Origin of the sequence: Streptomyces sp. NPDC048462 (genome assembly GCF_043200175.1) — a bacterium.
Lineage (GTDB): Bacteria > Actinomycetota > Actinomycetes > Streptomycetales > Streptomycetaceae > Streptomyces.
Map to the genome: position 1 here is coordinate 1 of NZ_JBICXG010000020.1, position 57540 is coordinate 57540.

The following is a 57540-nucleotide window of genomic DNA, read 5'->3' on the forward strand; positions in this document are numbered from 1 at the left end:
AAAACGCTCGGCTGGAAAACCCCAGCCGAGCGCCTGCGTGATCTACTGACGGCCACATAAGCCATCAGGTGTTGCGAGGACCCCAAGAATCCGCCGGAGAGGCGGACCGGGGCAGAGCCGTACACCCGAACGGACTACTCCACGTCCCCACCCGAATCGGTGGAGCTGGAGCCGGTCGAACCGGAATCCGCGGAATCGCCCGAGTCGGCAACGGCCTTCTTACCGCCCGACTTGCCGGTACCGGTCACCGCCGAGGTGGTGTCGTCACCGTCCTCCGTGTCGGAGGGAGCGTCCGTCGGCGTCGATCCGGCACCGTCGGCCTCCAGCAACCGCGCGAGCTGCCGGCCGACGATCCGCTTGAACTTGCGCTGCTGCGGCCTCGTACGGTCCAGGACCGCGACCTCCAGCCGCTCCGCGGGGATCTCCCGCTCACTGCCGTTGGGATCGCGGGACAGCGCCTGCACCGCCAGCTTCAGCGCCTCGGCCAGCGACATGCCGTCGCGGTGCCGCTGATCCAGGAAGGTGCTGATCTGCTCGGCGTTGCCACCGACGGCGACCGAGCCGTGCTCGTCCACGATCGAGCCGTCGTGCGGCAGCCGGTAGATCTGGTCACCGTCCGCCGCGGCGCCCACCTCGGCCACCACCAGCTCCACCTCGTACGGCTTCTCGGCCGCACTGGAGAAAATGGTGCCGAGTGTCTGCGCGTAGACATTCGCCAGTCCACGGGCCGTCACGTCGTCACGGTCATAGGTGTATCCGCGCAGATCGGCATAGCGCACACCGCCGATGCGGAGATTCTCGTACTCGTTGTACTTACCGGCGGCGGCGAAACCGATCCGGTCATAGATCTCGCTGAACTTGTGCAGCGCACGGGACGGGTTCTCACCGACGAACACAATGCCGTCGGTGTACTGCAGCACAACCAGGCTGCGACCACGGGCGATGCCCTTCCGGGCGTATTCCGCCCGGTCGGCCATGGCCTGCTGAGGTGAGACATAGAACGGCGTCGACACCGGCTATCCGTCCCTTTCTGTCAGTGGCAGGAGCATCGGAGAAGCCTCGGAAGGGGCGGTCAGAGCAACTCGGCGCGCGGACCGTCGGGCTCGGCGAGCCGTCGTTCCAGAACCAACCGGGCAATCTCTGCGGATTCCGTCTCGGTGAGCTTCCGGAAACCCTCGTCGGTGATGACGGTGAGGATCGGATAGATACGCCGGGCCACATCGGGCCCGCCGGTCGCCGAGTCGTCGTCCGCCGCGTCGTAAAGGGCCTGCACGACCAGAGTGAGCGTCTGCTCCTGCGTCAGGTCCTCGCGGTAGAGCTTCTTCATGGAGGTGCGGGCGAAGATCGACCCGGAGCCGGTGGACGCGTAGCCCTGCTCCTCGGAACGGCCTCCGGTGACGTCGTACGAGAAGATCCGGCCCCGCTCGCGGTCGACGTCGTAGCCGGCGAAGAGCGGCACCACGGCGAGACCCTGCATGGCCATCGCCAGATTGCTCCGGATCATCGTGGAGAGCCGGTTCGCCTTGCCCTCCAGGGAGAGCTGGGCACCCTCTACCTTCTCGAAGTGCTCCAGCTCCAGCTGGAAGAGCTTGACCATCTCCACGGCCAGACCGGCCGTACCGGCGATGCCCACCGCCGAGTACTCGTCGGCCGGGAACACCTTCTGGATGTCGCGCTGAGCGATCATGCTGCCCATGGTCGCCCGCCGGTCACCGGCCAGCACCACGCCGCCGGGGAACGACGCCGCGACGATCGTCGTCCCGTGCGGGGCCTCGATGGCCCCCTTCATGGGCGGCAGCTGCCGGTTGCCCGGCAGCATCGCGGGCGACTGGTCGGTCAGGAAGTCCATGAAGGAGGACGATCCCGGCGTCAGGAAGGCAGCTGGTAGACGCCCGGTGCTACGAGTGTTGGCTTCCACGCGTTTCCCTCCACATATGCGGCTGCACGCCTTATGGCATCCGGCCGGTCCTTGAGCTGCCCCAGGGCTGCGTTGCAGCTGAAGCACAGTACGCCTCGGACCCTACCCGTCTCGTGGCAGTGATCCACATGCTCTGCCGAAGCCGCCAGACAGATACAACACGTGCCCTGCTGAGCGGCGATCAATGCGTCCAACTCGGCCGGAGCAAGGCCGTACTTGCGCCGGAAGTAACTGATCCGATTCCGCTCCGCCCGGCATACGCGGCAGTAGCTGGACCAGCCGTCCGAGGACGATCTGTTCCGCTCCCACTCGCCATGCGGTTTCACTTCGCCGCACTGCGGACAACGCTTGTGCCCCCTCGGCACAGGCACTCTGACCCGGACGGACTTGCCCTTGGCCTCCTGACGCTGCCGGTAGTACTCGGCAGAGCACGGTCGGCAGTACGCCTGGAGGCCGTCCGGCATGGCCCTGTTGCTCGCGAAGGACTGCCGCGGCAGGCTCTTCCGACAGCGAGAGCAGTTCCTTCCGCCAGGGAATTCGGACATTAAGCCCTATTCCCCACCTTTCTGAACAAATGACCTCACGAAATCCTCGGCATTCTCTTCGAGTACGTCATCGATCTCGTCGAGGACGTCGTCGACGTCGTCGCTCAGCTTCTCCTGTCGCTCCTTGAGGTCCTCGGAGGCCTGCGCGTCCTGCGCCTGCTCCTCGGTCCCCTCGGTGGAGCGCGTCGCCTTCTGCTGTCCGCCGCCGGTGTCCTTGGTCGCCATGTAGCTCACCCCGCTCGGTTCGAAGCACTTGATCAGACCCTACCTACGGGGTCCGACATTGGCCCGGTACTTGTCTCAACGTCCGGAGGTCATCGGAATGATTCCCAGCCGGCGGCCCTTTCAGCCGCCCGTGAGCACCCGGACCAGCTCTTCCGCGGTGCGGCAGCGGTCCAGGAGGTCCTTCACGTGCTCACGGGTGCCCCGGAGCGGCTCCATGGTGGGCACCCGCTGCAAGGAGTCGTGGCCCGGGAGATCGAAGATGACCGAGTCCCAGGAGGCCGCCGCGACGTCGTCCGCGTACTGCTCCAGGCAGCGGCCGCGGAAATACGCCCTGGTGTCCTCCGGCGGCGCCGTACGGGCCTGCTCGACCTCGTTCTCGTCCAGCAGGCGGTTCATCCTGCCCCGGGCCGCCAGACGGTTGTAGAGGCCCTTGTCGGCCCGTACGTCGGCGTACTGGAGGTCCACCAGGTGCAGCCGGGGCGCGTCCCAGTCGAGGTTGTCGCGGCGGCGGTAGCCCTCCATGAGCTCCCGCTTGGCGATCCAGTCCAGCTCGCGGGAGAGGCTCATCGGATCGTTCTCCAGCCGGTTGAGCGTGTCCTCCCAGCGGATCAGGATGTCCTTGGTCTGCTCGTCCGCGTCCGCGCCGTACCGCTCCTCGACGTATTTGCGGCCCAGCTCGAAGTACTCCATCTGGAGCTGTACAGCGGTGAGTGTCCGGCCGCTGCGCAGCGTGACCAGCTGCTGGAGATCCGGGTCGTGGGACACCTGGTGCAGCGTGCGCACCGGCTGGTCGACGGCCAGGTCGACGTTGATGAAGCCGTCCTCGATCATGGAGAGGACCAGTGAGGTGGTGCCCAGCTTGAGATAGGTCGAGATCTCCGAGAGGTTCGCGTCGCCGATGATCACGTGCAGCCGGCGGTATTTCTCGGCGTCCGAATGGGGCTCGTCGCGGGTGTTGATGATCGGCCGCTTGAGTGTGGTCTCCAGGCCGACCTCGACCTCGAAGTAGTCGGCGCGCTGGCTGATCTGGAAGCCGTGCTCTTGGCCGTCCTGGCCGATTCCGACCCGTCCCGCTCCGGTGACGACCTGGCGCGAGACGAAGAACGGCGTCAGGTGGCGCACGATGTCCGAGAACGGGGTCTCCCGCTTCATCAGGTAGTTCTCGTGCGTGCCGTACGAGGCGCCCTTGTTGTCGGTGTTGTTCTTGTAGAGGTGGATCGGCAGGGCGCCGGGCAGCTGGGCCGCTCGTTCGGCGGCCTCGGCCATGATGCGCTCGCCGGCCTTGTCCCAGAGGACCGCGTCCCTGGGGTTGGTGATCTCCGGGGAGCTGTACTCGGGGTGTGCATGGTCGACGTAGAGCCGTGCCCCGTTGGTGAGGATGACATTGGCCAGGCCGATGTCCTCGTCCGTGAGCTGACTGGAGTCGGCGGTCTCGCGGGCGAGGTCGAAGCCTCGCGCGTCTCGCAGCGGGTTCTCCTCCTCGAAGTCCCAGCGGGCGCGACGCGCCCGGTGCATCGCCGCCGCGTAGGCGTTGACGATCTGGGACGAGGTGAGCATGGCATTGGCGTTGGGGTGGCCGGGCACGGAGATCCCGTACTCGGTCTCGATGCCCATTACTCGCCGTACGGTCATGCGGCCCTCCTTGCCCGGCGGCGCTCCCTTCCGGGAGCGGCGCTCAAGTACCGCTGCTTGTCCGGTGCGTGCGCGGTTGTGCCCGTACCCGCACTGCGCGACCGGGCGGTATGCATGAGCCTAGAGCGCCTCTGTGCTGGTGGGGAGATCAATTACGTCATTGCTGCGGTGTCGTCGCAGCTGTCCGGAAAGCAACCGGCTGCGGATGCCCGGCCGGGCATCCGCAGCCGGTCTGCGTTCTACAGGTACTGCCCGGTGTTTGCCACCGTGTCGATGGAGCGCCCGGTGTCCGCGCCCTGCTTTCCGGTGACGAGTGTGCGGATGAAGACGATCCGCTCACCCTTCTTGCCGGAGATCCTGGCCCAGTCGTCCGGGTTGGTGGTGTTCGGCAGGTCCTCGTTCTCCTTGAACTCGTCCACGCATGCCTGGAGGAGGTGGGAGACGCGAAGGCCCTTCTGGCCCTGGTCGAGGAAGGCCTTGATGGCCATCTTCTTGGCCCGGTCGACGATGTTCTGGATCATCGCGCCGGAGTTGAAGTCCTTGAAGTACAGGACTTCCTTGTCGCCGTTGGCGTACGTGACCTCGAGGAAGCGGTTCTCCTCGGACTCGGTGTACATCCGCTCGACGACCGACTGGATCATGGCGTGCGCGGCGGCTTCCCTGGAGCCGGTGTTCTCGGCCAGGTCGTCGGCGTGCAGGGGCAGCGAGGGCGTGAGGTACTTCGCGAAGATGTCCTTCGCGGCCTCCGCGTCCGGACGCTCGATCTTGATCTTCACATCGAGGCGGCCGGGTCGCAGGATCGCGGGGTCGATCATGTCCTCGCGGTTGGAGGCGCCGATCACGATGACGTTCTCCAGGCCCTCGACGCCGTCGATCTCGGCGAGCAGCTGGGGGACGATGGTGTTCTCCACGTCCGAGCTGACGCCGGATCCCCGGGTTCGGAAGAGCGACTCCATCTCGTCGAAGAAGACGATGACGGGGGTGCCCTCACTCGCCTTCTCGCGGGCACGCTGGAAGACCAGGCGGATGTGGCGCTCGGTCTCGCCGACGTACTTGTTGAGGAGTTCGGGGCCCTTGATATTGAGGAAGTAGCTCTTGCCGGTGGGCTGGCCGGTGACCTCGGCGACCTTCTTCGCGAGGGAGTTGGCGACGGCTTTGGCGATGAGTGTCTTGCCGCAGCCGGGCGGGCCGTAGAGCAGGATGCCCTTCGGTGGCCGCAGCTCGTGCTCCCGGAAGAGGTCGGGGTGCAGATAGGGGAGCTCGACCGCGTCGCGGATCAGTTCGATCTGGTCGCCCAGGCCGCCGATCTTGTCGTAGTCGATGTCCGGGACTTCTTCGAGGACGAGCTCTTCGACCTCGCTCTTGGGAACGACTTCGTAGACGTAGCCGGACCTGGGTTCGAGCAGCAGGGCGTCGCCGGGGCGGATGGTGATGTCCAGCAGAGGCTCGGCGAGCCGCACCACCCGTTCCTCGTCGGTGTGCCCGACCACCAGGGCGCGTTCGCCGTCCTCAAGGATCTCCTTGAGGGTGACGATGTCCCCGGCCCGCTCGAATTCCATGGCGTCGACCACGTTGAGCGCTTCGTTGAGCATGACTTCCTGGCCGCGCCGGAGGTCATCGAGCTCAACGCTGGGACTGACGTTCACCCGGAGCTTGCGGCCCCCGGTGAAGATGTCGCAGGTGCCGTCCTCGTTGCCTTGCAGGAACACACCGAAGCCGGCCGGTGGCTGTGCCAGCCGGTCGACCTCTTCCTTGAGGGCCACGATCTGGTCGCGGGCCTCGCGGAGTGTGCTGGCGAGCCGCTCGTTCTGAGCGGACACGCCTGCGAGGTTGGTCTGGAACTCGACGATCCGCTCTTCGAGAATCCTCGTATGACGCGGAGAGTCGGCGAGCTTACGTCGCAGGACGGCGATTTCCTGCTCGAGATAGGCGACCTGGCCTGCTGGGTCATCGGACCCCCGCACGGGCCGGATGCCGCGGTTGATGTCGTCGTCGTGGGCTGCCACGGTCCTCACCTCCTCCAAGGGGAGCTGGACGCTTCCTGACCCTACCTGGGTGGGTGATGATTGAAACCCCTAGATCACAAAGACTGTGGGGTCTGTCCGATCTTCACCCTTGCGCTCCCCCTCGTGTCAGGGGAATACCCACCCTTCAACATCGGAAAGCGGCCGGTTGTATCGTCGAAGTGTTCAACACCCGTCAGGGCTGGCTTTTTTTGGTTCGGATACGCAGGAAACGGCAGGCGAAATGACCGCGCAGCAGGACGCTCCCACCGGTGGCGACACGCAGGACCTGGAGGTCTGGATCGATCAGGACCTCTGCACGGGGGACGGTATCTGTGTGCAGTACGCGCCCGAGGTCTTCGAGCTGGACATCGACGGGCTGGCCTATGTGAAGAGCGACGGCGACGAGCTGCTGCAGGACAAGGGGGCGACCACCCCGGTGCCGTTGCCGCTTCTCCAGGACGTGGTCGATTCGGCCAAGGAGTGCCCCGGCGACTGCATTCATGTACGACGCGTTTCGGACAGCGTCGAGGTCTACGGTCCCGAGGCCGCCTGATCCGCCCGATCAGTCTGGTCCGCCTGGATGATCTGATCCGCAGGGCGGCGGCCGGCGGCTGTGCGGGGTGACGCCGTCAGACGTTGCCGTCGGCGGGGTCGTCGGACAGGCTGTTGCGTACGAAGGCGCCGTTCTGCCACTGCCAGGTGACCTTCTCCTGCTCGTCGGGGCAGCAGGAGGGAATCTTGGGCGAGGAGTAGCCGAGGAGCGTCGCGGAGACGATTCCGTCACTCACGGCGAAGTCTCCGACGCTCATCTTCTGGGCGGGGTCGACCAGGGTCGCGACGATCCTGGGTGCGGCCCCGCCTCCCTGTGTGAGGACGTAGACGCCGCTGGGCGGGGTGCCTGATCCGGCCGCGCAGTGGACCACCGCGACGGTCTCCGGGCGGTCGTCGCCGTCGAGGTCTCCGGGGACCTCCTTGGCGACCGTGGTGCCGACGCCGCCGCATTCCAGGGGGAACACCGCGCGGGCGGGGTCGGGCGGGGCCACGGATGCCGAGCCGTGCTGCACGGCGGTGCGGTGGGGCGTGGTGGAGGCCGAGGCGGTCGTGTCGGGCTGGAGCAGGCCGGCTGCCGCGACCACGGCGGCCATGGCCGCGGCGGTGGCGAGCCAGTGCAGCGTCGTGGTGTCGGTGTGCGCGAGGTCCGGGAGCGCGGAGGTCTGCACGCGGGATGTCTCCTGTGGTTCCTTTGGTGCGGAATGCCTGAGAGGCAGTGCCGTCGGCAGGGTGCCGGCAGCGGGTGGGGAGTGGCCAGCATCGTGCCACACCTCACACATCTGCGGAACGGTGGGGTCCCTGGGGATTGCGTGCTTCCGGTGCACCGTGCCGGTCCCGGTGCAACGAAAAGGCGCCGCCGCCGAGTTCCCGGGTCGGTCCGGGAACTCGGCGGCGGCGCGGGTGCGTTGCCGGGTCAGTCGGTGGCGGTGGCGGTGCCGCTCTGGCTGCCCGGTCCGCTGTAGTCGTCGCCGTAGGCGCCCTTGGAGGGGCGGCGGCGGCGCGGCGGGGCCTGGACGCCGTCGGCCAGCCGGCGGGCGGTGACGAGGAAGCCGGTGTGGCCGATCATCCGGTGGTCCGGGCGGACGGCGAGCCCCTCGACGTGCCAGTTGCGGATCATCGACTCCCAGGGCTGGGGTTCCGCGAAGCAGCCGATCTCGCGGATGGACTCGACCGTCCGGGAGAGCTGGGTGGTGGTGGCGACGTACGCGCAGAGGATGCCGCCCGGGACGAGCGCCTTGGAGACGGCGTCCAGGCACTCCCAGGGCGCGAGCATGTCCAGGACGACGCGGTCCACGTCGGTCTCCGTGAGGTTGTCCTGGAGGTCTCCGACGGTGAGCTGCCAGGCGGGGTGCGGGCTGCCGAAGTAGCGCTCGACGTTCTGCTGGGCGATCTCGGCGAAGTCCTCGCGGCGCTCGTAGGAGTGCAGCATGCCCTGCTCGCCGATGGCGCGGAGCAGGAAGGTGGAGAGCGCGCCGGATCCGACCCCGGCCTCCACGACGCGGGCGCCGGGGAAGATGTCGCCGAAGGCCAGGATCTGCCCCGCGTCCTTGGGGTAGACCACGGCGGCGCCGCGGGGCATGGACAGGACGTAGTCGGGGAGCAGGGGGCGCAGCGCGAGGTAGACGACGTTCCCCGTGGTGCGGACAACACTGCCCTCGGGAGCACCGATCAGCTCGTCGTGCGAGAAAGAACCCTTGTGGGTGTGGAAGTTCTTTCCGGCTTCGAGCGTGAAGGTGTAGTGGCGTCCCTTGGGATCGGTGAGCTGGACCTGGTCCCCGACCTTGAAGGGCCCACGTCGGCGGGCGGCACCGGTCGGTTCAGACATGTGGCCAGCGTACCGGTGTTTCCGTGGGCTCCGACCGCGTGCCCGGGTGCGGGCCGGGGGGTCAGGCGGCGGGGCGGGCCATGGCGGCGACGAAGGCGCGTTCCACGTCGGCCGTGGACAGCACCCCGTAGATCTCGCCGGTGTCCTCGACGACGAGGTACTCGGTGGCGGGGCTGGCCTTGAGCCGGTCCAGGAGGGCTTCGCCGGCGAGTTCGGCGGGGACCTTCATGCCGTCGGTGAGGTCCTGGGCGAGGCCGCTGACGGCGACCCAGGGGCGGCGGTGTTCGGGGACGGCGACGATGGCGGCCTCGCGGACGACTGCCTTGGGTTCGCCGCTTCCGTCGACGACGACGAGGGCGCGGGCTCCGGCCTCGTTGGCGCGCCGCAGTGCTTCGGAGAGCGGGGTGGCGGCTTCGACGGGTACCGCGCGCCTGGTGAGGGCTCGGGCGCGCAGGTCGGGGAGGTGCTCGCGCAGCCGGGCCATGCGCAGGCTGTTGCCGGCTCCGGTCCAGATGATGGCGGCGAGGACCGCGGCGAGCAGGGCGTCGATGACGGTGTCCATGCCGCTGAGGCTGTCGGTGTCGTTGCCGAAGGACCCGGTGCGGGTGAGGAGGGGGAGGCCGATGAGGGTGATGACGGCCAGCGCCCGGCCGACCCAGGCGGCGGCGACGGTGCCGCTCATCGGGCGGCCGGTGATCTTCCAGACGACGGCGCGGAGCATCCGGCCGCCGTCGAGCGGGAGGCCGGGCAGCAGGTTGAAGGCGGCGACGATGAGGTTGGAGATCATGAGTCCGCCGAGCAGCACTCCGGGGACGGTGCCGCGTTCGACGTAGTTCAGCGGGATGTAGAAGACGCCGGCCAGGACGAGGGAGAGCAGCGGTCCCACGAAGGCGAGGACGAATTCGCGGCCGGGGGTCTCGGATTCCTTCTCGATCTCGGAGACGCCGCCGAAGAACTGGAGCTGGATGCGGCGTACCGGCAGTTTGTAGCGCAGTGCGACCACGGTGTGCGCGAGTTCGTGGACGAGCACGGAGGCGTAGAAGGCGATGGCGAAGAAGAGTGCGACGAGGTAGCGCGCCGCGCCGAGGCCGGGCAGGACCCGGTCGAGCTGGCCGCCGAAGACCCAGGTGATCAGCGCGGCGACCAGGAACCAGCTCGGTGCGACGTAGACGGGTACTCCGAAGGGGCGGCCCATGAGGATGCCGCCTCCGGGTTCTTCGCGGCGCGGCGGCTTTTTCTTGCCGGGGCCGGCGGCGGGGTCCGTTCCGCCTGCGCCGGGCTGCGGCCGCCCGCTGTTGCCGCTCTCGTCCACGAGGTCCCTTCGGTCGGTGCCGTCCGGCACGATGATGCAGTGTTCGGGGGTCTGTGGTCGATGGTATGCCGGTTGTTGTCAGTGGCGGGTCGTAGGGTCTTCGTCATGACCTCAGTACCGCGGCCGCCTCAGCCGCCCTCGTCCCTTTCGCCGTCGCGGGCGAGCGACTTCATGCAGTGTCCCCTGCTGTACCGCTTCCGGGTCATCGACAAGCTGCCGCAAAAGCCCAGTGAAGCGGCTACCCGGGGGACGCTCGTCCATGCGGTGCTGGAGCGGCTGTTCGACAATCCGGCGACGGAGCGGACGGCGGGCCGGGCCACGGCGCTGATCCCGGGGCAGTGGGACCGCTTGCTGGAGTCGAAGCCGGAGCTGTCGGACCTGTTCGCGGAGGATCCGCAGGGTGAGCGGCTGTCGCGGTGGCTGTCGGAGGCGGAGCGGCTGGTGGAGCGCTGGTTCTCGCTGGAGGATCCGACGCGGCTGGAGCCGGCCGAGCGGGAGCTGTTCGTCGAGACGGAGCTGGAGTCGGGGCTGCGGCTGCGCGGGGTGATCGACCGGATCGATGTGACGCCGTCGGGCGATGTCCGGATCGTCGACTACAAGACGGGGAAGGCGCCGCGCCCGGAGTACGCGGAGGGGGCGCTGTTCCAGATGAAGTTCTACGCGCTCGTCATCTGGCGGCTGAAGGGTGTGGTGCCGCGCCGTCTCCAGCTGGTCTATCTGGGCAGTGGGGACGTGCTGACGTACGACCCGGTGGTGGCGGATCTGGAGCGGGTGGAGCGCAAGCTGCTGGCTCTCTGGGAGGCGATCTCGCTCGCCACGGAGACCGGTGAGTGGCGGCCCCGGCCGACGAAGCTGTGCGGCTGGTGCGACCATCAGGCGCTCTGTCCGGAGTTCGGCGGCACTCCCCCGGTCTACCCGTTGTCGGTACGCCCGGCGGAGCCCGCGCAGGACGTGCAGGGCAGAATGGACCCGGTCCGTGCTGAGGCCGGCCGGCCTGTGGCCCTTGAAGGACCTTAAGGAGAACCGTGGCAATCCGCGTCCTACTGGTCGATGATCAACCGCTGCTGCGTACCGGCTTCCGGATGATTCTGGAGGCGGAGGGCGATCTCGCGGTGGTGGGTGAGGCCGGTGACGGTCTCCAGGCTCTCGACCAGGTGCGGGCGCTGCAGCCCGATGTGGTGCTGATGGACATCCGGATGCCGCGGATGGACGGTGTGGAGGCGACGCGCCAGATCACCGGCCCCGGCAAGGACGGTCCGGCGAAGGTGCTGGTCCTCACGACGTTCGATCTCGATGAGTACGTGGTGGAGGCGCTGCGTGCCGGTGCCAGTGGTTTCCTGCTGAAGGATGCTCCGGCCAATGAGCTGGTGCAGGCGATCCGGGTGGTCGCGGGTGGCGAGGCGATGCTCGCTCCGAGCATCACGCGGCGGCTGCTGGACAAGTACGCGGATCATCTGCCGTCGGGCGAGGAGGCGGTTCCGGACACGCTCAACACGTTGACGGACCGCGAGGTGGAGGTCCTGAAGCTGGTGGCGCGCGGTCTGTCGAATGCCGAGATCGCCGCGGACCTGTTCGTCAGTGAGACGACGGTCAAGACGCATGTGGGCCATGTGCTGACGAAGCTGGGGCTGCGTGACCGGGTGCAGGCGGCGGTCTACGCCTACGAGAGCGGACTGGTGCGCCCCGGCGCGCAGTGACCCGGACCCGGCGGGGCCGGGACTCGGGGCCCGGAGTGATGGCCGGCGGATGATGGCCGGGGCGCTGTCCGGCGCTCAGTCGGTGCCCAGCTCCCAGAGCTGGAGGTCGGCGGAGGAGTTGACCGCCCACTCCACGCCGGTGAGGCCGTCGCGGGAGGCGACGTACTGCTTGCCCTGCCAGACCGGGAGGACCGGGACGTCCTCGGCGACGATGTCCTGGAGCTGTTTGAAGGTCTTGGCGGCGATGCTGCGGTCGGCCTCGCGGCGGGACTGCGGGATGAGCGTCTTCTGGGCGACGGCCGACCGGTAGGGCGAGTTGAGGAAGTTGTTCTTGTCGAGGAACGGTGCCGTGTAGTTGTCCGGGTCCGGGAAGTCGGGGAACCAGCCCATGCCGTAGGCGGCGTAGTCGCCGCGCAGTTCGGCCGGACGGTACTTCTCCCAGGGGGTTCCTTCGACGGTCACGTCGAACAGGCCCGTGTCGTTGAGCTGCCCCCGCAGTGTCCTGAACTCGGCGGCGGTCGCGTCGCCGTAGTGGTCGGTCGTGTAGTGCAGGGTGAACTTCACCGGGGTGTGGATCCCGGCGTCCTTCAGGATCGCTGCGGCCTTGGCCGTGCTGGGCTCGCCGTACTTGTTGAAGAACGAGTTGGTGTGTCCGGCGATGCTGGACGGGATGAGCGAGTAGAGCGGTTCGGCCGTGGTGCCGTACACCTCGCTGGCGATCTGGCCTCGGTCGATGACCTGGGCCATGGCCTGGCGGACGGCCTTGTTCTTGACGGTGGGGTCGTCGGTGTCGAATCCGAGGTAGCTGATGGCGAGGCCGGGCATCTCGGTCAGCTTGATGCCGTCCTTGGGGTGCTCCAGCATCTTCTGCGACTGCTTCGGTGACATGGTGCGGGTCATCATGTCGATCTTCTTCTCGTCGAGCGCCTTGCCCATGGCGGTGGCGTCGGGGAAGAGATCCAGTTCGACCTTGTCGTTCAACACCTTGAGATCTCCCCGGTAACGGGGATTCTTCGTGAAGACGACTTTCACGACCTGATTGTTCTTCACTTCCGGCTTCATCGTGTACGGACCGGAGCCGTCCACCTGGAATCCGTCGCGCGCCGAGGCCGCCGGGTATTTGGCGGGCTGGACTATTCCGGCGGGCGGGGTGGCGAGCTTGTAGGGGAAGGTCGCATCCGAGGTCCGGAGGTGGAATATGACCTCGCGGTCACCCTTGGTCTCGACGGTGTCGATGTTGTCGAGCAGGGCGACGGGTCCATTGGTGGACTTGATGCGGATGACGCGGTCGATGGAGTACTTGACGTCCTCGGCGGTGACCGCGCTGCCGTCGGCGAATTCGAGGCCGCTGCGCAGCTTGCAGCGGTAGCTCTCGTTGGCCGTGTCGGTGAAGGAGCAGCTCTCGGCGGCCTCGGGCACCGGCTCGCCGCCGCCGCGCGGGATGTGCGTCAGGGTCTGTACGGTCTGCCGCAGGACGTTCCAGACGCCCGCCTCGTAGCCGATGGCCGGGTCGAGTGGTGCGGGGGCGTCCTTCGAGCCGACGAACCGGTCCGTGGTGCCGACAACGATGGCGCCGCCGCCATCGCTCCCACCGTCCGTCGCGCCGCACGCGGCGAGTACGGGCGCGAGCAGGCCGACGACGGCCGGCAGCACCAGTGTCTTGCGGTTCATCTTGGGCGTTCTCCCTCATGCGGTCATGGAGAAAACGACATTAGTAGGCGTCATCGGCAATGCCGGACCGGAGCCGTCCGGTGCGCAATCGAGTGGTGACGGGAATGTGTGGAGCACTGTTTGCCGGCCGCCGGAATGATTCGTACAGGGATTCACGAACCGGGACACTTGGGTACGTCAAACCGGACAGCCGGGCGAAACTCCCGAACACATTGGCGGCCATTCGGGTGACGAAGGTCACTTACTCGAGGACGCGATGAAGACTTCGGAGTATTGACATGCACCCGACTTACTTACACGCGAGTGCGACAGAATACGCACGTCCGACACAGAGAGATTTTCCATTCATTCACAGAAGCACTCTCGGTGTACGGCTCAACGCATTCCCGTGACCAGGCCCCTGAGAAATGCGAGATCGACTTCTTCGAGAGAACTCACGACGACGCGGCCGGGGGCGGGTGCGATCGGTGACACCGACGGCACGGCGACCACCCGGCACCCGGCGGCCTCCGCCGCGGCCACTCCGGTCGCCGTGTCCTCGATGACCGCGCAGAACCGGGGGTCGGCCCCGAAGCCTGCGGCGGCGGCGAGATACGGCTCCGGGTGCGGCTTCGTCCGGGTGACCTCGTCGCCCGCGACGGTCAGCGCGAAGTGATGGTGCCCCACGGAGTCCAGCACCCGGTCGATGATCCGCCGGTGCGAGGCCGAGACCAGGGCGGTGGGGATCCGGTGTCTGCCCAGTTCGGCCAGCAGCCGGGCGGCTCCGGGCATCAGGGGCACCCCGAGACCGATGCGCTTCTCGAAGCGGTCGTTGAGCAGCACGGTCACCTCCGGGAGGGTGATGTCGGCGCCGGTGGCTTCGATCAGGTACCCGGCGCTGCGGGTCATCGGGCCGCCGACGACCACTTCACGCCAGGACTCCTCCAGCGTGTGCCCGAGGTCGGCGAAGACCTCCGTCTCGACGTCCCACCAGAAGCCCTCGGTGTCGACCAGGGTGCCGTCCATGTCGAGGAGCACGGCCTGCAGGGCCGCACCCTCTGCCGTACGGGTCAGGGACGCGGGAATCGTACTGGTCATCCGGCACACCTTTCATGAGGGGCGAGAAGGCCGGCCACCGTTCCCCCGAGGGACGGTGACCGGCCTGCACTGGACCGACCAGTGTACGACTCGTCCGGCTACCACGCGTTGAACAGCGCCTTACCGCGCGTTGAAGTACTTCGCCTCCGGGTGGTGGATGACGATCGCGTCGGTGGACTGCTCCGGGTGGAGCTGGAACTCCTCGGAGAGGTGCACGCCGATCCGCTCGGGCTGGAGCAGGTCGGCGATCTTGGCCCGGTCCTCCAGGTCCGGGCAGGCGCCGTAGCCGAGGGAGAAGCGCGCGCCCCGGTACTTCAGCGCGAACATGTCCTCGACATCGGCCGGGTCCTCGCCCGCGAAGCCGAGCTCCGAGCGGACCCGGGCGTGCCAGTACTCGGCGAGGGCCTCGGCCAGCTGGACGGAGAGGCCGTGCAGCTCCAGGTAGTCGCGGTAGGCGTTGGCCTCGAAGAGCTTGGCGGTCTCGCCGCCGATCCGCGATCCGACGGTGACGACCTGGAGGCCGATCACGTCCGTCTCACCGGACTCCTCCGGGCGGAAGAAGTCGGCGAGGCACAGGCGGCGGCCGCGGCGCTGGCGCGGGAAGGTGAAGCGGGTGCGCTCCGAGCCGTCCTCGTGCAGCAGGATCAGGTCGTCGCCCTTGGAGACGCAGGGGAAGTAGCCGTAGACGACGGCCGCTTCCAGCAGGTTCTCGGTGTGCAGCTTGTCGAGCCAGCCGCGCAGGTGCGGGCGGCCCTCGGTCTCGGCCAGCTCCTCGTAGGTGGGGCCGTCGCCGGCGCGGGCCTGCTTGAGGCCCCACTGGCCCTTGAAGAGGGCGCCCTCGTCGAGCCAGGAGGCGTACTCCTTGAGCTGGATGCCCTTGACGACCCGGGTGCCCCAGAACGGGGGCTCCGGGACGGGGTTGGTGACCGAGACGTCGGAACGCACACCCTCCTCCGGCTCCTCGACCTCCAGCACGGCCGCGTCGCGCTTGGGCACCCGGCGCTGTTTGAGCTCGGGGAGGACGGCACCCGGAACGCCGCGCTTGACCCCGATGAGCGCGTCCATCAAACGCAGGCCCTCGAAGGCGTCCCGGGCGTAGCGGACCTCGCCCTCGTAGATCTCGTGCAGGTCCTGCTCCACGTAGGCACGGGTCAGGGCGGCGCCGCCCAGGATGACCGGGTAGTCGGCGGCCAGCTTGCGCTGGTTGAGCTCCTGGAGGTTCTCCTTCATGATCACGGTGGACTTGACCAGGAGACCGGACATGCCGATGACGTCGGCGCGGTTCTCCTCGGCGGCTTCCAGGATCGCGGAGACGGGCTGCTTGATGCCGATGTTGACGACGTTGTAGCCGTTGTTGGACAGGATGATGTCGACGAGGTTCTTGCCGATGTCGTGGACGTCGCCGCGGACGGTCGCCAGGACGATGGTGCCCTTGCCGTCGGCGTCGGACTTCTCCATGTGCGGTTCCAGATGGGCCACCGCGGTCTTCATGACCTCGGCGGACTGGAGCACGAACGGCAGCTGCATCTGGCCGGAGCCGAAGAGCTCGCCGACGACCTTCATGCCCTCCAGCAGGGTGTCGTTGACGATGTCGAGGGCCGGCCGGGTCTGCAGGGCCTCGTCGAGGTCGGCCTCCAGCCCCTTCTTCTCACCGTCGATGATCCGGCGCTGAAGGCGCTCGTCGAGGGGCAGCGCGAGAAGTTCCTCGGCCTTGCCCTCCTTCATCGACTTCATGTTGACGCCCTCGAACAGCTCCATGAGCCGCTGCAACGGGTCATAGCCCTCGGCGCGGCGGTCGTAGATCAGGTCATGGGCGACCTTGACCTGCTCCTCGTCCAGCCGGGCGATCGGAAGGATCTTCGAGGCGTGCACGATCGCCGAGTCGAGTCCGGCCTTGACGCACTCGTCGAGGAAGACGGAGTTCAGGACCACGCGGGCAGCCGGGTTCAGGCCGAAGGAGATGTTCGAGAGGCCGAGCGTGGTCTGCACGTCGGGGCGGCGCTTCTTCAGCTCGCGGATCGCCTCGATGGTGGCGATGCCGTCCTTGCGGGACTCCTCCTGCCCCGTGCAGATGGTGAAGGTCAGGCAGTCGATGAGGATGTCCGACTCATGGATGCCCCAGTTGCCGGTCAGGTCCTCGATGAGCCGCTCGGCGATGGCGACCTTGTGCTCGACGGTGCGGGCCTGGCCCTCCTCGTCGATGGTCAGCGCGATCAGCGCGGCGCCGTGCTCGGCGGCGAGCCGGGTGACCTGGACGAAGCGCGACTCGGGGCCGTCGCCGTCCTCGTAGTTGACCGAGTTGAGGACCGCGCGCCCGCCGAGCTTCTCCAGACCGGCCCGCAGCACGGGCAGCTCGGTGGAGTCCAGCACGACCGGCAGGGTGGAGGCCGTGGCGAACCGTCCGGCCAGCTCCTTCATGTCCGCGACGCCGTCGCGGCCCACGTAGTCCACACAGAGGTCGAGCATGTGCGCGCCCTCGCGGATCTGGTCACGGGCCATCTCCACGCAGTCGTCCCAGCGCGCCTCCAGCATCGCCTCGCGGAACTTCTTGGAGCCGTTGGCGTTCGTACGCTCACCGATCGCGAGGTACGAGGTGTCCTGGCGGAACGGGACGGTCTGGTAGAGCGAGGCGGCGCCGGGCTCGGGGCGCGGGTGGCGGACGGCTGGGGTCAGCGCACGGGCCCGCTCGACGACCTGGCGCAGATGCTCGGGCGTCGTACCGCAGCAGCCGCCGATCAGGGACAGGCCGTAGTCGCTCACGAAGGCTTCCTGCGCGTCCGCCAGCCCCTCGGGGTCGAGCGGGAAGTGCGCGCCGTCCTTGGTCAGCACGGGCAGGCCCGCGTTCGGCATGCACATCAGCGGTGTACGCGAGTGCTGGGCCAGGTAGCGCAGGTGCTCGCTCATCTCGGCCGGGCCCGTCGAGCAGTTCAGCCCGATCAGGTCGATGCCCAGCGGCTCCAGCGCGGTCAGTGCGGCACCGATCTCGGAGCCGAGCAGCATGACGCCCGTCGTCTCGAAAGCGAGCGAGCAGATCAGCGGCACGTCGATGCCCAGGGCGTCCATGGCCCGGCGCGCGCCGATGAGGCTGGACTTGGTCTGCAGCAGGTCCTGCGTGGTCTCCACGATCAGGGCGTCCGCGCCGCCGGCGAGCAGGCCCTCCGCGTTCCGCTGGTAGCCGTCCCGCAACACGTCGTACGCGATGTGGCCGAGCGAGGGCAGCTTGGTGCCGGGTCCCACGGAGCCGAGGACCCAGCGCTGGCGGCCGTCCTTCGCGGTGAACTCGTCGGCGACCTCGCGGGCGATGCGGGCACCCGACTCGGACAGTTCGACGATCCGGTCGGCGATCTCGTACTCGTTCGCCGCCGAGTGGTTGGCGCCGAAGGTGTTCGTCTCCACACAGTCCACGCCGACCGCGAAGTACTCCTCATGCACGGAGCGCACGATGTCGGGGCGCGTGAGGTTCAGGATCTCGTTGCAGCCCTCGAGGTTCTCGAAGTCCTCGAGCGTGGGGTCCTGGGCCTGCAGCATGGTGCCCATGGCACCGTCGGCGACCACCACTCGGGTGGCCAGCGCCTCACGGAGCGCTGCGGACCGGGTCCTGCTGTCGGCTGAAGGGGTCGGCGACGGGGCCATGGATGTACTCCCTGGGATGCGACGGCTGTCGGCTTTGCGGCTTCGGCGGAAGGCGCACCCCGCCAGCCTAGCCGGGCGACGTCCCGGGCCGTGACTCCGTCCACGAATCGGACTGCATGCTGTTCCGGGGGCTGTCCGGACCGGCGGGGTGCCGCAGACTTCTCCTGCGATCGAGCACGGGTCGGCATCGACCGATAGTGTTCAGCATTGTCGAACCACAGTGGAGGAGTACGGCACGATGGCCAAGAACATCCAGTCGCTGGAGCGGGCGGCCGCGATGCTGCGACTGCTGGCGGGCGGCGAGCGGCGACTGGGGCTCTCCGACATCGCCTCGTCGCTGGGCCTGGCCAAGGGCACCGCCCACGGCATCCTGCGCACGCTCCAGCACGAGGGCTTCGTGGAGCAGGACGCCGCCTCCGGCCGCTACCAGCTCGGCGCCGAGCTGCTGCGCCTGGGCAACAGCTACCTGGACGTCCACGAGCTGCGGGCCCGCGCGCTGGTCTGGACGGACGACCTGGCCAGGTCCAGCGGCGAGAGCGCCCATCTGGGCGTCCTGCACCAGCGGGGCGTCCTGATCGTCCACCACGTGTTCCGGCCCGACGACAGCCGGCAGGTCCTGGAGGTCGGGGCCATGCAGCCGCTGCACTCGACGGCGCTGGGCAAGGTGCTGTCGGCGTACGACCCGGTGGCGCACACGGAGGCCATGGAGGCCGAACGGCAGTCGTTCACGCCCCGCACCGTCACCGATTCGGCGGAGTTCGAGTCGATGCTCGACCTGATCCGCGCGCGCGGCTGGGCGGCCGACATGGAGGAGACGTGGGAGGGCGTCGCCTCGGTGGCCGCACCGATCCACGACCGGCGCCGGATGCCGGTCGGCGCGGTGGCGGTGACCGGTGCGGTGGAGCGGGTCTGCGTGGACGGCGGGCTACGGCCCGATCTGGTCGCGGCGGTGCGGGACTGCGCCCGCGCGGTCTCCCGCGATCTGGGCGCCAGGCGCTTCTGAGCCCCGTACGGAATCATCGGTTACGGGTCCCGCAATCGAGTTGTAGGCCACAGACCCCTTGACGCCTCATTCACCTGAGAGGAACACTGCCGTGCACCGGTCGGCATTGTCGAACACTTAACGGAAACAAGCGTTATGGTGTGACACGTGCCTAGGGCCGGTAACGCCCTTACATGAGGGCGCGGACCACCGGAGGGACCCGGGGTTCGGCTTCCTGGACGAAGGACAAAGGAGTCGCGGGTGTCCAGCTCCGACATCTTCATCGGCGAGACCATCGGTACCGCCATACTCATCCTGCTCGGCGCCGGTGTCTGTGCCGCCGTCACGCTCAAGCACTCGAAGGCACAGAACGCCGGCTGGGTCGCGATCAGCTTCGGCTGGGGCTTCGCGGTCCTGACCGGCGCCTACATCGCGGGCGGCGTGTCCGGCGCACACCTCAACCCCGCCGTCACCATCGGTCTGGCGATCGAGGGCGGAACCAAGTGGAGCGACGTACCGCTCTACCTCGCCTCGCAGCTCCTGGGCGCGATGATCGGCGCGGTGCTGGCCTGGCTGGTCTACTACGGACAGTTCCGGGCGCACCTCACCGATCCGGCGGTCCTCAAGGCCCACACGGGTGACGAGGGCATGGTCGACCCGGCCGCTGCCCCCAAGGCCGGACCGGTGCTCGGCGTCTTCTCGACGGGCCCGGAGATCCGCAACGCCGTGCAGAACGTCGTCACCGAGATCATCGCCACGCTCGTGCTGGTCCTGGCGATCCTCACCCAGGGCCTCAACGACAAGGGCAACGGTCTCGGCGCACTCGGCGCGCTGATCACCGCTCTGGTCGTCGTCGGCATCGGCCTGTCGCTCGGCGGGCCGACGGGCTACGCGATCAACCCGGTCCGCGACCTCGGGCCGCGTATCGTGCACGCGCTGCTTCCGCTGCCGAACAAGGGCGGCTCCGACTGGGGCTACGCCTGGATCCCGGTCGTCGGCCCCCTGATCGGCGGCGCGCTCGCGGGCGGGCTCTACAACCTCGCCTTCGCGTGAGACACCGGAACCAGAGCCGCAACCCCAAGACCTCACAGACCTCCGGGAGCACACCGTGACCGACGCACACACCACCGGCACCCACGGAACCGGGCCGTTCATCGCGGCCATCGACCAGGGCACCACCTCCAGCCGCTGCATCGTCTTCGACAAGGACGGCCGGATCGTCTCCGTCGACCAGAAGGAGCACGAGCAGATCCTGCCGAAGCCGGGCTGGGTCGAGCACGACGCGACCGAGATCTGGGAGAACGTCCAGGAGGTCGTGGCCGGCGCCATCGTCAAGGCGGGGATCACCGCCGCCGACGTGAAGGCCATCGGCATCACCAATCAGCGCGAGACCACGCTGATGTGGGACAAGAACACCGGCGAGCCCGTCCACAACGCCCTCGTCTGGCAGGACACGCGCACCGACGCGCTCTGCCGGGAGCTCGGCCGCAACGTGGGCCAGGACCGCTTCCGCCGCGAGACGGGCCTGCCGCTCGCCTCGTACTTCGCCGGACCCAAGGTCCGCTGGCTGCTCGACAACGTCGAGGGGCTGCGCGAGCGGGCCGAGCGGGGCGACATCCTCTTCGGCACCATGGACTCCTGGGTCATCTGGAACCTGACCGGCGGCACCGAGGGCGGCGTGCACGTCACCGACGTCACCAACGCCTCCCGCACGCTTTTGATGAACCTGCACAAGATGGCGTGGGACGACAAGATCCTCTCCTCCATCGGCATCCCGGCCGCGGTGCTCCCCGAGATCCGGTCCTCGGCCGAGGTCTACGGCCACGCCAAGGGCGGCGTGCTCGACGGCGTGCCGGTCGCCTCGGCGCTCGGTGACCAGCAGGCCGCGCTGTTCGGCCAGACCTGCTACTCCGAGGGCGAGGCGAAGTCCACGTACGGCACCGGCACCTTCATGCTGATGAACACCGGTGAGACGCCCGTCAACTCCTACAACGGCCTGCTGACCACGGTCGGCTACCAGATCGGCGACCAGAAGCCGGTCTACGCCCTGGAGGGGTCGATCGCCGTCACCGGTTCGCTGGTGCAGTGGATGCGCGACCAGATGGGCCTGATCCAGTCCGCGGCCGAGATCGAGACCCTGGCCTCGTCGGTCGAGGACAACGGCGGCGCGTACTTCGTACCCGCCTTCTCCGGCCTGTTCGCCCCGTACTGGCGCCCCGACGCCCGCGGCGTCATCGCCGGTCTCACCCGCTACGTCACCAAGGCGCACATCGCCCGTGCCGTACTGGAGGCCACCGCCTGGCAGACCCGTGAGATCAGCGACGCCATGACCAAGGACTCCGGCGTCGAGCTGACCGCGCTCAAGGTCGACGGCGGCATGACCTCCAACAACCTGCTGATGCAGACCCTCGCCGACTTCCTGGACGCACCCGTGGTGCGGCCCATGGTCGCCGAGACCACCTGCCTCGGCGCCGCCTACGCCGCCGGCCTCGCCGTCGGCTTCTGGCCGGACACCGACGCGCTGCGCGCCAACTGGCGCCGGGCCGCCGAGTGGACCCCCCGCATGGACGCGGAGACCCGCGACCGCGAGTACAAGAGCTGGCTCAAGGCCGTACAGCGGACCATGGACTGGCTCGAGGACGAGGAGTAAGAAACATGACCACCCTGCAGAGCGTCCCCGCCCTCGGGACGCATCCGGCCTCCGGCTCCCTTCCGAGCCGCGCCGAGACCCGGGAGCAGCTTTCCAAGGCGACGTACGACCTCCTGGTGATCGGCGGCGGCATCCTGGGCATCTCCACCGCCTGGCACGCCGCGCAGTCCGGACTGCGGGTGGCCCTGGTGGACGCCGGCGACTTCGCCGGCGCCACCTCCTCCGCCTCCTCCAAGCTGCTCCACGGCGGTCTGCGCTACCTCCAGACCGGCGCGGTGAAGCTGGTGGCGGAGAACCACTTCGAGCGGCGTGCGGTCTCCCGTCAGGTCGCACCGCACCTCGCCAACCCGCTCACCTTCTACCTGCCGGTCTACAAGGGCGGCCCGCACGGCGCGGCCAAGCTCGGCGCGGGCGTGTTCGCGTACTCGGCGCTCTCCGCGTTCGGTGACGGCGTCGGCCACGTGATCAGCCCGGCGAAGGCGCAGCGCGACGTGCCGGAACTGCGGACCGACAACCTGAAGGCCGTCGCGGTCTACGGCGACGACCAGATGAACGACGCGCGGATGGCGCTGATGACGGTCCGCGCGGCCGTCGAGGCGGGCGCCGCCGTGCTGAACCACGCCGCGGTGACCGGGCTCCGCTTCACCAGGGGCCGGGTGACCGGTGCGGATCTGCGGGACGCCGTGGACGGTACGGAGTTCGGGATCAACGCCCGTCTGGTGCTGAACGCCACCGGGCCGTGGGTCGACCACCTGCGCAAGATGGAGAACCCGGACGCGGCGCCTTCCATACGCCTGTCCAAGGGCGCGCACCTGGTCCTGAAGCGCACCCGGCCGTGGAAGGCCGCGCTCGCCACCCCGATCGACAAGTACCGCATCACGTTCGCCCTGCCCTGGGAGGACATGCTGCTGCTCGGTACGACGGACGAGGAGTACGAGGGCGATCCGGCGGATGTCTCGGTCACCGAGAAGGACACCGCGCAGATCCTGGACGAGGCGGCGTTCTCGGTCCGGGACCAGCAGCTGTCGCGTGATCTGATCACGTACTCCTTCGCGGGTCTGCGGGTGCTGCCGGGCGGTCCCGGGGGCACCGCCAAGGCCAAGCGCGAGACCGTCGTGACGGAGGGCCGCGGCGGGATGCTGTCGGTCGCGGGCGGCAAGTGGACGACGTTCCGCCACATCGGCCGGACGGTGATGAACAAGCTGGCCGCGCTCCCCGGGCACCCGCTGGCCGAGGACATGGAGCCGATGGCCCGGCTGCCGAAGAAGCTGCCGCTGCCCGGTATCGCCAACCCGAACGCGGTGGCGCACCGGCTGCTGGTCGACGGCGGCGCGCCGGGGCCGCGGATGTCCGCCGACACGGCACGGCATCTGGCCACGCACTACGGTTCGCTGTCCTTCGACATCGCCCGGCTGGCCAACGAGGACCCGGCGCTCGCCGCGCGCATCCACCCGGACGCGCCGGAGATCTGGGCCCAGGTCGCCTACGCGCGCGACCACGAGTGGGCCGAGACGGCGGACGACGTGCTGCGGCGCCGCACGACGCTGACGATCCGGGGTCTGGCCACGGACGAGATCCGGTCCGGCGTGGAGTCCGTACTCGGCGACCGCAGGAGCTGAGCCGCGTGGAGGGGGCGGTGTCCATCCGTGGACGCCGCCCCCTCCCGTGCGTGCGGGCGGTGAACGCTTTCGGACTCCGCCGCCCAGAACCGTCCGAAACACCCCCGCATCTCGTGAGTGACGCCGTACCGGTTGCCCCGAAGGGCGTATCAGCCGCCTCCGGGGACGCATAATGGGGGCGATACATCGGATGTCTGGAGGTCGCCCATGGCTGTCACTGACGAGGCCATCGAGAAGATCAAGGGAATGATCGTCTCGGGTGCGCTACGGCCCGGCGATCGTCTCCCCAAGGAGAGCGAACTCGCCGCGGAGCTCGGCCTGTCCCGCAACTCGCTGCGGGAGGCGGTGCGCGCCCTGTCGCTGATCCGCATTCTCGACGTGCGGCAGGGCGACGGCACGTATGTCACCAGTCTGGATCCGCAACTGCTGCTGGAGGCACTGAGCTTCGTGGTGGACTTCCACCGCGACGACACGGTGCTGGAGTTCCTGGCGGTCCGCCGGATCCTGGAACCGGCCGCGACCGCGATGGCGGCGAGCCGGATCAGCGAGGAGCAGCTGGATCTGCTGAGCTCCCAGCTGGACGCCCTGGGCAGCCGCCCCTCGGTCGAGGAACTGGTGGCCTGCGATCTGGACTTCCACCGCGGCATCGTGCAGTCGTCCGGCAACTCGGTGCTCTGCTCGCTGCTCGACGGGCTCTCGGGGCCGACGACGCGGGCCCGGGTCTGGCGCGGTCTGACCCAGGAGGACGCGGTGAGCCGCACGCTCCACGAGCACCGGGCGATCGTGTCCGCGCTGCGGGACCGCGACGCGGAGGCAGCTCGGGCGTGGGCGACGGTTCATGTGGCGAGCGTGGAGCAGTGGCTGCGCTCGACTCTGTAGCCAGGGGTGCGGGGTTCCGGGGCTCCGCACCCGGCCCCGCACCTCGAACGCCGGCGGGGCTGAGAAGATCAGCCCCGCCGGCGTTCTGTGTGCGCGTACCCCTCAGTCCTGCTTCTCGCCGCTCGCGAAGCGGGAGATGACCAGCGCGACGATGATGATCGCGCCGTTGAGGAACTGGTTCCAGAGGGCCGGGACGCCGCCGAGGGTCATCACGTTGACCACCAGCTGGAGCGTCAGAACGCCGGTCAGCGCTCCGAACAGGGTGCCTCGGCCGCCCTTGAGGCTGATGCCGCCGATGACCGCCGCGGCGAACACCTGGAAGATCCAGCCGTTGCCCTGCGTCGCGGCGACCGCGCCGTAGTGGCCGGTGTAGAGGATGCCGGCGAAGGCGGCCAGCAGGCCGCCGATGGCGAGCACGATCCAGGTGACCCGGTCGACCCGGATACCGGCGGCGCGCGCCGCTTCCGGGTTGCCGCCGATCGCGTACAGCGAGCGTCCGTGGCGCAGCCAGGCCAGCGCCGCGCCGCCGATCGCGAAGAGCACCAGGCAGATCCAGACCGCGGCAGGTGCGCCGAACCACGAGGTCTTGCCGAGGTAGCGGAAGGACTCCGGGACGTCGGTGATGGACTTGCCCTCGGTGATGCCGATGTGGAGTCCGCGCAGCATGGTCAGCATGCCGAGCGTGGCGATGAAGCCGTTGACCCGCAGCTTCAGCATCAGGAAGCCGTTGATCGCACCGATGACGAGGCCCACCAGCAGGCAGAGCGGTATCGCCATCCAGGTGGGGAGTATTCCCAGGCCGGCGAAGCGGCCGTCGTCGCCGGGCAGCACCAGCCACATGGCGACGACGGGCGCGATGCCGATCGTCGACTCCAGGGACAGGTCCATCCGTCCGCAGATCAGGATCAGGGCCTGGCCCAGGACCAGCAGGCTGAGTTCGGAGGACTGCTGGACGACGCTGATCAGATTGTCCGAGGTGAGGAAGACCGGCGACACGATGAAGCCGATCACCATCAGCACCAGGATCACCGGCACCAGCGAGAAGTCGCTCCACCGGATCAGCTTGAGCCGGCTCAGCGGGCTGTCGTCCCCGGGCCCGCCCTTCGGGACCGTGTTGATGTCGTCGGCCGTGGACGGCCGTAGCGTGCCGGTCATTCCCTTTCCCCCACACCTTCCATGGCGGCGACGAGTTCCCCGTCGGCCCACCCGCTTTCGAACGTGGCGACCACTCGCCCGTGGAACAGGGCGAGTACCCGGTCGCAGACCCGCAGATCGTCCAGCTCGTCGGAGACGACGACCGCGGCGTTGCCCTCGTCGGCCACCCGCCGGACGACTCCGAGGAGCGAGTCCTTGGACTTGACGTCCACGCCCGCGGTGGGCCGGACCGCCACCAGCACGCTGGGCCTGCGGGCCAGCGCGCGGGCGACCACCACCTTCTGCTGGTTGCCGCCGGAGAGCCCGGCGACGGGCTGCTCGGGGCCCTGGGTCTTGATGTCCAGTGACTCGATCATGCCCCGGGCGAACTCCCGCGTACGGGAGGGCAGTACGGTCCCCCACGGTCCGAGCTGGTCGGTGACCGTGAGGGTGGCGTTCTCCGCGACGCTGCGCTGCAGCACGAGGCCCTGGTCGTGCCGGTCCTCGGGGATGTATCCGATCCCGGCGGCCAGCGCGTGCGGCACGCTCCCGGAGCGCACGGTCTCGCCGTGGACCCGGACCGTGCCGCCGCCGGCCTTGCGCATGCCCGCCAGCACCTCGCCCAGCGCGGTGTTGCCGCTGGCCGCGGATCCGGCCAGGCCGAGCACCTCGCCGGGGCGCACCTGGAGGTCCAGCGGTTCGAACCGGTCCTCCAGGGTGAGCCCCTCGGTGCTCAGGACGGGCTCCGCCGAGGCCTCGGGGGGCGCGGTGGCGCCGGCGGCGTGCCAGGCGACCGCGCCGCCGGACTTCTCGCCGGTCATCGCCGACACCAGATCCGTCTTGGCCACGTCCGCCACCGGAGCGGTCAGGACGTGGCGGGCGTCGCGGTAGACGGTGACCGCCGTGCAGAGCTCGTACACCTCCTGGAGGTGGTGGGAGATGAAGAGGAACGCCACTCCCTGGCTCTGCAGCTCCCGGAGCTTGTCGAAGAGCCGCCCGATGCCGCGGGCGTCGAGCTGGGCGGTCGGCTCGTCGAGGATGATCAGCCGCGCGCCGAAGGACAGCGCGCGGGCGATCTCGACGAACTGCCGCTGCTCGACGGCGAGATCGCGTGCCCGGGTGTTCGGGTCGACCTGCACGCCGTAGTCGGCCAAGAGCTGCTCCGCGCGCTTGCGCAGCCGCCCCCAGCTGATCCAGCGGGCGTTGTCGTCGAACCGGTTGAGGAAGAGGTTCTCCGCGACGGTCAGGTCGGGGACGACCATGGACTTCTGGTAAACGCAGGCGACCTTCGACTGCCAGGCCGTGGTGTCCCCGAAGGCGGGCGCGGGCTCCCCGCCGAAGGTGACCGTGCCCGCGTCCGCCTTGTGGAGCCCGGTCAACACGCTGACCAGGGTCGACTTGCCCGCGCCGTTGCGGCCGACGAGCGCGTGCGACTCCCCCGGCCGCACGGTGAGCTTCACCCCGTCGAGCGCGACGGTCGGTCCGAAGCGTTTGACGACGCCTTCCGCCTGTACGGCAGGTGGTGGTGCCTGGTCCATGGCTAGCTCTTCTTCTCCAGCTGGTTGGCCCACAGCTTCGGGTCGTCGACGTTGTCCTTGGTCACCAGGGGTGCGGGAAGCTGGTCCTCGAAGCCGTTCGGGATCTTGATGATGGTGGAGTCGTGGTCGGTCGGGCCCTCCTTGAAGGTCTTCCCGTCCAGCGCCGCCTTGGCGTAGTACAGCGCGTACTTCGCGTAGAGGTCGGCGGGCTGGGAGATCGTCGCGTCGATCTTCCCGGCCTTGATTGCGTCGAACTCCTCCGGGATGCCGTCGTTGGAGATGATGGTGATGTGGCCCGGCGAACCGGCCGGCTTCAGCAGCTTCTTCTGCTCCAGAAGCGCGAGCGTGGGCTGCAGGAAGACCCCGCCGGCCTGCATGTAGATGCCGTTGATGTCGGGGTGCGCGGCCAGCGTCGACTGGAGCTTCGCGGAGGCGACGTCGCCCTTCCAGTCGGTGGCGAGCTCGAACACCTTGATGCCGGGGAAGTCCTTGTCCATGCAGGCCTTGAAAGCCTGGGAGCGGTCGCGGCCGTTGATCGAGGACAGGTCGCCCTGGAACTCGACGACCTTGCCCTTGCCCTTGAGCTGCTCACCGAGGTACTTGCAGGCGTTCGTCCCGTACGCCTTGTTGTCGGCGCGCACCACCATGTAGATGTCGCCCTTGTCGGGGCGGGTGTCGACGCTGATGACCGGGATCTTCTTCTCGTTCAGCGTGTTCAGCGACTCGGCTATCGCACCGGTGTCCTGCGGGGCCATCACCACGGCCTTCGCGCCCTGGTCGGCGAAGGTCTGGACGTTGGCGACCAGCTTGCCGATGTCGTTCTGCGAGTTGGTCAGCGGCAGCGCCTTGACATCGCCGCCCTTGACCCCCTTCTGGATGTAGTTCTGGTAGGAGTTCCAGAAGTCGCTGTCGCTGCGCGGCAGGTCGATGCCGACCTTCCCGCCAGCCGCACCGTCGTCCGATGATTCGCGGTTGCAGCCCGCCAGGGCAGTGACGGCCAGCAGTACGGCGCAGGCTGCCGCACTCGTCGTACGCACTCTCATTGGTGTCCCGTTCCTTTGTGGAGTACCGGCTCGGAGATCTGAAGGTGGTGCGGATGGTAGGAGGAGTGCGGTCCGGGCTGTCCGGGTCCGGACCGCACCCCCGGTCAGCTGTCGGCGGGGCGCAGACGCAGGCCCTGCATGCCGCCGTCGACCGCCAGTGCGGTGCCCGTCACGGAGGCCGCGGCGGGACTGGCGAGGTACACGATGGCGGCGGCCACCTCGTCGGCGGAGACCAGCCGTCCGAGCGGCTGGCGGGCGTTGAGGGCGGCGCGTTCGGCCGCAGGGTCACCGGCCTGGCCCAGGAGCCGGCCGATCCACGGGGTGTCCGCGGTGCCGGGATTCACGCAGTTGACCCGGACGCCCTCGCGCACGTGGTCGGCGGCCATCGCGAGGGTCAGCGAGAGGACGGCGCCCTTGCTCGCGCTGTACAGGGCGCGCTGCGGCAGCCCGGCGGTCGCGGCGATCGAACAGGTCTGGGTGATCGAGACGGCACCGGGCCGCTCGGCGGCGGCGCGCCGCAGGTGCGGCAGGGCGTGCCGGGCGGTGCGGACCATCCCGAGGACGTTGATGTCCAGGACCCGGGTCCACTCGTCGTCGCGGTTGTCCTCGACGGAGCCGATGGACCCGATGCCGGCGTTCGATACGAGGGTGTGCAGGGAGCCCAGTTCGGCCGCCGCGCGGCCGACCGCGTCGCGCACGGCCGCGTCGTCGGTGACGTCCGCCTTGAGCGCGAGGGTGCCCTCGGGGGCGCCCGCGGTCTCCCGGTCCAGGACGGCCACCCTGGCGCCCCGCTCCAGGAGCAGGGTCGCCACGGCGGCCCCGATGCCGGAGGCGCCGCCCGTCACCAGGGCGTTCATCCCCTCGAAGTCGCGTGTGCCGGTCATCGGCCGTCCTCCTCAGTGGTGCGGCGGGCCTGCCATACGGGGCCCTCCGGATAGCGGTGTGCGGCGATCGACTCGGGCAGCATCCGGGCCGAGAAGCCCGGGGAGGCCGGGGCCCGGTAGCGGCCGGATTCGATCACGGTGGGGTCGGCGAAGTGTTCGTGCAGATGGTCGACGTATTCGATCACCCGGTCCTCCCAGGTGCCGGAGACCGCCACGTAGTCGAACATCGAGAGGTGCTGCACCAGCTCGCACAGGCCGACGCCGCCGGCGTGCGGGCAGACCGGCACGCCGTACTTGGCGGCGAGCAGCAGGATCGCCAGGTTCTCGTTGACACCGGCGACGCGTGCGGCGTCGATCTGGACGAAGTCGACCGCGCCGGCCTGGAGCAGCTGCTTGAACACGACCCGGTTGGCGACGTGCTCGCCGGTGGCGACCTTGACCGGCTGGCCGGCGCGCACGGCGGCGTGGCCGAGGATGTCGTCGGGGCTGGTCGGCTCCTCGATCCAGTGCGGGTCGTACGGTGCGAGCGCGGTCATCCACTCCACCGCGTCGGCGACGTCCCAGCGCTGGTTGGCGTCGACCGCGATCCGTACGTCGGGGCCGACGGCCTCACGGGCGAGCCCGAGCCTGCGGACGTCGTCGCCGAGGTCGCCGCCGACCTTCAGCTTGATCTGGGTGAAGCCGTCGGCGACGGCCTGCTTCGCCAGTCCGACCAGTTTGTCGTCGGAGTAACCGAGCCAGCCGGGCGAGGTGGTGTAGGCGGGATATCCCTCGGCGCGCAGCCGCTCGGCCCGCTCGGTCCGGCCCGGTTCGGCGGCGCGCAGGATGGTGAGCGCCTCCTCGGGGGTGAGGGCGTCGCTGAGGTAGCGGAAGTCGACGAGGGATACGAGTTCCTCGGGTGTCATCTCGGCCAGGAACTGCCAGACCGGTCTGCCGGCCCGCTTGGCCGCGAGGTCCCAGGCCGCGTTGACGACCGCGCCGGCCGCCATGTGCATCACGCCCTTCTCGGGCCCCAGCCAGCGCAGTTGGGAATCGTGGGTGAGGTCCCGGTACAGCGCGCCGAGGTCGGCCGCGGTGCGGGGCACGGGACGGCCCACGATGTAGGGCCGCAGCGCCTGGATGGCGGCTGCCATCACCTCGTTGCCGCGCCCGATGGTGAAACAGAAGCCATGTCCCTCGATACCGCCACCGTCGTTGTCCGCGGCGTCGGTACGCAGTACTACATAGGCAGCCGAGTAGTCGGGATCGGGGTTCATGGCGTCCGAGCCGTCCAGTTGTTCCGAGGTCGGAAAACGGATGTCGTGAACCTCGAAGTCCGTGACGGTCTGACTCATGCGCGCCCCCAGGGGAAATAACATCGGACCTCTGCTCTGGTCATCCGATGTATAGCGTCCCGAAGGCCCCAACGTCCAGGGTTGAGCCGAAATTGCCCCTGCACAGCTCGGATGTATGACGGGCCTGATGCCCTGGTTCGGCCGGTGATGCACCTTCGTGGCCCGGGTTCACCCGGCCGTGCGCGGGGGCTGCGGCGGGAGTGGCCGGAAGCCGTAAGGTTGTTCCGTACGCAAGGGAACTTCGGAAGGAGGCCTGGGTGATCGAGCTCGAGGGGGTTCCCGAGCTGATCGACCCGGTCATGGTGGCCGCGTTCGAGGGGTGGAACGACGCAGGTGATGCCGCTTCCACAGCGGTCGCGCACCTGGACCGGGAGTGGAAGGGCGAAGTGTTCGCGGCGCTGGACGCCGAGGACTACTACGACTTCCAGGTCAACCGCCCGACGGTGTTTCTGGACGGCGGGGCGCGCAAGATCACCTGGCCGACGACCCGGCTCTCGGTGGTGCGCATCGGTGGCGACAAGCCACGCGACCTCGTCCTGGTCCGGGGCATCGAGCCGTCGATGCGCTGGCGCTCGTTCTGCAACGAGATCCTGGGCTTCGCCCATGAACTGGGCGTCGAGATGGTGGTGGTGCTCGGTGCGCTGCTCGGCGACACCCCGCACACCCGTCCGGTACCGGTCAGCGGCGTGACGTCCGATCCGGACCTGGCGCGGACCATGGACCTGGAGGAGACCAGGTACGAGGGACCGACCGGCATCGTCGGCATCCTCCAGGAGGCGTGCACCCACGCGGGTGTGCCCGCGGTGAGCCTGTGGGCGGCGGTGCCGCACTACGTGTCGCAGCCGCCCAACCCGAAGGCCACCCTGGCGCTGCTGAACCGCCTGGAGGACCTGATCGGGCTGCGCATCCCGCTGGGCGAACTGGCCGAGGACGCGCGCGCCTGGCAGCTCGGGGTGGACCAACTGGCCGCCGAGGACAGCGAGGTCGCGGAGTACGTGCAGACGCTGGAGGAGGCCCGGGACACCGCGGAGCTTCCCGAGGCGAGCGGGGAGGCCATCGCCCGGGAGTTCGAGCGCTATCTGCGGCGCCGGGACCCGGGTCCGGGTTCCGGGCCGGGCGGGCACGCGACGGAGAGCGGCGACAGCTCGTACCTTCGCGATACGTCGAGCGGCCGGACCAGGCCGCCGAAACCGGCCCGTCCCGACAGCGGTCCGGGTCCGGCGAGCGGGGCCGGCAGCGGTCCCGCACGCGGCACGGGGCCGGGCCCGGCTCCGGACGAGACGCCGAAGGACACCCCGAAGGACGCTCCGGGGGACGACTCGCCGGAGGATTCGTCGGAGGACTGATCCGGACAGCCGGGAGCCGGGCGGGTGGACGACACCCGCCCGGCTCCCCTCTTTCCCCGCGTGCACCGCCGCGGGGCTCAGGCGCAGGTGAAGCGCGCGGCTCCCCAGTCGCCGTGGTCGCCGGTCTTGGACGCGTTGGTGTCCGTGACCTTCAGGCGCACATGGCGCGCCCCGTCCAGGGAGACATCGACCGGCACGGCCGCCGACGCCCCGGTCACCTTCGGCGAGGTCCAGAGCACCTTGCCGTCGGCCTCGACGGAGAACGCCACCTCGCCGTATCCGTCGATCTCGTCGTCGATCCCGGCGTCCGCGGTGAACTTCGAGCACTGTCCGCCGGTGTAGAACTCGATGTCGGAGTCGGCGTGGGTGCCGATCCCCTTCTCGTACGTCTTCCCGGCCAGCGTGAGCGGGCCGCCGTCGGCCGCGCCCGATTCGCCGTTGCTGCGGTCGCGTTCCGCCGGCCCGTAGCCGTTGACCGAGCTCAGCCACTTCAGATCACTTGCCCAGGCCTCACCGGCGGGCGGCGGCGGCATCACCGCGGCGGCGATCCGCTGGACCGCAGTACGGGATTCGCCCGCCGAGCGGTATCGGACATGTGCGGTGAGCCGGGCCTCGCCCAGCGCCGCGTCCTTCGCCGGGGTCACCGACACCTCGACCCGCCGGGTGGTGCCGGCCGGAATCCGGCGCACGGTCCCGGCCGGGACGGCCCGCCAGCCCTCGGGGACGTCCAGGGAGACCGTGGCGTCCGTGACGTCGGCCTTGCCGGCGGTGACGTCGACGGCGACGGTGGCCGGCGCGCCCGCGCCCGCCTCCTGGCCCTGCGGCGCCGAGACGGTGGCCGTGGCGGCCGCGTTCCGTCCGCCGACCGCGCTGGCGTTCTCCAGCCGCACCGAGAACTTCTTGCCCGTGGACAGCGGGGCGGTCTTGATCTTCACCACGCCGCCCCGGTCGTCGCGGTCGTACCACCAGCCCTGCTTCGCCTTCGCGTACGCGGCGGCCGAGCCGAGCCGGGGCAGCTTGCCGGTGAGCTTCACCGCGCTCGGCTCCGAGCCGGTGTGCACACTGAACTCGTACGGGCGGCTGCTCTGCTTCCCGGTGAACCTGCCCTTGCTCTCACCGATGTTCACGGTGATGTCGCCCGAGCCCTTCGCCGGGGCGCGGACCTCGGCGGTCTGCGTCGCGTATGCGCCGTCGCGGTGCTGCCGGGTCACGCCGTCGTCCTCGTACAGGGTGAACGAGGACTTGCCCTGCGGGTAGATGTCCCAGGCGAGCGGGGAGCCCGCGGTGCGGTCCTTGTACGAGCGGATGCCCGGCCACATCGGCACACTGGCGCCGCCCTTGACGAAGAGCGGCAGGGTGTCGAGCGGGGCGCTGTAGTCGTCGAGCGTGACCGGTCCCTGGTAGGTCTGTCCGGACCAGTATTCGGTCCAGGTGCCCTTCGGCAGGTAGATACCGTCCCGCTCGGTGCTGTCCTGGTAGACCGGGGCGACGAGGAAGTCCTCGCCGGACATGAACTCGTACTTCGCCGCGTCCGTCGCGGCCTTCGGGTCGTCCGGGTACTCCAGCACCAGCGGACGCACCATGCCGACGCCGCTCTTCGTCGCCTCGTGCGCGTAGGAGTACTGGTAGGGCAGCAGCGACTCCTTGAGTTTCAGATACTCGCGGTTGATGGAGGTGTACGGCTCGCCGTACCGGTAGGGCTGCTTGTCGCTGGCCGCCCAGCCGTCCATGGTCATCGTGGTGCCCAGGAACATCTTCCACTGGAGGTCACGGGTGTACGTCTTGGCGCTGCCGCCGAAGATGCCGTCGACGTCGCCCGTGGTGTAGGCGAGGCCGGACATCGTGGCGCCCGCGTAGGTCGGGATCTGCCAGCGGATGTAGTCCCAGGTGCCGTACTGGTCACCGGACCACTGGACACCGCAGCGCTGGGCGCCAGACCAGCTCTCCGGGGCGTAGGTGAAGCCCCGGGCGTCGCTGTTGTCCTCGATGCCCTTGTACGCGTCCTTGCAGCCGTCCAGGGCGAACTTGTAGCCGTCCCCGACCCAGGCCACGTCGAGCTTGGCGACGCGCTGGCCGGCCTTGACCTGGTCACCGAGCTTGTCGATGCCGTCCTCGGTCCACAGGCCCATCTCCATGTCCCGGTCCTGGAGGCCCTTGGCGGTCTGTGCGAGGTCCTCGTACCCGCAGCCGTAGCCGTCGTTGACGAGCATCCAGCCGTTGGGCATGTCGTTCTCGACGTAGCCGTCGGCGACCTTCAGCGAGTCCAGGGTGCGGCGCTCGCCCCGGTTGGCGTTGTGCAGGTAGCAGTCGGAGTCGCCGATCTCCATGCCGTACACCGGCGGCAGGAACGGCTTGCCGGTGAGCTTCGTGTACTGGCCTATGACGTCCTTGGGGTCACCCGCGAAGTAGTAGGCGTCGAAGCGCTGTTCCTTCGCGCTGGTGGTCACCGGGTCGGTGAAGGCGTAGGTGTTGGGCGCGAAGGTGTTGCGGAACACGCCGTAGCCGGCCGACGAGAGGTAGAACGGCACCGAGTTGGGGTGGCCGCCGTCGTCCCAGTTGTAGTCGACGCCGACCTCGACCGTCTTGCCCCGGTGCGAGGTGTTGCCCCGGCCGTTCTGCATGCCGGCGCCGTAGAACTGCTCGTCGCCGCCGCGTGCGAGGGTCTGGGTGGTCTTCTCGCCGTCCCAGCTCAGTCCCTTCGCCTCGGACCACACCTGGGTGCCGTCGGCCCGGTACAGGGCGAACCGCAGGGGCGACTTGTAGGCACGCAGCGTGACATCGCCGGTGGACAGGTCGTAGCGGTCGCTCCGCTCCTTCCAGTGGGTGCGCGGCGGTGATCCCTGGGGCAGCACGATGGCGTCGCCGGCCGGGTCGGAGAACGTGCCGTCCGGGGCGAGTTCGATCCGGAAGGTCTCCTCGGAGACGAAGCTGACACGGGCCTCGGCGGTACCCGCGCGCAGGTGGTAGACGGGTCCGTCGGCCGAGAAGCCGGTGAGATCGCCGACCGTCGTCCCGGCCGGGGCGGCCGAATCCGCACGGGCACCACCCGGTCCCGAGACGACGGCGAACAGTCCCAGCAGCGCTGCAACTACTGCCGTTCTGATGCGCGTTGATGATTGCATAGAGCGCTTTTAGCGCAGCACCAAGCATTTGACCATGGACAAAACGGAACCGGCCCCGAACTTCATCAAGAAGTTCGGAGCCGGTGAACGGACGTAATGCGGCGGGTGGTTACAGTGCGACACCGAGCAGCGCGTCGACGGTGCGCGAGACGAGTCCCGGCGCGCCCTCGTCCGGGCCGCCGGCGGCGCTCTGCCGCTCGGCCCAGCGGTCCACGGCGGCCAGGGCCGTCGGGGTGTCCAGATCGTCGGCGAGGGCGCCCCGGACCTCCTCGACCAGGGCGTCGGCGGCGAGGCCGTCGGGCCGCGAGACGGCGGCACGCCAGCGGGCGAGCCGGTCCACCGCGTCGGCGAGCACCTGGTCGGTCCACTCCCAGTCGGAGCGGTAGTGGTGCGAGAGCAGGGCGAGACGGATCGCGGCCGGGTCCACGCCGTCGCGGCGCAGGGCCGAGACGAAGACCAGGTTGCCCTTGGACTTGGACATCTTCTCGCCGTCCAGGCCGACCATGCCGGCGTGCACGTAGGCCTGGGCGAACGGGTGCTCGCCGGTCAGCACCTGGGCGTGCGAGGCGCCCATCTCGTGGTGCGGGAAGGCGAGGTCGGAGCCGCCTCCCTGGACGTCGAAACCCATGCCGAGGTGGTCCAGGGCGATGGCGACGCACTCGATGTGCCAGCCGGGCCGGCCGGCGCCGAGCGAGGCGCCGTCCCAGCTCGGCTCGCCCTCGCGGGCGGCCATCCAGAGCATCGGGTCGAGGGGGTTCTTCTTCCCCGGACGCTCCGGGTCCCCGCCGCGCTCGGCGGAGAGCAGCCGCATCGCCTCGGCGTCCAGGTTGGAGACCTGGCCGAAGTGCGGGTCGGTGTCGACGGAGAAGTACACATCGCCGTCGAGGTCGTAGGCGGCGCCCGCGTCCCGGAGTCGTTCGACGAGCGGCACGATGCCGGGTATCGCCTCGACGGCTCCGATGTAGTGCTGCGGCGGGAGCATGCGCAGGGCAGTCATGTCCTCGCGGAACAGGGCCGTCTCGCTCTCGGCGAGCTCGGTCCAGTCCTTGCCGTCGCGCACGGCCCGCTCCAGCAGCGGATCGTCCACGTCGGTCACGTTCTGGACATAGTGAACCTGCCGCTTGGTGTCGAGCCACACGCGCTGGACGAGGTCGAACGCGTTGTAGGTCGCCGCATGACCCATATGGGTCGCGTCGTACGGCGTGATGCCGCAGACATAGATGCGGGCGACGGGACCGGGGTCAAGGGTGATCCGTCCGCCGGTCGCGGTGTCGTGGATCCGAAGGTCGCGGCCCTTGCCAGGAAGGGCGGGGACCTCAGAAGCGGGCCAGGCATGCATGCGACGAGCGTAACCGGACGCGGCTTCCGGATACGAACCGGAGGGGGGTTCCTGTCCGAAGAGGCACTCTTGCGCCCGGCTCCGAAGAGTGCCTCGATCCCCCGGCCGCCCGCCCCGAACGGGCCCGGGACGGGCCGGTGCCGGGCCCTCGCACCGGGCGCCGCCCGCCGGGCCCCGCCTACACGGGCGGCCACGGAATGGCCGGCCAGCCACCGCTCGGCTCCCGGTGGAGACCGGTGGACCGCAGCCCCGCCACCCGGGCCCGCAGCGCCTCGATCTCGGCCGGGGTGATCAGTTCCCCCAGCCGGGTGACCAGTGCCGCCCCGGGCTCCAGCCCGCCGGCCAGCCGGTCCAGCACCTCCACCGCCTCGGCGGGCAGCGGCTCGCCCGCCCAGCCCCACAGCAGGGTGCGCAGCTTGTCCTCGGCGTTGAAGGTGACGCCGTGGTCGATGCCGTACAGCCGGCCGTCGGGCGCGGGCAGCAGGTGTCCGCCCTTGCGGTCGCCGTTGTTGATCACCGCGTCGAGGACCGCGAGCCGCCGCAGCCGGGGGTCGTCCGCGTGCACCAGCAGGGCGGTCTTCCCCTCCCCCACCTCGGCGAGGGCCACGGCCTTCCAGCCCTCGCCCGGCTCCTCGTCCTCGACGAGCGCGAGCAGCCCCGGATCGTCCTCCTCCTGCGGCGCCGCCTCGATCCACAGCTGGCACATGCCCTGGCCGTACGGACCGTCCCGCAGCACGGTCGGCGGCACCAGGCCCCAGCCGGTGGCCTCGGAGACCTCGTAGGCGGCCACCTCACGCTGGGCGAGGGTGCCGTCGGGGAAGTCCCACAGGGGCTGCTCACCGGCGACGGGCTTGTAGACGCAAGTGGCCTCCTCGCCCTCGTACGCGACCGAGCAGTACAGCACCGCGTTGGAGGCTCCCCCGACCTGTCCGAGGACGGTGAGCTCGCCCTTGCCGAGCAGGGTCAGCCGCCCGGCGTCGGTCAGGCCCCGCGGCGGTATCCGTTCTGGCGCGGGCATACGTGTCCTTCCGGATCGAGCGGGAGGCTGCACAGCGGGCACGGCGGGCGGCCGGCGTTCACGACGTCCAGGGCGCGTTTGGCGAAGGCGCGGGCCTGGGCCCCGCTGAGGCGGACCCGGAGCATCGGCGGGCCGTTCTCCTCGTCCTGGAGCAGCCGCTCCTCGGCCTCGGCGAGATCCTCGACGGATTCCGCGTCCAGCTCGACCAGGGCCTGCGCCTCGACGATCATGCGCTGTTCCTCGCCGTCCCAGGCGAGTGCCATCGTGCCGACCCGGAACTCCTCCTCGACTGGAACGTCGAGCGGGGCGGTGTCGGTGACGTCCATCGGGGCCACCGCGGGTACCGGGGAATTGCCCCCGGTGCGCCGGACCACTTCGTCGAGCAGTTCGTCCACCCGCTCTGCGAGGGCGGCGACTTGGGTCTTCTCCAGGGCCACGCTGGTGACACGTCCGCCTGAGGATGCCTGCAGGAAGAACGTACGACGTCCAGGCAGCCCGACCGTACCGGCCACGAAACGGTCCGGGGGGTCGTAGAGGAACACCTGACGGGACACGTCCTGTCTCCCTTGTGATTTGACGCGGATAGGGGGTCGGCCGGGGCCCGGGAGAGAGTCCTCCCGGAAAGGCGCCTACGGCGCGTCCACCCTACTGCGCGGAGCGATCACGGTGCCCCAGCGCCGCCCCCGACCGCGGCATCGGCCCCGTCGTCGGCAGCCTTCGCCTCGTCGGGGGCGGGTTCGCGCGGTGCCAGGGGGGCGAGGTCGCCGGTGTCGCCCAGCCTCAGCAGGAAGGGCCGCAGCCTGGTGTAACGGATCGCGGTGACCGAGCACGGGTCGGCGTGGACGCGCTGGAAGAGGTCCAGGTGCATGCCGAGCGCGTCGGCCACAAGGGACTTGATGATGTCCCCGTGCGAGCACATCGCGTAGACGGCGTTCTCACCGTGCTCCGCCTCGATCCTCGCGTTCCACTCCCGGACGGCGTCGACGGCGCGTGCCTGCATCGCCCTCATGGACTCGCCGCCGGGGAACGCGGCCGCCGACGGGTGCTGCTGCACGACCGTCATCAGCGGCTCGTCGGAGAGCTCGGCGAGCTTGCGGCCCGCCCAGTCGCCGTAGTCGCACTCGCTGATCCGCTCCTCGGTGTGCAGCGGCAGGTCCGGCCGGGCGTCGAGCAGCGGTTGCAGCGTCTCGCGGCAGCGCTGCAGGGGGCTGCTGACGGCCGCGGCGAGGGGCAGGGCGGCCAGCCGTCCGGGGAGCGCCGCGGCCTGCTCGGCGCCGCGCTCGTCGAGTGCGACGCCGGGGGTCCGGCCCGCGAGCACCCCGGCCGTGTTGGCGGTGGAGCGTCCGTGTCGTACGAGGATCAGGGTGGGCATAGCGGCCAGCGTAGGCCGCCGTCCGGGCAAAGGTGCGCCCGGGACCCGAGCAGGGCAGAATGCGCGCCGTGATTGTGGACTGCGCCATCTACCGGGACGGGCGCCGCACCGACGGCCCCGCCGACTTCTCCGACGCGCTCGACGAGGCGCGGGCCGCCGGCGACGCGTTCTTGTGGATCGGTCTGCACGAGCCGACGGAGAAGGAGTTCGAGCTGGTCAGCAGCGAGTTCGGGCTGCATCCGCTGGCGGTGGAGGACGCGCTGGCCGCGCACCAGCGGCCCAAGCTGGAGGTGTACGACGACTCGCTGTTCGCGGTGATCAAGCCGGTCGTGTACGACCACCAGAGCGACACGGTCAGCGCGGACGAACTGATGGTCTTCATAGGCGACTCGTTCGTCGTGACGGTCCGGCACGGCGAGGGCGCGCCGCTCGCCGCCGTGCGCCGCCGGCTGGAGGCCGAGGCCGATGTGCTCAAGCACGGGCCCACCGCGGTGCTGTACGCGATCAGTGACGCGATCGTGGACCACTACATCGATGTCGCGGGCGAGCTCCAGGTCGACCTGGAGGAGCTGGAGACCGAGGTGTTCGCCCCGGCCGCGACCGGCGACTCCAAGAACACCGCGGCCCGCATCTACACCTTCAAGCGCCAGGTGCTGGAGTTCCGCAGGGCGACCGTGCCGCTGAGCGCCCCGATGGCCCGGCTGGCGAGCGCGGGGGTGCCCTTCGTCCACGAGCAGTCGCAGCCGTTCTTCCGGGACGTCCAGGACCACCTGACGCGCGCCAACGAGCAGGTGGAGGGCCTCGACCGGCTGCTCTCGGACATCCTGTCCGCGCATCTCGCGCAGATGGGCGTGCGGCAGAACGACGACATGCGCAAGATCTCGGCCTGGGCGGCGATGGCGGCGGTCCCGACCATGGTCGCGGGGATCTACGGGATGAACTTCGATCACATGCCGGAGCTGCGCTGGGTCTGGGCCTATCCGGCGGTGATCGTGCTGATGGCGGGCGTGGTCCTCGGCCTGTACCGCCAGTTCAAGCGCCGCGGCTGGCTCTGATCCGGGCCCGCCGGCTCAGCCGTACTCGGGCGCCGGGACGGCCGGGCCGCCCAGCGCGTCGCGCCGCTCGGGCGGCGCGAGGCTGACCATGCGCCGCCAGCCCACCAGGCGCTCGTACGCGTAGACGGCATGGATGCCCGCCGCCAGGGCCGCGGCCTTGGCTCTCGGCCAGCCCAGGATGCGGCCCATGTGGTCCATCACGGCGAGGCTGACGTCGCGGTAGACCCGGATCTCGCCGAGTGCGCACTCGCGCAGGATGCTCTGGATCGTGCGGCCGTGTCCGGACCGGGCGAAGCGCAGCAGCTCCTCGTGGCAGTACGCGAGGTGGTTGTCCTCGTCGTTCGAGATCATCCTGACCGCGCGGCCCAGGTCGGGGTGGTCCGCGAAGTACTTCCGCAGCAGCCGCATCTGCTCGGAGGCGCGCTGTTCGGTCACCCGGCTGTGCGCGAGGTAGGTGATGATGTCGCCCTCGGCGAGCGGTTCCTCACGCCCCAGCTGCTCGTGGGCGAGACCGATGCCGTACTTCTCCAGGAGCATCGTGTAGTCGGTCTCGTGGGGGACCTCGACGGGTGCCAGACCGCGCTTCCTCAGGAGGGCGTCGAAGATCCGGCCGTGCTTGTCCTCGTCGGCGCCGTGCCGGGCGATCTTGGGGGCCAGGGCGCGCTGGCTCGCGGGCACCAGGGCGGCGATGCGGCCGTTCTCCCAGCCGCCCTGGGACTCCCCGCCGGCGGCGATGGAGCAGAACAGCCGGAACGACTCGTCGTCGTCGAGAATCTCCTGGAACAGGTTCTTTGCCGAGAGCATCACTGCCACCTCCGTGCCGGCATCCGCCGAGCGACAGTCAAATGCGCCCGGCCCCGGCGGGCAACAGGAAGGCCACCGCACCAGGGCCTGTCGTCGGACTGCCGTCTGCCGCGCGGCGCCATCCACGCGCTCTCGCCGACCGGCCCCAGACCCCAGTACGGCCAGTACAGGAACCTGAGGCCGGCACGCCGAAAGCACGCACCTGACACCGCGCGGCCGCCCTCCGGGCGACGACGGCAGTCCGACGGCAGGCCATGGGCCGAACGTGGGCCCGGTGGCGGGCCCGTCACCGCTCCGGCGAACCGTTTCCGCACAGGCCCCGTAACCCAACCGTCCCGGCCGCGTTGTTCCGCGTGACGGCCGTGGCGGGGAGCCCCCGAGCCCCCACCACGGCCGTAGTGCCACCCCGGGGCGAGTCCCCGGGGCTAGGCGAGTCCGGAGCGCTCCAGCGCGTCCGTACCGGCGCGCAGGGCGGCGATCCGCTCGTCCAGCGTGAAGCCTGCCGGAGCCAGGGTCAGGGTCGTGACGCCCGCGGCCGCGTAGGCCTGCATCCGGTCGGCGATCCGCTCCACCGGGCCGAGCAGCGTGGTCTGGTCGATCAGCTTGTGGGGTACGGCGGCGGCGGCACCGCTCTTGTCGCCGGACAGGTACTTGTCCTGGATCTCGGCGGCCTCCTTCTCGTATCCCATCCGCTGGGCGAGCTGGTTGTAGAAGTTCTGCTTGGGGCTGCCCATGCCGCCGACGTACAGCGCGGTGTACGGCCGGAACATGTCGGCGAGGCCGTTGACGTCGTCGCCGGTCGCGAGCGGCAGGGTCGGACAGACGTCGAAGCCCTCCATGGTCTTCCCGGCCTTCTCCCGGCCGGCCCGCAGGTGCTTGACCGCGGTGTCCTCCAGGTGGTCCGCGGAGGGGAAGATCAGCAGCGCCCCGTCGGCGATCTCGCCGGTCTGCTCCAGGTTCTTCGGACCGATCGCGGCGATGTACACCGGGATGTGCTCGCGCTCCGGGTGGATGGTCAGCTTGATCGGCTTGCCCGGCCCGTCCGGCAGCGGGAGGGTCCAGTGCTGTCCCTCGTACGACAGCCGCTCGCGGGTCATCGCCTTGCGGACGATCTCGACGTACTCGCGGGTGCGGGCCAGCGGCTTGTCGAACTTGACCCCGTACCAGCCCTCGGAGACCTGCGGCCCCGACACCCCGAGGCCGAGCCGGAACCGGCCGCCGGAGAGCGAGTCGAGGGTGGCGGCCGTCATAGCCGTCATGGCGGGCTGGCGGGCCGGGATCTGCATGATCGCGGAGCCGATGTCGATGGACTCGGTCTGCGCGGCCACCCAGCTCAGCACGGTCGGCGCGTCGGAGCCGTAGGCCTCGGCCGCCCAGCAGACGTCGTAGCCGAGCCGGTCGGCCTCCTGCGCGACGGCGAGGTTGTCCCCGTCCATACCCGCGCCCCAGTAACCGAGATTGATGCCGAGCCGCATAGCCGCTCCCCTTACTGATCAGTAACGTCCCTGTGCTCCGGACTCTAGCGCGCGGGAACACGATCCGGCAGGGGTGACCCGGGGCCCGGTTGTCCACAGCCCTGCGACGAGCGCAGGCCCGGCCAGTAATCTCAGCGCCCATGGAGCAGAGGCATCTGGGCCGCACCGGCCTTCGAGTGTCCCGGATCGGGCTCGGCACCCTCACCTGGGGCCGGGACACCGACGAGCACGACGCTGCCGAGCAGCTGAAGGCCTTCTGGGAGGTGGGCGGCACCCTGGTCGACACGGCGGACGTGTACGGCGGCGGCGAGTCCGAGTACCTGCTGGGGCGCCTCGTCGAGGGACTGGTGCCACGGCGCGACCTGGTCATCGCCACCAAGGCCGGCAGCGTGCCCGATCCGTACCGCAGGTTCGACGGTTCGCGCGGGCATCTGCTGGCCGCCCTCGACGCCTCACTGGCCCGGCTGGGCACGGACTACGTGGACCTGTGGCAGGTGCACGCCTTCGACCCGGTGACCCCGCTGGACGAGACGCTCCAGGCGCTGGACCTGGCGGTGTCCAGCGGGCGCGCCCGCTACGCGGGGGTGTCGAACTTCTGCGGCTGGCAGCTGGCCAAGGCCGCGACCTGGCAGCTGGCCGCACCGGGCGTGCGGACCCGGCTGGCCAGTACGCAGATGGAGTACTCGCTGCTGCAACGCGGCGTGGAGCGCGAGGTGTTGCCGGCGGCGCTCGACCTCGGGGTGGGGCTGCTGCCGTCCTCGCCGCTGGGCCGGGGCGTGCTGACCGCCAAGTACCGAACCGGCACCCCGGTGGACTCGCGCGGCGCCTCGGAGCTGCTGGCCCCGTTCGTCGAGCCGTATCTCGACGACCCCGCGAGCCGCATCGTGGACGCGGTGGCGACCGCCGCCGACGGGCTGGCCACGACGCCGCTCCAGGTGGCGCTCGCCTGGGTGCGGGACCGGCCGGGCGTGGTGGCCCCGATCGTCGGCGCGCGCAACGCGCACCAGCTCGCGGAGGCTTTGTCAGTGGAGACGCTTAGTCTTCCTGACGAGATCTGCCGCGCGCTCGACGATGTGTCGGCGCCCGTGCACCGCTATCCCGACCAGGACTGGAGCACGCTGTGACTGCGCTTCCCCGGGGGGAATCCCCCGGCCCCCCGGAAACCGACGACGACGGCGTCGTCGCGGACGCCCCCGCGTCCGTCCCGGCCGAGCAAGCCGCCGCAGGGACCGACGAAGCGACCGATGAGGCGACTGACGAGGCCGCTGACGAGTCGGCCGGCGACACGACGGGCGACAGCGGCACCGACGCGGAGTCCGACGGGAGCGCCGACGGTGACACCGCCGCCGCCCCGGCCCTCTCCGAGGCCGAGGCCGAGCTGGCCGCCCAGCGCGAGCTGCTGGAGCGGATCGAGAAGCGCAAGGCCGAGAAGGACGGCCCCATCCCCGCCGGTACGAAGCTGAGCGGGCCGGCCGCCGACCTGCTGGCTGCCGTACGCGCCGTGGAGAGCGGCGAGAAGCCCGGAGCCGCGTTCTTCGACTCCCCCGCGCCTGCCGCCCCCCGCCGGACCGTCCCCGCCCCGGCCCGCGAGCGGGCCCCCGAGCCCGTCAGCGCGCCCCAGGGGGCCGCTCCCGAGGCGATCGCGGCCGTGGCCGCCGTGCTGGCCGCCGGCGGCGCCCCCGGGAGCCTGGCCGCCCCGGCGGCCGGCACACTCGGCGCACACGCGGCCGAAGCCCTGCGCGACGATCCCTGGCAGCTGCTCTCCCTCCCCGGCGTCGGGCCCGAGCAGGCCGACGGCTTCGCACGGGCTCTGCTGGGCGCGGAGTGCGGTCCGGACGACGAGCGGCGCACCGCGGCCCTGATCGGCTGGCTGCTGGAGCGCGCGGCGCTGCAGGGCCACACCGCGCTGGACGCGGCGGAGGTACGGGCCGCGCTCACCGCACGGGCGGTGACCGACCCCGTGGCCGCCGTGCTGCACGCCGTCTCCGAGGGCGTCGCCCTCGTCTTCCAGGACGGCCCGGAGGACGAGGAGCCCGAGGAGGCCGCCGATGCGCCCGCCGAGGACGGGGAAGCGGGCCCGGAGGCCGTCGAGGGCCGGCAGGAGCCGGTGCAGGTGTTCCTCGGCCTCGACCGCTACGCCCTGGCCGAGGAGAGCCTCGCGGACGGGCTGGCCCGGCTGGTGAACGCGGTCGAGAAGGACGCCGACTGGTCGTCGGCCGCCTCATCGGCGCCCTCGCCATCGGCCGCCGAGCTGATCCGCGCCGCCGCGGCCCACGGGCTCGTCGCGCACACCGGCGGCGAGGCGGCCAGGGCCGAGCCCGCCGCGCTGATCGCCGCGGCGGCGGGCCTCGGCCTGCGGGCCCTGGGCGCCACCCACAGCGTGGACGGCGGCCGGCGGCTGGCCGAGGCGGTGGGCGACCCGTCGGCGGCCGTCACGCTGGCCGGGCTGCTCGCCGGCACCGAGGGCCCCGGACGGGACGAGGAGGGGGCGCTCGCCGTCGACCTGCTCGTCGTGCTGGACGCCCCGCAGGTCGACGTCGAGACCGGCGCGATGCTGGTGGAGGCCCTCGCGGACGGGACCCGTCTGGTGCTCAGTGGCGATCCGGGGGTGCTGGGGTCGGCGGGCGCGGGCCGGGTGTTCGCCGATGTGCTGGCCGCCCGCGCGTGCCCGCAGATCGTCTCCCGCACGCCGGATCCCGGTCCGATCGGGGAGCTGGTATCCGGCATCGGCATCGGGGAGCTGAACCAGGTGGCGGCGCCGGGCCGCGAAGTGGTGATCGTGCCCGTGCGTGACGCGGGCGAGGCGGTGCACCGCACGGTGCAGCTGGTGGCCGACTCGGTGCCGCGCGCGATCGGCGTGCCGTCGGCCGACACCCAGGTGATCACCGTGGGCCACGGCGGCTCGGCGGGCACCCGGGCGCTGAACGAGGCGCTCAAGCAGCGGCTCAACCCCGGCCCCGGCCGGTTCGGCGGTTTCGACCCCGGTGACCGGGTCGCCCATGTCCCCGCACCGGGCAGGACGGTGCCCGCAGTGGTCGTCTCGGCCGACGCCGAGGGCCTGCACCTGGACTGTGCGGGGACCCCGGTCGTCGTACCGCAGGAGCGGGTGGAGGCGTCCGTACGCCACGCCTGGGCGCTCAGTGCCCACCAGGCCGCCGGGATGCGGTGGCCCGCGGTGGTCGTCGTACTGCCGGGTGACGCGGCGCAGGGGCTCAGCCGCCCCTGGGTCTACACCGCCTTCAGCAGGGGTGAGCGGCACCTGTCGGTGGTGCACGGGGTGGATCAGGCGCTGCCGCACGCGGTCGCCCAATCCCCCGCGCAGGACCGCACCACCCGGCTGCGCACCCTGCTGGAGGCGTCCGACGGGTGAGAGCCGGTGAGGGACCGGGCGGTCGCGTGACGCGCCCGGCCCGGCCCCTCACCACGGGACGGACCGGTCAGGAGCCTTCCCGCGCCAGCCCGCCGAGTTCCCCGCCCAGCTCGCCGTCCAGCTCGTCCTCGTCGAAGACGGCACTGACGTCGAAGCGGCAGACCACCAGCTGCGGGTCCGCGTCCTCGAAGGGCGCGCCCAGCCATTCCCCCGGTTCCGGCAGCTCGTCCGCCGCCGCGACCCAGAGGGTCGAGTCGCCCTCTTCGAGCCCGAATTCCGTGTGCCGGGACGCGATCTCGTCCGCCTCGTACTCCCCGAAGAGCACCCCGAGCGCCGCATGGACGCTGCTGCCGGCGGCTGCCGCGTCCCCGCTGTCACGGGCGTCCGGGTCCAGGTCGGCGAGGCGCTGCGCCTGGGCGAGCAGCCGCTGGGGCTCCACCACCGCGTAGTCGCGGCGGATCAGCACGCTGAGCGCGTTCGGCTCCTCGGGACCGCTGTAGGGCGGCAGGGAGTCCCCGGCTCCCGGAATCTCGAACGGGGTGACCTCGTCGTGGCGGTCGTAGAGGAGTTCGTCATAGACCTCCGCCGCAGCGGCCAGTGCGTTGAACGCGTCGTAGACAGCGGGGTCGTCGTCCCCGGACCGGCGTTCGACCGCGTCGAGGTGACGGTCGAGCGCGACCTTGACCGCATCGGCGGCGGCGCGTACCTCGGCAGCGGATGGCTGCGCAGCATCAGACATAGAGCAGACGCTATCCGTACCGGGGGTCTGCCCGCACAATAGATGCGATGCCGGAATACGAATTTGTCGACGTGTACGTGCCGCGCGGGGTGTCCCGGAAGGAGACGACCCGCCTGCTGACCGACCATGCCGAGTACGGGCACTGGGAGTTGGACCGACTGACGCTGCGCCTGGACGGCAGCCGCCGGGTGCGGCTGCGGCGACGGATCATCCGCCAGCTGCGGGCCACCTGGTGAAACGGAGCGGGCCCCGCTGCCGCGGGGCCCGCTCCCTTCGCCGTGCCTGCCGTCGCTGCTAGGCGGCGGCCCTGCCGCGGCGGTACAGCACCGTGCCGGCGCCTGCCAGCAGCAGACCCGCACCGGCCGGGATCAGCAGGTCGAGCCCGCCCGATCCGGTGTGTGCGAGCTGCGGGGTGCCCGGGGGCATGCTCTGCGGCTCCGGCGCGTTCGGGACGGTGCGGGGGCCGGGCGTCGGCGGTGTCTCGTGGTGGGTGACCGGAGGAGTCACCGGCGGCGTAACCGGAGGGGTGACCTCCGGCGTGCTCTCGTTCTCGCACGAGTTGCCGAAGGTGGGGTTCAGCAGACCGACGATGTCGATGCTGTTCCCGCACGCGTTCACCGGGATGTCGATGGGGGCCTGGACCTGGTTGCCCGACAGCAGACCGGGTGAGCCCTGCGTGTATCCCTGCGCCGTCGCCCCGCCGCCGTTGCCGGTGGGGACGGCGCGGTGCTTGCCGGTGCCCTCCCGCATCCCACGGCCGCTGTCCTGCGCCGCGTGGCCGCCGCTGGTCCGGCTGCCCGACGCGTGGTTGCCCGACGTACCCGCGGACGATCCGGTCCGGCCTGCGGCCGCACCACCAGAACCGTTTTTGCAGCTGTTCCCGAAGGTCGGGTTGATCAGTCCGACCACGCTCACGGAGTTACCGCAAACGTTCACCGGTACCTCGACCGGAATCTGTACCGAATTCCCTGAAAGCACCCCCGGGGAATTCGATGCGCCGCCGGACGCTCCCGCGTCGGCGTGCGCGTAACCGCCACTGAGCGCGAGCACGCCGCCCGCAGCCGCCATGGTGATCAGGCCTTTACGCGTGACCTGTCGCATAGGTTGTTTCCTGCCTTCTACCTTCCGGAATACCCCCGGACTTGAACGTGCGGGGGCAAAGGACCCGACGGCCCCGGAACGCATGGCGCGCGCTCCGAGGCCGACCGGGCTCAAACCCTTGCGGGTTGACGCACAACGTCAGGCGTTGACGCAGGTGTTGCCGAAGGCGGGGTTCAGCAGCCCGATCACCGAGATCGTGTTGCCGCACACGTTCACGGGGATGTGGACGGGAACCTGGACGACGTTGCCCGAGAGCACGCCGGGGCTGCCGATGGCGGCACCCTGGGCGCCCGAGTCGGCGACGGCCATGCCGGCACCCGCGAGCACCAGACCACCGGTGACAGCCGCAGCGGCGACGATCTTCTTGATCATTATTCCTCCTAGTTGGCAAATGCGGTCCCAGCCGCGGACCGCATCACCTGTAACGAGGAGAAAGCAATCGGGCTACGAGCAGGAAGCCCCTTTCACTCGTTCCGGTCGATACGTACACACTGGCGAATTGCTCGGTACCGAGTCAGCTGTTGTCGATGAAACGGTCGAGAACGCGGACGCCGAACTTCAGGCCCTCGACCGGTACCCGCTCGTCCACGCCGTGGAACATGCCCGCGAAGTCCAGCTCCGGCGGAAGCTTCAGCGGGGCGAACCCGAAGCAGCGGATGCCGAGGTCGTCGAAGGACTTCGCGTCCGTACCGCCCGAGAGCATGTACGGGACGGCGCGGGCGATCGGGTCCTCCGCCTTGAGCGCGATCTGCATGGCGTCCACCAGGGAGCCGTCGAAATCGGTTTCGAGGGCCTTGTCGCCGTGCACGTCCTCCCGCTTGACGCGCGGGCCGAGGATCCGGTCGAGGTCGGCCAGGAACTCCTGCTCGTACCCCGGCAGGAAGCGGCCGTCGACATGGGCGGTGGCCTGCCCCGGGATCACGTTCACCTTGTAGCCGGCGCCCAGCATGGTGGGGGCGGCGGAGTTGCGCAGGGTGGCGCCGACCATCTTGGCGATGCCGCCCAGCTTGGCCAGCGTGGCGTCCATGTCCTCCGGGTCCAGCGGGGTGCCGAGCGCGTCGGACAGCTCGTCCAGGAAGGACCGCACGGTCTTGGTCACCCGCACCGGCCACTTGTGCCGCCCGAGCCGGCCGACCGCCTCGCACAGCTCGGTGATCGCGTTGTCGTCGTTGGTCATCGAACCGTGACCGGCCGTGCCGTCCACGGTCAGCCGCATCCAGTGCATGCCCTTCTGCGCGGTCTCCACGAGGTAGAGCCGCAGGTTCTCGTTGACCGTGAAGGAGAAGCCGCCGACCTCGCCGATCGCCTCGGTGACGCCCTCGAACAGGCCGGGGTGCTTGTCGACGAGGAACCGGGCCCCGTAGGTGCCGCCCGCCTCCTCGTCCGCGAGGAAGGCGAGCACGATGTCGCGCGGGGGCTTGCGGCCGCTGCGCATCCGCTCGCGCACGACCGCGAGGGTCATCGCGTCCATGTCCTTCATGTCGACCGCGCCCCGGCCCCACACGCAGCCGTCCGCGATCTCCCCCGAGAAGGGGTGGTGCGTCCAGTCGTGGGCGTTCGCCGGGACGACGTCGGTGTGGCCGTGGATCAGCAGCGCGGGCTTGGAGGAGTCCTCGCCCTCGATCCGCGCCACCGTGGAGGCACGGCCCTTGTGGGACTCGAAGATCTGCGGCTCCAGCCCGACCTCCGCGAGCTTCTCCGCCACGTACTCGGCGGCCGCCCGTTCACCCGGCCCCGAATGGTCCCCGTAGTTGCTGGTGTCGATCCGGATCAGATCACGACAGAGGTCCACGACCTCGTTCTCGGCGCTCTCGCCCGGGCCGGTGCGGGCCGCTCTGGTCTCGCTCACGCTGGTTCCTTCCACTGTCGCTGTGGTGCTCCCCCTCATCCTCCCGCGCCCGGCCCGCGCACCCAAGGCCCCCCACCCCTCGTCATCCGCCCTTCACACAGACCGGGGCGTGATCGAGCACCTCCCAATGTTTGCTATGGTTTTCCACGTCGGAACGGGCCGGGCCCGCGAGACAGACACCTTGTCCGGGTGGCGGAATGGCAGACGCGCTAGCTTGAGGTGCTAGTGCCCTTTATCGGGCGTGGGGGTTCAAGTCCCCCCTCGGACACCAGCAGAAACCCCACTCAGTGTGGGGTTTTTCTGTTTTACGGGCCGCAGCGCCGCAGGCCCTGTGACGGCGGCGCCTCGGCTCCCCCGAAACCTCAGCCGCCGCCCAGGGGGCCGCTCAGGAGGGGCAGCAGGCGGTCCCAGTGGCGCCGGAGCCCGGAAGCGCTGAACGCGTCGGTGTCGGACATGGTGAAGCCGTGGACGGTGCCGGGGTAGATCTCGGAGGTGTGGCCGACGCCCGCGGCGTCCAGGGACAGGTTCAGCTCGCGCAGGCCGTCGGGCGTGATGTCTCCCTCGGCGTGGCCGAGGTGGACCCGCGCGGTGATCCCGGAGAAGAGTCCGGGCCCGTCGGCGCCCACCGGTGCGTGGAACGCGGCGACGGCGGCCACCCGGTCCGGGCGGGCGGCGGCGGTGCGCATCGCCGTGAGGCCGCCGATGCAGTACCCGGTCACCGCGACCGGGCCGTCGCACACCTCGGGGCGGCCGTCGAGGAACTCCAGCAGGGCGTCGGCGTCGCTCCGGACGCGTTCGGCGGTGTGCGCCTGGATCAGGGGCATCACCTGGGCCATCACCCCGGGCCGGGCCTCTGCCCCGATGTACTCGGGAAGCTCGATCACCGGTGCCGGTCCGTGCCGGTAGAAGACGTTGGGGACGAGTACGCAGTAGCCGTGTCCGGCCAGTTCACTCGCCATCTCCCGCAGCACGGGCCGGATTCCGAAGCCGTCGGGGTACATCAGCACCCCCGGGTGCCGTTCGCCCCCGTCGGGGAAGGCGGCGAACGCGTCGGCCCGGCCGTCCGCGGTGGGGATCAGAAGTGTGGTGGTGGGCATGGGTTCTCCTGTCGTGGTCAACGTGTCGGCTCTGATCGGCACGACAGGAGGCGGGGCCCGCGCGGCAGCGCCGGGTCCCCGGTCGGACGGCGGACCGGCGGCGGCCCGTACGGCGCTCAGCGGAGCGCCGGGTAACCGATCCGTGTGTGGCGCGAGGCCGTCCCGGTAGTCATGGCCGCGCAGCATAGCCCACCGCCCAGGGGCACTTCGGCCCGCAGCCGGAGCGGCCCCGGCCGGCGTCTCACCTGTGGGCACCCCTTGTTGAGCCGGTTCACGCCTCGTTAACGTCCATCGTGAGACGGGCGTTGCCGAACGAGGAGACCCATGAGCCGCACAGCCGCCGACCCGACGTCCTGGTACGAGGACATGAGCCCGGGTTCGGGCGGGCTCGCGCCCCGGTCCTGGTACCCGGCGTCCGACGCCCGGCGGGTGTCCCTGAACGGTGAATGGGCCTTCCGGCTCTCGCCGGAGGCGGACACCGAGGACGAGTCGTTCGCGCAGCCGGGGTTCGACGCCTCGGGGTGGCGAACGGTGCGGGTGCCGGGGCACTGGGTGCTGCAGGGGGCCGGTGGCGCTCCCGCTTACACGAACGTGGTCTATCCCTTCCCCGTCGATCCGCCGCGGGTGCCGTCGGAGAATCCGACCGGCGACCATCTGCGGACGTTCACGCTGCCCGCCGGACTGCCGAAGGACGGTGAGCACGTACTCCGTTTCGACGGGGTGGACTCGTGCGCCCGGGTCTGGCTCAACGGGCAGGAGCTGGGCGATTTCAAGGGGTCCAGGCTGGCGCACGAGTTCGCCGTGGGCGGCCTGCTGCGGGCCGGTGAGAACGTGCTGGCCGTACGGGTGCACGCGTGGTCCTCGGGGAGCTATCTGGAGGACCAGGACCAGTGGTGGCTGCCCGGGATCTTCCGTGACGTGACGCTGCTGCACCGGCCGCAGGACGCGCCCCGGGACTTCTTCGTGCACGCCGGGTACGACCACCGCGACGGCTCCGGGACGCTGCGGGTGGAGTGCGAAGGGGCCGAGGGGCGGGTCCTCGTACCCGAACTGGGCATCGACGCCCCGGCGGGCGAACCGGTGACCCTTCCGGTGGAGCCCTGGACGGCCGAGACACCCAGGCTGTACGACGCGGAGCTGGTGACACCGGGCGAACGCATCCCGCTGCGGATCGGCTTCCGTACGGTCGTCGTCGAGGACGGCGTCATCAAGGTCAACGGCCGGCGGCTGCTCTTCCGAGGGGTCAACCGGCACGAGTTCCATCCGGAGACCGGCCGGACCGTGGACGCCGGGACCATGCGGCAGGACCTGGTGCTGATGAAGCGGCACAACATCAACGCCGTACGGACCAGCCACTACCCGCCGCACCCCGCCTTCCTGGACCTGTGCGACGAACTGGGCCTCTGGGTGATCGACGAATGCGATCTGGAGACACATGGCTTTGTCGACCTGGAGTGGCGCGGCAACCCGGTCGACGACGAGCGGTGGACCCCCGCGCTGGTCGACCGGGCGCGAAGGACGGTCGAGCGCGACAAGAACCACCCTTCGGTGATCATCTGGTCGCTGGGCAACGAGTGCGGCACGGGCCGGGGCCTGAGCGCGATGGCCGGGTGGATCCGGGGGCGGGACCCGGAGCGGCTGCTGCACTACGAGGGCGACCTGTCGTGCGCGGACGTCGATCTGTACTCACGGATGTATCCGACGCACGCCGAGGTCGAACTCATCGGCAGGCGGGCCGAGGAGCCGCTGCCCGACGCCGAACTGGACGCCCGGCGGCGCGCGATGCCGTTCATCATGTGCGAGTACGCCCATGCCATGGGAAACGGTCCGGGCGGACTGAGCGAGTACCAGCGGCTCTTCGAGCGGTACGAACGCTGCCAGGGCGGATTCGTCTGGGAGTGGATCGACCACGGCCTCGCGCACCCGGAGCACGGCTTCGCCTACGGCGGGGACTTCGGCGAGGAGCTGCACGACGGCAACTTCGTCTGCGACGGCCTGCTCTTCCCGGACCGCACGCCCTCCCCCGGGCTCGTCGAGTACAAGAAGGTCGTCGAGCCGGTGCGGATCGGCCCGGGTTCCTCGGCGGGCGCCTTCACGGTGACCAACGGGTACGACTTCACCGGGCTCGGGCACCTGGAGTTCGAGTGGTCGCACGAGGTGGCGGGCGCGCTCGTCGCCTCGGGCACGCTGGCGGTGCCGGAGCTGGCGCCGGGGGCCTCGGCCGAGGTGGCGCCGGACGCGGCGGGCGAGGGGCTGTGGACGCTGCGGGCGGTGCTCGCCGAGGACACCGCGTGGGCCGGGCGCGGGCATGTGGTGGCCTGGGGCCAGGCCACGACGGGCGCGCCGGCCACCCCCGCTCCGGCAGCCGGTGCCCGTCCGGTACGGCGCGAGGGCGTGATCGAGCTCGGGCCGGGCGTCTTCGACGCGGCCACCGGGGCGCCGGTGCGGATCGGGGACGTCGCTGTGGAGGCGCTGCGGCTGGACGTGTGGCGGGCGCCCACCGACAACGACAACGGTGCGGCGTGGCAGCCGGACGAGCGGTACGGGCTGCGGTGGCGGGAGCTGGGGCTGCACCGGATGCGGCACCGCGTCGACGCGGTCGAGACCGCGGAGGACGCCCTGACCGTCCGGACCCGAGTGGCTCCGGCCGGCCGGGACCTGGCCCTGCGGACCACGTACCGGTGGACTGCGGCCGGGGACCGGCTCGGCCTCACGGTGTCCGTGGTGCCGGAGGGCGACTGGCGGCTGCCGCTGCCCCGGCTCGGCATCCGGTTCGGGGTGCCCGCCGCGTTCGGCCGGGCACGCTGGTTCGGCGGCGGTCCGGGTGAGGCGTACCCGGACACCCGGGCCGCCGCGATGCTCGGGCTCTGGGAGCGGGACGTGGACGCGCTGCAGACCCCGTACGTCAGGCCGCAGGAGAACGGGGCGCGAGCGGATGTGCGGTGGGCGGAGCTGACGGACGACGGCGGCGCGGGGCTCCGGGCCGAGGGCGGCAGCCCCTTCTGGTTCACCGCTCGGCGCTGGACGAGCGAGCAGCTGGACGCGGCGGAGCATCTGCCGGATCTGGTGGCCGGGGCGCGCGTCTGGGTCGGCCTGGACCACGCGGTGCAGGGCATCGGCTCGCAGTCGTGCGGACCGGGCGTACTGCCGGAGCACCGGCTCCACGCGGCCCCGGCGGAGTTCTCGTTCGTGTTCTCGCCCCTGGGCTGAACCTGGCGCTCCCCGACCCGCCGCCGGCCCGGGTGTGGGGTGTTCGTCGGTGTGAGTGTGTGCTGATGAGCTGGCGGTTGAGCAGGTTGAGGTGAGCGCAGCTACGTGGGCCCGCCCCGCGATCCGTCCCGAGTGGGCGAACGGATTCGGCCACGGGCCCTGGCCCGCCGCAACGTCAACGATGCACGGACTACCCGGCTTTCCGTTTCGCCCGGTCTTGCCTCAGTAGCCTGGGTGCATTGGGTGCCGGTCAGCCGCTGGCGTGGGCGGTGCTGTCGAGCCAGTGCTGGGCGAGGCCGGTGTCACCGTCGATGCTGATGTGGGTGGCTTCCTGGCTGGTGAGGGGGAGTCGCCGGGTCAGGGCCAGCAAGAGCGACTGCGCCGGGCCGGTCACCGTCACATCGGCCTGCCGAGTCGCGTGGTGCCACGTCGCCCCGTCGGGGCGACGTTCGACGAGCCAGGCGCCCGCCTGGTCCGCGGTGTCCGTGGCCAGCCATTGCAGGGTCTGCCCGGTGCCCCGGATGGCGTGGGCGGATTCGGACCGCTGCATCTCCCAGGTGGGGGAAGTGAGCATCGTGAGGTGGTTGCTGATGAGCGCTGCTGCGATATCGGGGCGGATGTCGACCGGCCGGCCGGCCGCGTTGGCTGCGTCGAAGCCGTGGATGACTGCTTCGTTGAGGGCGCTGGACATCCAAAATCGCGTTCCGGACCGCTTGTCCCCTGCGGCGTTGAACACCGGCGCGTCCAACGCGTCGTCGCCGCACGCACTCGAGATCCGCTGCGCGGACTGCGACAGCCACGCCTGCCACTGGCGGGCGTCGTCGGGAAGCACGGCCATCTCCGTCGGCAGCAGCGCCGGATCGGTGATGCGCCGCTCGATGATCTCCGCGACCCAGTGCTGGGACTGACCCAGGTGCCGGACCAGGTCAGTGATGGTCCACCCCGGGGTCGTCGGCACGGCCGCGTCGGGTCCGGCAGCGGCGGCCGATGCCGCCAGCTGCCGGGTGTGTTCGACGATCGCTTGCCGGACGTGTTCCGCATGCAACTCGGTCATGGGGTTTCCCTCTGTAAAGGTTCGTTGTGCTGTGTATGACTCAGCACGCCGGCCAAACTCATCGGTGGTCTGTGGATCGGATCGGCAGCCGAAGTACTGATCCCCCCGCCCGGGTCGCTCGACGAGCTGCCCCCGCGCGCGGCCGCGGGGCACGGGTGACCGGCTGACCGTACGTTGACGACCCGGTGCGGACAGCCAACTCCCCAGGATTTCGCCGGACTGCCTCTCCCAGAGGTCAGCCCACCGTCAGCTCGTCAACACGCGGTCACACCACCGAACACCCACACCCACACCCACGGACAGATGCGTTTGCAGTACCAACCCCCTTGCCCGTCAGGGCCGGTGACGACGTAGCATCGGCGCCCAGCGGTGATGTCCATGGTTCGCAAGGGGGAATCGTCATGGTCGGCGGGGGCAGACGGCGGGCCGCGGTCCTGGGGGGTGTGGTCGCCGGGGCGGTGCTGGCGTCCGGCATCGGCCTCTGGGCGACGGACAGCCGGCCGTTCCGTGATTCCTACTGCTGGGGCGCGTGGGAGCAGGACAGCGGCGCGTCCTTCCTCGGCGAGGAGGCGCTCGGCAGGTCCGGATCGGAGCGCCGGGCGACGGAGTCCGCGCCGCCCTCGGCCGGCCGGCCGCACGGCACCTGCACGCTGGCGGTGACCTCCGAGGTCGAGGACGACGACTCGGACCAGCCGCTCACCTTCAAGGAGCAGATCACCCTGGAGTACGGGCCGGTGCCCGCCGGTGCGAAGGAGCGCCGGGCCTGGATAGCCCAGTACTTCCACGGTTCGGCCTCGCCGCTCCCGGACGGACTCGACGGGCTGGTCGCCACTGACCGGGCCATGCTGGTGCTGCCTGCGGAGTGCGACACGGACGGACGGCCGTCGGCCGTGACGATCCGGAGCGAGAGCTCGGGCGACGGCCATCTCGGCAAGGTGGCCATGCCGTTCGCGATCGGCAACAGCGCCGAGGTCGGACGGATGCTGCTCGATGCCGCCAACGCCACCATGAAGAAGGCGGGTTGCTCCCCGGGCAAGCCGCTGCGCACGACATCGCCGATGGTGACACTGGCCGAGGACGACGAGCGGGCGGAGAATCCGCTGTGCCGGATACCCGGCATGTCCTTCGACTTCGGCGAGGGCTCGCGCTACCAGCAGCAGGTGGGCGCGGTCACCGACCGGCTCCAGACCTGTTCGGTGGTGTGGCAGACACCACGAGAGCCAGACGAGCCGTCGGCCCAGTATGTGATGGCACGCGGGCCGCGCCTGGTCGCGGTGTTCGACGGCCTCCCGGCCGGCGCGGCCCACGGGCTGCTGCGCACCAAGTGCGGGGGAAGCACCACGGTGTTCTACGGAAACGTCGACACCGGTCTGCAGGGCCGGGGCAGGCCGGACGACCGGCGGGTGTTCGACCGCTTCGCGGAGTCCGTCGGACAGCGCATCGGATGCGGGAACGGTGAGGACGCATGAGCGAGGACAAGCCCGTGCCCGTTGAGAACACCGCGAACACCGGCGACGTCGAGAGCGTCGGGAGCACGGAGAACGCCGCCGGCGTCGGGAGCCCGGACAGCAGCGCTGGGGAGGCGGGTGCCGGAGGCGGGCGCGGGCGTCCGTCCTTCGTGCGCCGCCTGCTCAGGAGCCGCACCGCCCGTGCGGTCACCGCCGCCGGTCTGGCCGGTGCGCTGCTCGGCGCCGGTGCGGTCGCCTGGCGCACCGACTCGCTGCCGCTGCTCGGGCCCGCCCCCTGCTGGGACTCCGTCAAGGACTCCAGCGTGTCGGCGCTCTTCGGCGACCGCAGGATCGAGGTCGACGAACAGCCGCTGCGGAACAGCCGGCAGGGTGACGGGCTGTCGTACGGGCAGTGCCGCATCACCAGCTTCAAGGACGACCGGGCGCTGCGTCAGGTGACGGTCAACGTGCACCAGCTGGACGGGCTGCGCGGGACCGACTCGACGCGGTGGCCCCAGGAGTTCCTCGCGGCCGGCATGGTGTCGCTGGGCGAGGGGCTGCCCGGGATGGTGTCCGGTTCGCGCGGCTGGCTGGCCCTGCCGCAGGGCTGCACGGGGCGCGGCGACTTCACCGGGCCCACCGTGGTGGACATCGGCATGGGCCGGGCGGGTCTCGACATCGGTTCGGACCTCGCGGCCGAGGACCGGGGTGCTCTCACCGATGCCCTGGTGGACGCGGCCAACGGGGCCATCCGGTCCTTCGGCTGCACGGGCAGCTACCGGTCGCCCCGGACGCTGCCGTCCATCGACACCCGGCGGGACACCGATGCGGCCGCGCTCTGCGGCACCAAGGGGTTCGTCCTGCCGAAGGCGTACCGCAAGGAGCTGTCCCGCACCCGGATCGGTGCCGGCGACGACGGGCCCGCCCGGATCTGCGAGGTCGGCGGCGACGACCGGGAGCCGGTGGTGCGGATGACGACGGTGGTGGATCCGGCGCTGGCCGAGATCTTCTCCTGGGACTCGCTGCGGTCCGGCGCCTCGGTGAAGGGCACCACCGGCTACGGGAAGACGACGGGGGGCCGGGCGGTGTACCGGGCGCGCTGCCAGACCGGGTCGGTGGTGTTCCTGGTGGAGCAGCTGCGGCAGACGGACAGGGGCCGCTTCACGCTCACCGGTGAGCTGCTGCCCGGCTACGTCGCGGCGGAGGCCGAGCGCATCGGCTGCGGCCCCCAGAAGCTGACGCTCCCGGCCGCCTGAGGGGTGCGCACCGGACGAGCCCCGCCGACGTGCGGGGCCCGTCCGCTGTGGAAGGATTCTCCGCACCATGAGAACCAGCACCCGGGCACCGGGCGGGCCCCGGTGAGGGGGCGCGCAAAGCCTCCTCCGTCGCCGTTGCCGCAGCGTGACGGGATCGATGCGGTGCGGGTGCGGCTCCCGGAGGACCCCGGCGGGCAGTGGCCCACGGTGCGCGATCATCTGCTGGAGCGGTTCGGCGGCGCGATCGGTGCGGACCGGGTCGACGCCATGCTCGCGGCCGGCCGGTTCGTCTCGGCCCGGGGCCCGGTGGCGGGCCGGGAGCCGTACGAGGCGGGCCGGTACCTCTGGTTCCACCGGGACTTCGCGCCGGAGGAGCAGGTGCCGTTCCCGGTCGGGGTCGTGTACCGGGACGAGCACCTGGTCGTCGCGGACAAGCCGCACTTCCTGGCGACGACGCCGCGCGGCCGGCACATCACGCAGACGGCGGTGGCCCGGCTCCGCCGCGAGCTGGGCCTTCCCCTCCTCCAGCCCGCGCACCGGCTGGACCGGCTGACGGCGGGGCTGGTGCTGTTCGTGGTGCGGCCGCAGGAGCGGGGCGCGTACCAGACGCTGTTCCGGGACCGCCTGGTGCGCAAGGAGTACGAGGCGGTGGCGCCGTACGACGCGCGGCTCGGCTTCCCCCGTACCGTGCGCAGCCTGATCGTGAAGGAGCGCGGGGTGATCGCCGCC

General features: G+C 70.4%; 47 protein-coding genes and 1 tRNA gene (1 of these 48 only partly in view). 18 read left to right on the plus strand and 30 right to left on the minus strand.

Annotation, left to right across the window (positions count from 1 at the left end; all coding sequences use genetic code 11):
• Positions 1-134: 134 nt before the first annotated feature.
• The 6 genes from prcA to arc all read right to left on the minus strand — a co-directional run bounded on the left by prcA (position 135) and on the right by arc (position 6326).
• Entirely contained in the window at positions 135-1013 is an 879-nt protein-coding gene (gene prcA / locus ACGFU6_RS27865; RefSeq protein WP_393614791.1) for a proteasome subunit alpha, read from the minus strand.
• Between the two features lie 59 nt (positions 1014-1072).
• Positions 1073-1918 carry a proteasome subunit beta gene (gene prcB, locus ACGFU6_RS27870; RefSeq protein ID WP_393614793.1) on the minus strand — a complete coding sequence of 282 codons (846 nt, stop codon included), beginning with the start codon at positions 1916-1918 and terminating at the stop codon, positions 1073-1075.
• Positions 1870-2463: an endonuclease VII domain-containing protein gene (locus ACGFU6_RS27875; RefSeq protein ID WP_393614795.1), complete on the minus strand. Its 594-nt coding sequence runs from the start codon at positions 2461-2463 to the stop codon at positions 1870-1872. Before ACGFU6_RS27875 ends, prcB begins: the two co-directional genes overlap by 49 nt.
• 6 nt (positions 2464-2469) lie before the next feature.
• On the minus strand, positions 2470-2688 hold the full coding sequence (locus ACGFU6_RS27880; RefSeq protein WP_123529375.1) for a ubiquitin-like protein Pup: 219 nt from the start codon (positions 2686-2688) through the stop codon (positions 2470-2472).
• 120 nt (positions 2689-2808) lie between these two features.
• The gene (gene dop, locus ACGFU6_RS27885; protein WP_393614797.1) at positions 2809-4320 is read right to left on the minus strand and encodes a depupylase/deamidase Dop; all 1512 of its coding nucleotides are present in this window, start codon (positions 4318-4320) and stop codon (positions 2809-2811) included.
• A 239-nt stretch (positions 4321-4559) separates the two neighbouring features.
• On the minus strand, positions 4560-6326 hold the full coding sequence (arc, locus tag ACGFU6_RS27890) for a proteasome ATPase (protein ID WP_123528164.1): 1767 nt from the start codon (positions 6324-6326) through the stop codon (positions 4560-4562).
• 241 nt (positions 6327-6567) lie between these two features.
• On the opposite strand from arc, the gene ACGFU6_RS27895 reads away from it, so the two are divergent.
• Positions 6568-6879 (plus strand): ferredoxin, encoded by a 312-nt coding sequence (locus tag ACGFU6_RS27895; protein WP_393614799.1) that lies wholly within the window; start codon positions 6568-6570, stop codon positions 6877-6879.
• A 76-nt stretch (positions 6880-6955) separates the two neighbouring features.
• Here ACGFU6_RS27895 and ACGFU6_RS27900 read toward each other — a convergent pair whose 3' ends face one another.
• The 3 genes from ACGFU6_RS27900 to ACGFU6_RS27910 form a co-directional block, all read right to left on the minus strand.
• Positions 6956-7546 (minus strand): hypothetical protein, encoded by a 591-nt coding sequence (locus tag ACGFU6_RS27900; protein ID WP_393614801.1) that lies wholly within the window; start codon positions 7544-7546, stop codon positions 6956-6958.
• A 245-nt stretch (positions 7547-7791) separates the two neighbouring features.
• Positions 7792-8703: a tRNA (adenine-N1)-methyltransferase gene (locus ACGFU6_RS27905; RefSeq protein ID WP_393614803.1), complete on the minus strand. Its 912-nt coding sequence runs from the start codon at positions 8701-8703 to the stop codon at positions 7792-7794.
• 61 nt (positions 8704-8764) lie between these two features.
• Positions 8765-10015, minus strand: coding sequence for a site-2 protease family protein (locus tag ACGFU6_RS27910; RefSeq protein ID WP_393615021.1), 1251 nt, complete (start codon positions 10013-10015; stop codon positions 8765-8767).
• Positions 10016-10186: 171 nt separating this feature from the next.
• Between ACGFU6_RS27910 and ACGFU6_RS27915 the strand changes: the two genes are divergently transcribed.
• Both ACGFU6_RS27915 and ACGFU6_RS27920 read left to right on the plus strand, forming a co-directional pair.
• Positions 10187-11032: a RecB family exonuclease gene (locus ACGFU6_RS27915; protein ID WP_393615023.1), complete on the plus strand. Its 846-nt coding sequence runs from the start codon at positions 10187-10189 to the stop codon at positions 11030-11032.
• 8 nt (positions 11033-11040) lie between these two features.
• Entirely contained in the window at positions 11041-11712 is a 672-nt protein-coding gene (locus ACGFU6_RS27920; RefSeq protein WP_393614805.1) for a response regulator, read from the plus strand.
• A gap of 75 nt (positions 11713-11787) precedes the next feature.
• Here ACGFU6_RS27920 and ACGFU6_RS27925 read toward each other — a convergent pair whose 3' ends face one another.
• From ACGFU6_RS27925 to metH, 3 genes are all read right to left on the minus strand, one after another.
• Positions 11788-13383, minus strand: a complete 1596-nt coding sequence (locus tag ACGFU6_RS27925; protein ID WP_393614807.1) for an ABC transporter substrate-binding protein — start codon at positions 13381-13383, stop codon at positions 11788-11790.
• Positions 13384-13758: 375 nt separating this feature from the next.
• Entirely contained in the window at positions 13759-14460 is a 702-nt protein-coding gene (locus ACGFU6_RS27930; protein ID WP_393614809.1) for an HAD family hydrolase, read from the minus strand.
• A gap of 120 nt (positions 14461-14580) precedes the next feature.
• On the minus strand, positions 14581-18093 hold the full coding sequence (metH, locus tag ACGFU6_RS27935) for a methionine synthase (protein ID WP_393614811.1): 3513 nt from the start codon (positions 18091-18093) through the stop codon (positions 14581-14583).
• Between the two features lie 238 nt (positions 18094-18331).
• Here metH and ACGFU6_RS27940 point away from each other — a divergent pair, with 238 nt between their 5' ends.
• The 5 genes from ACGFU6_RS27940 to ACGFU6_RS27960 all read left to right on the plus strand — a co-directional run bounded on the left by ACGFU6_RS27940 (position 18332) and on the right by ACGFU6_RS27960 (position 24223).
• Positions 18332-19096: an IclR family transcriptional regulator gene (locus ACGFU6_RS27940; RefSeq protein WP_393614813.1), complete on the plus strand. Its 765-nt coding sequence runs from the start codon at positions 18332-18334 to the stop codon at positions 19094-19096.
• Positions 19097-19336: 240 nt separating this feature from the next.
• Entirely contained in the window at positions 19337-20128 is a 792-nt protein-coding gene (locus ACGFU6_RS27945; RefSeq protein WP_393614815.1) for an MIP/aquaporin family protein, read from the plus strand.
• A 55-nt stretch (positions 20129-20183) separates the two neighbouring features.
• Complete coding sequence (gene glpK, locus ACGFU6_RS27950; protein ID WP_393614816.1) at positions 20184-21725, plus strand: glycerol kinase GlpK; 1542 nt, start codon at positions 20184-20186, stop codon at positions 21723-21725.
• A gap of 5 nt (positions 21726-21730) precedes the next feature.
• A complete protein-coding gene (locus ACGFU6_RS27955; protein ID WP_393614818.1) occupies positions 21731-23344 on the plus strand; it encodes an FAD-dependent oxidoreductase in 1614 nt (537 codons plus the stop codon).
• A gap of 207 nt (positions 23345-23551) precedes the next feature.
• Positions 23552-24223 carry a FadR/GntR family transcriptional regulator gene (locus ACGFU6_RS27960; RefSeq protein WP_123528151.1) on the plus strand — a complete coding sequence of 224 codons (672 nt, stop codon included), beginning with the start codon at positions 23552-23554 and terminating at the stop codon, positions 24221-24223.
• A 102-nt stretch (positions 24224-24325) separates the two neighbouring features.
• Here the strand turns inward: ACGFU6_RS27960 and ACGFU6_RS27965 are convergent, their stop codons facing one another.
• From ACGFU6_RS27965 to ACGFU6_RS27985, 5 genes are all read right to left on the minus strand, one after another.
• Complete coding sequence (locus tag ACGFU6_RS27965; RefSeq protein WP_123528150.1) at positions 24326-25378, minus strand: ABC transporter permease; 1053 nt, start codon at positions 25376-25378, stop codon at positions 24326-24328.
• On the minus strand, positions 25375-26895 hold the full coding sequence (locus tag ACGFU6_RS27970; RefSeq protein ID WP_393614821.1) for a sugar ABC transporter ATP-binding protein: 1521 nt from the start codon (positions 26893-26895) through the stop codon (positions 25375-25377). The genes ACGFU6_RS27965 and ACGFU6_RS27970 overlap by 4 nt, the downstream gene beginning before the upstream one ends.
• 2 nt (positions 26896-26897) lie before the next feature.
• A complete protein-coding gene (locus tag ACGFU6_RS27975; RefSeq protein ID WP_393614822.1) occupies positions 26898-27938 on the minus strand; it encodes a sugar ABC transporter substrate-binding protein in 1041 nt (346 codons plus the stop codon).
• A gap of 104 nt (positions 27939-28042) precedes the next feature.
• Positions 28043-28822 carry an SDR family NAD(P)-dependent oxidoreductase gene (locus tag ACGFU6_RS27980; protein ID WP_393614824.1) on the minus strand — a complete coding sequence of 260 codons (780 nt, stop codon included), beginning with the start codon at positions 28820-28822 and terminating at the stop codon, positions 28043-28045.
• Entirely contained in the window at positions 28819-30156 is a 1338-nt protein-coding gene (locus tag ACGFU6_RS27985; RefSeq protein ID WP_393614826.1) for an L-fuconate dehydratase, read from the minus strand. Before ACGFU6_RS27985 ends, ACGFU6_RS27980 begins: the two co-directional genes overlap by 4 nt.
• 257 nt (positions 30157-30413) lie before the next feature.
• Here ACGFU6_RS27985 and ACGFU6_RS27990 point away from each other — a divergent pair, with 257 nt between their 5' ends.
• Positions 30414-31502, plus strand: coding sequence for a PAC2 family protein (locus ACGFU6_RS27990; RefSeq protein WP_393614828.1), 1089 nt, complete (start codon positions 30414-30416; stop codon positions 31500-31502).
• A gap of 77 nt (positions 31503-31579) precedes the next feature.
• Here ACGFU6_RS27990 and ACGFU6_RS27995 read toward each other — a convergent pair whose 3' ends face one another.
• The 5 genes from ACGFU6_RS27995 to ACGFU6_RS28015 all read right to left on the minus strand — a co-directional run bounded on the left by ACGFU6_RS27995 (position 31580) and on the right by ACGFU6_RS28015 (position 38353).
• Positions 31580-34624, minus strand: coding sequence for an NPCBM/NEW2 domain-containing protein (locus ACGFU6_RS27995; RefSeq protein ID WP_393614830.1), 3045 nt, complete (start codon positions 34622-34624; stop codon positions 31580-31582).
• A gap of 109 nt (positions 34625-34733) precedes the next feature.
• Entirely contained in the window at positions 34734-35963 is a 1230-nt protein-coding gene (gene mshC, locus ACGFU6_RS28000; RefSeq protein WP_393614832.1) for a cysteine--1-D-myo-inosityl 2-amino-2-deoxy-alpha-D-glucopyranoside ligase, read from the minus strand.
• Between the two features lie 178 nt (positions 35964-36141).
• Positions 36142-36981 (minus strand): SCO1664 family protein, encoded by an 840-nt coding sequence (locus ACGFU6_RS28005; RefSeq protein ID WP_393614833.1) that lies wholly within the window; start codon positions 36979-36981, stop codon positions 36142-36144.
• A complete protein-coding gene (locus ACGFU6_RS28010; RefSeq protein WP_123528141.1) occupies positions 36945-37535 on the minus strand; it encodes a DUF3090 domain-containing protein in 591 nt (196 codons plus the stop codon). Before ACGFU6_RS28010 ends, ACGFU6_RS28005 begins: the two co-directional genes overlap by 37 nt.
• Positions 37536-37642: 107 nt before the next feature.
• Entirely contained in the window at positions 37643-38353 is a 711-nt protein-coding gene (locus ACGFU6_RS28015; RefSeq protein WP_393614835.1) for a histidine phosphatase family protein, read from the minus strand.
• A gap of 59 nt (positions 38354-38412) precedes the next feature.
• Here ACGFU6_RS28015 and corA point away from each other — a divergent pair, with 59 nt between their 5' ends.
• Positions 38413-39408 carry a magnesium/cobalt transporter CorA gene (corA, locus tag ACGFU6_RS28020; RefSeq protein WP_393614837.1) on the plus strand — a complete coding sequence of 332 codons (996 nt, stop codon included), beginning with the start codon at positions 38413-38415 and terminating at the stop codon, positions 39406-39408.
• 15 nt (positions 39409-39423) lie between these two features.
• Here the strand turns inward: corA and ACGFU6_RS28025 are convergent, their stop codons facing one another.
• The gene (locus ACGFU6_RS28025; protein WP_393614838.1) at positions 39424-40212 is read right to left on the minus strand and encodes a ferritin-like domain-containing protein; all 789 of its coding nucleotides are present in this window, start codon (positions 40210-40212) and stop codon (positions 39424-39426) included.
• A 425-nt stretch (positions 40213-40637) separates the two neighbouring features.
• Entirely contained in the window at positions 40638-41687 is a 1050-nt protein-coding gene (locus ACGFU6_RS28030; RefSeq protein ID WP_393614840.1) for an LLM class F420-dependent oxidoreductase, read from the minus strand.
• Between the two features lie 140 nt (positions 41688-41827).
• Here ACGFU6_RS28030 and ACGFU6_RS28035 point away from each other — a divergent pair, with 140 nt between their 5' ends.
• A complete protein-coding gene (locus ACGFU6_RS28035) occupies positions 41828-42811 on the plus strand; it encodes an aldo/keto reductase (protein WP_393614842.1) in 984 nt (327 codons plus the stop codon).
• Entirely contained in the window at positions 42808-45057 is a 2250-nt protein-coding gene (locus ACGFU6_RS28040; protein WP_393614844.1) for a helix-hairpin-helix domain-containing protein, read from the plus strand. Before ACGFU6_RS28035 ends, ACGFU6_RS28040 begins: the two co-directional genes overlap by 4 nt.
• Positions 45058-45124: 67 nt before the next feature.
• On the opposite strand, the gene ACGFU6_RS28045 is transcribed toward ACGFU6_RS28040, so the two are convergent.
• On the minus strand, positions 45125-45796 hold the full coding sequence (locus tag ACGFU6_RS28045) for a hypothetical protein (protein ID WP_393614846.1): 672 nt from the start codon (positions 45794-45796) through the stop codon (positions 45125-45127).
• Positions 45797-45843: 47 nt separating this feature from the next.
• Here ACGFU6_RS28045 and ACGFU6_RS28050 point away from each other — a divergent pair, with 47 nt between their 5' ends.
• Positions 45844-46032 (plus strand): DUF5703 family protein, encoded by a 189-nt coding sequence (locus ACGFU6_RS28050; RefSeq protein ID WP_123528133.1) that lies wholly within the window; start codon positions 45844-45846, stop codon positions 46030-46032.
• 58 nt (positions 46033-46090) lie between these two features.
• On the opposite strand, the gene ACGFU6_RS28055 is transcribed toward ACGFU6_RS28050, so the two are convergent.
• The 3 genes from ACGFU6_RS28055 to ACGFU6_RS28065 form a co-directional block, all read right to left on the minus strand.
• The gene (locus ACGFU6_RS28055) at positions 46091-46897 is read right to left on the minus strand and encodes a chaplin (RefSeq protein ID WP_393614848.1); all 807 of its coding nucleotides are present in this window, start codon (positions 46895-46897) and stop codon (positions 46091-46093) included.
• 138 nt (positions 46898-47035) lie between these two features.
• Positions 47036-47269, minus strand: a complete 234-nt coding sequence (chpH, locus tag ACGFU6_RS28060; RefSeq protein WP_393614850.1) for a chaplin ChpH — start codon at positions 47267-47269, stop codon at positions 47036-47038.
• 142 nt (positions 47270-47411) lie between these two features.
• Complete coding sequence (locus ACGFU6_RS28065; protein WP_393614852.1) at positions 47412-48746, minus strand: M20/M25/M40 family metallo-hydrolase; 1335 nt, start codon at positions 48744-48746, stop codon at positions 47412-47414.
• A 183-nt stretch (positions 48747-48929) separates the two neighbouring features.
• Here ACGFU6_RS28065 and ACGFU6_RS28070 point away from each other — a divergent pair.
• Positions 48930-49017, plus strand: a tRNA-Leu gene (locus ACGFU6_RS28070).
• 91 nt (positions 49018-49108) lie between these two features.
• On the opposite strand, the gene ACGFU6_RS28075 is transcribed toward ACGFU6_RS28070, so the two are convergent.
• Entirely contained in the window at positions 49109-49843 is a 735-nt protein-coding gene (locus ACGFU6_RS28075) for a dienelactone hydrolase family protein (protein ID WP_393614854.1), read from the minus strand.
• 324 nt (positions 49844-50167) lie between these two features.
• Here ACGFU6_RS28075 and ACGFU6_RS28080 point away from each other — a divergent pair, with 324 nt between their 5' ends.
• Positions 50168-53053 (plus strand): glycoside hydrolase family 2 TIM barrel-domain containing protein, encoded by a 2886-nt coding sequence (locus ACGFU6_RS28080; protein WP_393614856.1) that lies wholly within the window; start codon positions 50168-50170, stop codon positions 53051-53053.
• A 250-nt stretch (positions 53054-53303) separates the two neighbouring features.
• Here the strand turns inward: ACGFU6_RS28080 and ACGFU6_RS28085 are convergent, their stop codons facing one another.
• A complete protein-coding gene (locus ACGFU6_RS28085; protein ID WP_393614858.1) occupies positions 53304-54107 on the minus strand; it encodes a maleylpyruvate isomerase family mycothiol-dependent enzyme in 804 nt (267 codons plus the stop codon).
• Positions 54108-54508: 401 nt separating this feature from the next.
• Between ACGFU6_RS28085 and ACGFU6_RS28090 the strand changes: the two genes are divergently transcribed.
• The 3 genes from ACGFU6_RS28090 to ACGFU6_RS28100 all read left to right on the plus strand — a co-directional run.
• Positions 54509-55576, plus strand: coding sequence for a hypothetical protein (locus tag ACGFU6_RS28090; protein ID WP_393614860.1), 1068 nt, complete (start codon positions 54509-54511; stop codon positions 55574-55576).
• Positions 55573-56811: a hypothetical protein gene (locus ACGFU6_RS28095; protein WP_393614862.1), complete on the plus strand. Its 1239-nt coding sequence runs from the start codon at positions 55573-55575 to the stop codon at positions 56809-56811. The genes ACGFU6_RS28090 and ACGFU6_RS28095 overlap by 4 nt, the downstream gene beginning before the upstream one ends.
• Before the next feature lie 102 nt (positions 56812-56913).
• Positions 56914-57540, plus strand: partial view of a pseudouridine synthase gene (locus ACGFU6_RS28100; RefSeq protein ID WP_393614864.1) — the 5' portion only. It continues 309 nt past the right edge of the window; only the first 627 of its 936 coding nucleotides appear in the window; it begins with the start codon at positions 56914-56916; the stop codon falls past the right edge of the window.

Excerpts from the sequence above, each read along its gene's own strand:
- ACGFU6_RS27970 (WP_393614821.1), bottom strand. The coding sequence starts at position 26,895 with ATGGACCAGGCACCACCACCTGCCGTACAGGCGGAAGGCGTCGTCAAA.
- ACGFU6_RS27905 (WP_393614803.1), bottom strand. The coding sequence starts at position 8,703 with ATGTCTGAACCGACCGGTGCCGCCCGCCGACGTGGGCCCTTCAAGGTC.
- ACGFU6_RS28080 (WP_393614856.1), top strand. The coding sequence starts at position 50,168 with ATGAGCCGCACAGCCGCCGACCCGACGTCCTGGTACGAGGACATGAGC.
- ACGFU6_RS27930 (WP_393614809.1), bottom strand. The coding sequence starts at position 14,460 with ATGACCAGTACGATTCCCGCGTCCCTGACCCGTACGGCAGAGGGTGCG.
- corA (WP_393614837.1), top strand. The coding sequence starts at position 38,413 with ATGCGCGCCGTGATTGTGGACTGCGCCATCTACCGGGACGGGCGCCGC.
- ACGFU6_RS28090 (WP_393614860.1), top strand. The coding sequence starts at position 54,509 with ATGGTCGGCGGGGGCAGACGGCGGGCCGCGGTCCTGGGGGGTGTGGTC.
- ACGFU6_RS27995 (WP_393614830.1), bottom strand. The coding sequence starts at position 34,624 with ATGCAATCATCAACGCGCATCAGAACGGCAGTAGTTGCAGCGCTGCTG.
- ACGFU6_RS28055 (WP_393614848.1), bottom strand. The coding sequence starts at position 46,897 with ATGCGACAGGTCACGCGTAAAGGCCTGATCACCATGGCGGCTGCGGGC.
- ACGFU6_RS28085 (WP_393614858.1), bottom strand. The coding sequence starts at position 54,107 with ATGACCGAGTTGCATGCGGAACACGTCCGGCAAGCGATCGTCGAACAC.
- ACGFU6_RS28095 (WP_393614862.1), top strand. The coding sequence starts at position 55,573 with ATGAGCGAGGACAAGCCCGTGCCCGTTGAGAACACCGCGAACACCGGC.
- ACGFU6_RS27915 (WP_393615023.1), top strand. The coding sequence starts at position 10,187 with ATGCAGTGTCCCCTGCTGTACCGCTTCCGGGTCATCGACAAGCTGCCG.
- ACGFU6_RS27955 (WP_393614818.1), top strand. The coding sequence starts at position 21,731 with ATGACCACCCTGCAGAGCGTCCCCGCCCTCGGGACGCATCCGGCCTCC.
- ACGFU6_RS27965 (WP_123528150.1), bottom strand. The coding sequence starts at position 25,378 with ATGACCGGCACGCTACGGCCGTCCACGGCCGACGACATCAACACGGTC.
- ACGFU6_RS27985 (WP_393614826.1), bottom strand. The coding sequence starts at position 30,156 with ATGAGTCAGACCGTCACGGACTTCGAGGTTCACGACATCCGTTTTCCG.
- mshC (WP_393614832.1), bottom strand. The coding sequence starts at position 35,963 with ATGCATGCCTGGCCCGCTTCTGAGGTCCCCGCCCTTCCTGGCAAGGGC.
- ACGFU6_RS28035 (WP_393614842.1), top strand. The coding sequence starts at position 41,828 with ATGGAGCAGAGGCATCTGGGCCGCACCGGCCTTCGAGTGTCCCGGATC.
- ACGFU6_RS27895 (WP_393614799.1), top strand. The coding sequence starts at position 6,568 with ATGACCGCGCAGCAGGACGCTCCCACCGGTGGCGACACGCAGGACCTG.
- ACGFU6_RS27960 (WP_123528151.1), top strand. The coding sequence starts at position 23,552 with ATGGCTGTCACTGACGAGGCCATCGAGAAGATCAAGGGAATGATCGTC.
- ACGFU6_RS28025 (WP_393614838.1), bottom strand. The coding sequence starts at position 40,212 with ATGCTCTCGGCAAAGAACCTGTTCCAGGAGATTCTCGACGACGACGAG.
- ACGFU6_RS27875 (WP_393614795.1), bottom strand. The coding sequence starts at position 2,463 with ATGTCCGAATTCCCTGGCGGAAGGAACTGCTCTCGCTGTCGGAAGAGC.
- ACGFU6_RS28050 (WP_123528133.1), top strand. The coding sequence starts at position 45,844 with ATGCCGGAATACGAATTTGTCGACGTGTACGTGCCGCGCGGGGTGTCC.
- ACGFU6_RS27975 (WP_393614822.1), bottom strand. The coding sequence starts at position 27,938 with ATGAGAGTGCGTACGACGAGTGCGGCAGCCTGCGCCGTACTGCTGGCC.
- dop (WP_393614797.1), bottom strand. The coding sequence starts at position 4,320 with ATGACCGTACGGCGAGTAATGGGCATCGAGACCGAGTACGGGATCTCC.
- ACGFU6_RS28005 (WP_393614833.1), bottom strand. The coding sequence starts at position 36,981 with ATGCCCGCGCCAGAACGGATACCGCCGCGGGGCCTGACCGACGCCGGG.
- ACGFU6_RS27940 (WP_393614813.1), top strand. The coding sequence starts at position 18,332 with ATGGCCAAGAACATCCAGTCGCTGGAGCGGGCGGCCGCGATGCTGCGA.
- ACGFU6_RS28030 (WP_393614840.1), bottom strand. The coding sequence starts at position 41,687 with ATGCGGCTCGGCATCAATCTCGGTTACTGGGGCGCGGGTATGGACGGG.
- ACGFU6_RS28045 (WP_393614846.1), bottom strand. The coding sequence starts at position 45,796 with ATGTCTGATGCTGCGCAGCCATCCGCTGCCGAGGTACGCGCCGCCGCC.
- ACGFU6_RS28075 (WP_393614854.1), bottom strand. The coding sequence starts at position 49,843 with ATGCCCACCACCACACTTCTGATCCCCACCGCGGACGGCCGGGCCGAC.
- chpH (WP_393614850.1), bottom strand. The coding sequence starts at position 47,269 with ATGATCAAGAAGATCGTCGCCGCTGCGGCTGTCACCGGTGGTCTGGTG.
- ACGFU6_RS27980 (WP_393614824.1), bottom strand. The coding sequence starts at position 28,822 with ATGACCGGCACACGCGACTTCGAGGGGATGAACGCCCTGGTGACGGGC.
- metH (WP_393614811.1), bottom strand. The coding sequence starts at position 18,093 with ATGGCCCCGTCGCCGACCCCTTCAGCCGACAGCAGGACCCGGTCCGCA.
- ACGFU6_RS27925 (WP_393614807.1), bottom strand. The coding sequence starts at position 13,383 with ATGAACCGCAAGACACTGGTGCTGCCGGCCGTCGTCGGCCTGCTCGCG.
- ACGFU6_RS28015 (WP_393614835.1), bottom strand. The coding sequence starts at position 38,353 with ATGCCCACCCTGATCCTCGTACGACACGGACGCTCCACCGCCAACACG.
- ACGFU6_RS27880 (WP_123529375.1), bottom strand. The coding sequence starts at position 2,688 with ATGGCGACCAAGGACACCGGCGGCGGACAGCAGAAGGCGACGCGCTCC.